Genomic DNA, 56,216 nt, shown 5'->3' with positions numbered 1-56,216 from the left:
GTCGCGTCGCCGGGCGGCCCAGGCCTCGACCTCGGCGTCGACGTCCCGCAGCGGGGTCACCACCGGCGGGCCGCCGAGCAGCTGCCGTCTGGCCTCCTTCACCCGGGCGTTGAAGTCCACGAGCACCGCGCGGACGTCGTCCTCGGTCGCGAGGGCATCGAGGTGCCCGTCGAGCTCGGCGTCCTCGGTGCGCAGGGCGAAGGCGGGCGGGGCGATGCCGCGGATGTCCTCGCGCTCGATCTTCGCCTTGATCCACCAGTCCGGGTCGTGGCGGCCGTCGTTCCCGGGCAGCGGCTTGCCGTGGTACGGGTTGCCGTCGAAGACCCCACGGCGCTCCGCCTGTTCGACGAGCATCCGCGCGTGCTGGCCGACGTCCTGCGCACGCAGCAGTCGGCGTTCCTCGCGGACCTCGTCCGGGTCCAGCGAGCCTCGCTCCACCTCGCTGTCGACGAGCTGCTGGTACCGGTACCGCGCGGCTCGTCGCAGCCGGTCCATCCGGGCATCGACGTCGTTCATGGTCGTCCCATGATGCAACGCACGGGCGACAGCGCACCCAGGAGTCCGCTCAGGACTCCGCTGCGACCTCCTCGATGGTCAGTGCCGCCTGGATCAGGGCGAGGTGGGACAGCCCCTGCGGGATGTTCCCCATGAAGTCGCCGTCCTCGCTGAGCATCTCGCTGAACAGCCCGACGTCGTTGGCCTGCTCGACCATCGCGTCCATGAGCTCGCGGGCGTCGTCGACCCGGCCGACGCAGGCCAGCGCGGCGGCGAGCCAGAACGAGCACGCGACGAACGGTGACTCCTCGGCGTCCATCCCGGAGTACCGGTAGACGAGCGGGCCGCGCTGCAGCTGCTCCTCCACCGCGCGGATCGTCGACTCCATGCGCGGTCCGCGGTCGAACGACGACATCGCGTGGAGCAGGATCGACGTGTCCAGGGCGTCGCTGCCCGGGTACATCACGTAGTACCCGCGCTCCTCGTCCCAGCCGTTGTCGGCGACCCACTGCTCGATGAGCTCCCGGTTCTCGATCCACTCGTCGCGCGGGCCGTCGATCATCCCGGCGTCGTGGAGCTCGACCGCGGCGTCGAGCGCCTGCCAGCAGCCGATCTTGCTCGACACGTAGTGCTGCGTGTCCTGCAGCTCCCACATGCCCGAGTCCGCCTCGGGCCAGCGGTGGCACGCGTCGTCGGCGAGCCGTTCGAGCACGCCGGCGGTCTGCCGGTCGAGCACGTTCCCGGCCCGGACGTACTGCCGCAGGATCTCGAACACGTCTCCCCAGACGCCGAGCTGGAGCTGGTCGCCGGCGCGGTTGCCGATCGTCACCGGGCCGATGCCCTTCCAGCCCGGGACGTCGCGTTCCTCGACCCCGTCGGTCTTCTCGCCGTTCAGGTCGTAGAAGATCGGCATGGTCTCGTCGTGCTCGGCGATGGTGCGCATCACCCACGACACGGCGGCGTGCGTCTCCTCGCGGAGCCCGAAGCGGGTCAGGGCGTGCACGGTGTACGACAGGTCGCGGACCCACGCGAACCGGTAGTCCCAGTTCTTCCCGCCGGTCCGGTCCTCGGGCAGGCTCGTCGTCGGCGCCGCCGCGATCGCACCGGTGGGCGAGTAGATGAGCAGCTTGAGGGCGAGGGCGCTCCGCTGCACGGCGTCGGCCCACGGACCGTCGTACGAGAACGTCTCCGACCACGTCGACCAGTTCGCGATCGTGCGGTCGACCGCGTCGAGGGTGCGCTCCGGTTCCGGCAGGAAGATCGGCTCGTTCTCGGTGCCCACGATGGTCAGGATCGACTTCGACCCCTCGCTCGTGGTGAAGCGACCCGAGAAGCGCGGGCCGTCGTCGTGGACCGGCTCGAACCCGTGCTGCACGATGCCGATCGTGACGCCGTCGATGCCGATGACGGTCCCGTTCGCGGTGTCGAGGCGCTTCGGTTCCGCGGTGTTCAGCAGCGTGCCCGGCACCACGGCCCACTCCATCTCGACGCTGCCCGTGACGCCCTGCACGCACCGGCCGATCTCCGCCCACGGCAGGCGTCCGGCCACGCCCGTGACCATCGCGTCCGTGACGGTGCACGACCCGGAGTCGGTCGTCCACGTGGTGACGAGCACGTTCGTCCCGGGCAGGTACCGGCGTTCCACCGTCGCGTCACCGGTCGGCCGCAGCGCGACGTGACCACCGTGCTCGGCGTCGAGGATGCTCGCGAACACGGGCGGAGAGTCCATCGAGGGGATCGGCAGCCAGTCGATGCGACCGTCCAGCGCGATGAGCGCCACCGTGCGACCGTCGCCGATCGCACCGTAGGACCGCAGCGGCACGGAGCCGTCGGTGCGCTCCTCGTTGTCGTGCGCGTCGGGGGTGTCGCGGGTGCGTTCCGTCATGCCGCCAGCCTGCCCGCGACGTGGAGGTGACCATCAGCCGGGCGTACCCCGCCCCGGACGGCCGAACCGGCCCTCCCGGCCGCGACACGCCCGGACGACTTGTGCACCCCGGGCGTGTCGCACTACTGTCGGTCCTCCTGCCCGCCCGGACACCCGACGGGCAGCCCCGCCCGGACACCCGACGGGCAGCCCCGCCCGGACGGACCCGGCGGGCAGCACCGCCCGCCCCGGGCACCTCGGAAGGACCGCCGTGCACACCGTGCAGCACCACGAACGCCGCGTCGAGCGCCAGCTCGAAGCGCTCGTCGTGCTGCCCGCGACGCAGTACGCGAACCAGTCCCTCCGCGACCCCGCGTAGGCACGGCCCGTCTCCCGACGTCCCGTGCCCACCCGGCCCGGGGCGTCCTTCCCGTCGTTCCTCCACCGGTGCTCGGCACCGATCAGGAGGCGCGGGTCCCGCTCGCCCCGGACCGTCACCACCGACGGCCACCCGGCCGTCGTCGAACCGTCACGACGGAAAGGCACCCCCATGAAGAAGATCGACGACAAGCTCCTGAGCTGGGCCTCGCTGCTCGAGGAGAACACCGAGCAGCAGGCGCGCACGACGGCACGGATGCCGTTCGTGTTCCCGCACCTGGCGCTCATGCCGGACGCCCACCTCGGGCTCGGCGCGACCGTCGGGTCGGTCATCCCGACCCTCGGGGCCGTCATGCCCGCGGCCGTCGGCGTGGACATCGGCTGCGGCATGATCGCGGTCCGGACGCAGTTCACCGCCGGGGACCTGCCGGACGACCTGCAGCCCCTCCGCGAGCAGATCGAGCGGGCGGTCCCGCTGTCCGCCGGTGCATCGAACCGGAAGATCGTCGCGACCGCCGAGCCGCGGATCGCCGAGCTCGAGGCACTCGCCGAGCGGGCCGGGTTCGACCCGGCGGGCGTGCACGGCGGCTGGCGGAACCAGCTCGGCACCCTCGGGTCCGGGAACCACTTCATCGAGGTCTCGCTCGACGAGCAGGACCGGGTCTGGCTGTTCCTGCACTCGGGCTCGCGGGGCGTCGGCAACAAGATCGCGCAGCGGCACATCACGGTCGCCAAGCGGCTGATGCAGCGCTGGTGGATCCAGCTCCCGGACCCTGACCTGGCGTACCTGGTCGAGGGCACCCCGGAGTTCACGCGGTACGTCGCCGAGCTCGGGTGGGCGCAGCACTTCGCCCTGCTCAACCGCGAGGAGATGATGGACCGGGTCGTCCGGCAGCTGTCCGAGGTGCTCGGCACCGCGGTCGACGAGCAGGAGCGGATCAACTGCCACCACAACTTCACGCAGCGGGAGACGCACTGGGGCAAGAGCGTGTGGGTCTCCCGGAAGGGTGCGATCCAGGCCAAGGCCGGCCAGCCCGGGCTCATCCCCGGGTCGATGGGGACCGCGTCGTACGTCGTCGAGGGCCTCGGGAACAAGCCGTCGCTCGAGTCGTCCCCGCACGGCGCCGGTCGGTTGTTCTCGCGGTCCGCGGCGCGGCGGACGTTCACGCACGACCAGCTCCGCGAGGCGATGGTCGGGATCGAGTACCGGGACACCGACGCGTTCCTCGACGAGATCCCGGCCGCGTACAAGCCGATCGACCAGGTGATGGCGGACGCGACCGACCTGGTCGCGATCCGGCACACGCTGCGGCAGGTCGTCAACGTCAAGGGCGACTGACCGACGGACGGGAGGATCGTGGCGACCCCGCCACGATCCTCCCGTCCGGTGCGCGCAGCGGCGCGTCACGGACAGCGTGCCGCGGAGCGGGCACGCTGGTCAGGATGAGCGACCAGGCGGAACGGGCAGCGCGCGAGACCGGACGACAGGCGCGGCGCATCGCCGACAGCCGGTGGTTCGAGACCACCGCCCGCGCCGGGTTCGTCGGCAGCGGCATCGTGCACCTGCTCGTCGGGTACCTCGTGGTGCTGCTCGGCATCGGCAGCGCGTCCGGCGAGGAGACCGACCAGTCCGGCGCGCTCCAGCAGCTCGCCGCGGTCCCCGGCGGGATCGTGCTGCTGTGGGTCGTCGCGGTCGGCACCGCGGCGCTCGCCCTGCGCCTGGCGGTCGAGGCGGTCGTCGGCGGTCGGTCGGACAGCACCCGCGCCTGGGCCGCCCGCGCGAAGGACGCCGGCAAGGCCGTGGTCTACGGCGTCGTGTCGTACACGGCGGTGACCTTCGCGCTCGGTGCCGGCAAGAGCTCGAGCGGCTCGAGCCGGGGCGCCGCGGCGCAGGCCCTCGCGACGCCCGGCGGGGTGTTCGTGCTCGTCGCGGCCGGCGTCGTGGCGATCGCGATCGGTGTCGGTCTCGTCGTGACCGGGGTCCGTCGCTCCTTCCGCAAGCAGCTCGTGCCGCTGCCGAGCACCATCGACCGGCCCGTCACGGTGCTCGCGATCGTCGGCTACGTCGGCAAGGGCATCGCGGTCGTGGTCGTCGGCGTGCTCATCGTCGTGGCGGCGTTCCGGAGCGACCCGAGCCAGGCGACGGGGCTCGACGGGGCGTTCCAGGTGATCCACGGCATGCCGGGCGGTGGGGTCGTGCTCGTCCTGGTGGGCATCGGGTTCCTCGCCTACGGGGTCTACAGCTTCTTCCGCGCGAAGTACGCCCGCCTCTGACCGACGCCACGACGCCCGGCGGGGGTCGCGGACGCTGAACATGTTGGACGCGTGCGGAGGCGTCCACCGGTAGGGACGGAGCATGCACACCGACGCCACCTCCGGACCCGTGACCGTCTTCTGCGACGAGCAGGCCGTCCTCGTCGAGAGCATCGTCTGGGACCCCGAGCACGAGCGACTCCGCTGGACGGACATCACGCTCGGCCTGCTCACGACCGCCCGCGCCGACGGCACGGTCGAGTCGAGCGTCGCGTTGCCGCCGCCCCTCGCGAGCTTCCAGCCGCGGGCCACCGGCGGGTTCGTCGCCGCCCTCGGGGACACCGTCGTGCTCACCGACGCGCGCGGGACCGTCGAGCGCGAACTCGCCCGGGTCCGGCACGCGACGCCGGACATGCGCTTCAACGAGGGCAAGTGCGACCCGTTCGGCCGGTTCCTCGTCGGCAGCATGGACCTCACCGACCGCGACCCGGCCGGTGCGCTGTACTCGGTGGCGCCGGACGGGTCGGTCCGGGTGCTCCGCGGTGGCTTCGGCGTCACGAACGGCATCGAGTGGTCCGAAGACGGCTCCGTGATGTACGTCACCGACACCAGCACGCAGACGATCTACCGGGGGAGCTACGGGCCCGACGGGGAGCTCGGCGACCTCGAGCCGTTCGTCAGCGGTGCCGCGCACGACGGCCTGGTCCGCGACGACGAGGGGTGTCTCTGGACCGCGGTGTACGGCGGCGGCCGGGTCGAGCGCTGGAGCCCGGCCGCCGAGCACCTGGAGACCGTCGAGGTGCCGGCGCCGAACGTCACCTCGGTGACCTTCGGTGGACCCGACCTGTCGACGCTCTTCATCGGCACCGCGCGGGAGAACGCGACCGAGGAGCAGCTCGAGCGCGCGCCGCACTCCGGCGCCGTGTTCGCTGTGCGGACTCGCGTGCACGGCAGCCCGGCGTCCGCGTTCGGCGGCTGAACCGCGGGTATCGTGGGCGGTCGTCAGCAACACGGGAGGCCCACGTGCACGAGGACGACACCACCCCGCACCGCCACGGGACCGCGCCCGGCGAGGGGAGCGCGCCGAGCGAGGGAAGCGCGCCCGACGGCGGCACGGCTGCGCCGGCACCGGACCCGGCCGGGCGGCTCGCGGACGCCGAGGACGCCGACGTCACGGTCGAGGTCGACCGGATCGCCGTCGACGGCACCTACGTCCGGGTCAGTTCGATCGGTCACCCGGGTGCGCGGGCGTTCGTGCTCGTCGCCGGGCTCGGCATCGCCGCGACCTACTACGAGCGGCTCGCCCCGCACCTCAACGAGAACGGCCCCGTGCACGCGCTCGACCTGCCGGGCTTCGCGGGCGTCCCGCGCTTCCGGGGTGCGGTGTCGATCGAGCGGTACGCCGACGCGGTCGAGCGGGTCCTCGACGACCTGGGGCTCGAGGACCCGGTGCTCGTCGGGCACTCGATGGGCACGCAGGTCGTCACCGAGGTCGCCGCGCGCCGACCGGAGCTGCGCGACCTCGTCCTCATCAGCCCGGTGGTCGACCGTCGCGCCCGGACGATCCGGCAGTCCGCCGGACGGTTCCTGCGTTCGTCACTGCACGAACCCGCGGCGGTCCGCTGGCACGGCATCACGGCGTACGCGCTGTGCGGCTGGCACTGGTTCCGGAAGGTCCTGCCGCGGATGATCGCCTTCCCGATCGAGGACCGCGCGGCCGAGGTGCAGGCGCGGACGCTCATCGTGCGCGGTGAGCACGACGCGCTCGTCCCGCGGGACTGGGTGCGGAGCCTGGCGCGGGTCTTCCCGCACGCGGTCCTCCGCGAGGTCGTCGACGGTGCGCACTCCGTCATGCACGCGCAGGCGGACGCCGTCGCGCGGCTCGCGGTCGACCATGTCGCGGGGCGGATCACCGACCGCGGCGTCGGGTCGCTGCAGCGGGTCCGGGACACCACGACGTCGTCCGACCTGGCGCGGCTCAGCCCGAAGGAGGCGTGGCTGGTCCTGAAGTCCCGCTTCATCGAGCTCGCCGGGATGGCGCGGGGGGACGACGGTGCGCTCGAGCAGGCGAAGTCGGCGCACGCGGTCGCGATGGCGGACGGAGACGGCATCCCGGTCGACCCGGAGGACCGCCGCGAGGTCGTCGACGAGGTCGCGCCCGAGGTGCGGGGCCGGTAGCCGCGTCCCGCTGACGGTCCGGCAGGTGGTGCCGGACGCACGGGACTGCAGGCCCGGTGCCGGTCCGTCGGACCGGCACCGGGCCTCCAGTCGGTCGCCCTGGTGTGGGTCTACGCGTCTGCGGTGATGCGTCCGGGGAGCATGTCGCGCGTCAGCGCGTGCGCCTCGGCGAGCACCTTGCGGGCGTCGTCGGTCTTGTCCCAGACGTTCCAGAGCAGGACGCCGCGGACCGTGTCGTCGTCGTCCAGGTAGTAGACGACGCCGGTGACGTTCGGCTCCTGCCAGTCCTCGACGGTGTGCAGCTTCGTCGAGACCTGCCCGACGGCCTCGTAGCCCATGTCGAAGACGTCCGAGTAGAACATCGGCGTGTGGTCGTAGGTCTCGTCCGCGTCGGCGAGGTTCCGGCCGGCCTGGCGCCCCTGCTGCTGCGCGTTGTCGACGTGCTCGACGCGGCGCGTGCCGAGGATCCGGTCCGGGTACTCGGCGACGTCGCCTGCCGCGAACACCGACTCGTCGTCGGTGGCCAGCGTCGAGGACACCACGATGCCGTCGTCCACCGTCAGGCCCGCGTCGGCGGCGAGCTGCGTCTGCGGCTCGATGCCGAGACCGACGACGACCGCGTCCGCCTCGAGCACGGAGCCGTCGTCGAGCGTCAGGGTCACGCCGCCCGCCGTCTGTGTGCCGGACTCGACCCGGCGGCCGAGGCGCAGCTCGACCCCGTGGTCGACGAAGCGCTGCTGGAACGCGTGCGCGAGCCCGTCGGGGAACATCCGCGCGCCCACGGTCTCGTCGGGGTCGACGAGCGTGACCTTCGCCCCGTTCTGCACGACGCCGGACGCGATCTCGGTGCCGATGTACCCGCCGCCGACGACGGCGACGTGTGCCCCGGCGTCCGCGAAGGCCCGGAGCTTCCGGTAGTCCGCCGCACTCCGGTAGTCGAGGACGCGGTCGGACGGCTCGAGTCCGGGCAGGCCGCGGGGCTTGCCACCGGTGGCGAGCAGGAGACGCTCGTAGCCGTGGGTCTGGCCGTCGGCGGTCGTGACGGTCTTCGCCGCGCGGTCGATCGCGGTCACCGCGGACCCGAGCACGAAGGTCGCGCCGGTCTCCTCGGTGTGCAGGTCGACCTTCTCGTCCCAGTCGAACTCCGGGTCGGTCCAGAGCTTCTTCGACAGGGCCGGGCGGGCGTACGGGCGGTCGTGCTCCTCGCTGAGGATCCCGATCGAGCCGTCCTGGTCGATCTCGCGGATCCCGCGGGCTGCGGCGTCGGCGACCATGCCGCCGCCGACGATGAGGTACCGGAAGTCGGTCATGTGCGTCCCTCGTGTGGATGGGTGTCTAGATGGTGGCGACCGAGCCGGAGTCGACCCGGTAGTTCGACCCGTTGACGAAGCTCGCGAGGTCGGAGCACAGGAAGGCGACGACGTTCGCGACCTCCTCGGGCTCACCGCGGCGGCCGAGCTCCATGTACGGGCGCTGCTCGTCGAGGAAGCTCGTGACCGCCTCGTCGAAGGACGTGCCCCGCTCCTTCGCCCGCTCGTCCATCATCGCGTCGGTCATCGGCGTGTGGATGAAGGCGGGGCTGACGGTGTTCACGAGCAGCCCCTCGGAGGCGTACGAGCGGGAGAGTCCCTTCGCGAACGACAGCACGCCCGCCTTCGCGGCGCAGTACGGCAGCTCGTCGTCGTACGGCTGGGACGCGTCCTCGGACACGAGGTACACGATCCGGCCCCAGCCGCCGTTCCGCAGGTCCGCGATGAACTCGCGGGTGATGCGGACCGGGCCCATCAGGTCGACGTCGATGGTGTCGAGCCATCCCTGTTCGTCGACCTCGTGGAACAGGCCCTGCGCGCCGGTGATGCCCGAGGACTGCACGAGGATGTCGATCTCGCCGACGGCGTCGCGCACCCGGTCGTGCAGTGCGGCGAGGCTCCCGGCGTCGGTCACGTCCGCGGCGAAGGCGAAGAGCTTGCCCGGAGGCGCCTCCAGCTGGTCCGCGCTGGTGTCGAGACGGCCCTGGTCGAGGTCGGTGACGACCACGGTCGCACCCTCCGCGAGGAGGATGCGCGCCGTGTTCCAGCCGATGCCGGAGTCGCCACCGAAGACCAGGGCGGTCCTGCCCTGGATCCCGAGGTCCACGGTCAGGCGTGCGTCGAGGCCTCGGCGGTCGCCGGGCTCGTGGCCGACGCGAGCGGCGTGCGCGGGGCACGGTTCTCGGCGGAGACCATCCAGGCGAGCTGCTCGAGGCGCTCGATGAACCCGTGCAGGAGGTCGGCGGTCGTCGGGTCCTCGTCGTCGACCTCGTCGTGCACGTCGCGCATGGTGCCGGTGGCCTGGTACAGGCGCAGGGTCACGAGGTCGATCGCGTCGTGCGTGGTGACCTCGCCCTCGGGGAAGGCGTCGAGGTGGCTGGTCGCGGCGACGGTGGCCGAGCGGCCGTCCGGCACGGCGTACAGGGCGCGCATGCGCTCGGCGGTGTCGTCGGCGAACTCACGTGCGGCGTCGACGATCTCGTCGAGCTGCAGGTGCAGGTCGCGGAAGTTGGTCCCGAGGATGTTCCAGTGGGCCTGCTTGCCCTGGAGGTGCAGGTCGATGAGGTCGACGAGGACGGCCTGGAGGTTCTTGGCGAGCGTGTCCGATGCGTGCATGATCGGCTCCTTCCGGATCGGTGCTGACCCTTCCGGTCTACGCGGTCCGGCCCGCACGGTTCCCAGAGCCCGTGGACGGAGGTGTCCCCCGCGGAGGACTCAGTGGGCCGGTGCGGCGTCGACCTGGTCGACGGCACCGCGCATGCGCTCCAGGAACGTCGCGACCACGCGGGCCTCGTCGGCGGTCAGGCCCTCGGCGATGGACATCATCCGGCGGTGCATGACCCCGAGGGTCGCGCGGACCTCGTCGTCGGTCTCGGTCGTCGGGGTGATGACGAGCGCGCGGCGGTCGGTCGGGTGCGGGTCGCGGCGCACGTGGTTCGACTTCACGAGCCGGTCGATCAGGATCGTCGTCGACGCGGACGAGATCTTCAGGTAGGCCGCCAGGTCCTTCGGCTTCACGATGCGGCCGGCGCGCTGCGCCTGCAGCAGGTACCGGACCGCCAGCAGGTCGGTCTCGCCCATGCCCATCGAGTCGCGGGTGCGGCGGCGCATGGCGGTCTCGGCGGCGCGGTAGCGGCGGAGCGCGTTGAGCACGGCGACACCGCGCTGGGTGGCGTCGTCGTCGGGGAACCAGTACCCCGACGCCTCCGTGATCTCCTGCGTCGACATGGCGTTCAGGGTAACCCCTCTGGTATCTCGCCTGTCTAGCGGTCCGTCGTCACGAGCGGACGGGAGGCACGGTGCCAGCTGGCACCGCGCCTCCCGTCCGTCCCGTGGTCGCGATCCGACGCGACCGGGTGGCGACTGCGGAATCAGGCCGCGACGGGCTCCGCAGCGGCCTCGGCGAGCGCGCGCAGCGCGCCCTGGACGAGCTCGACGACCTCGGCGTCCTCACGGGGGTGCGTCTCGGCGAAGCGGACGACGGACTGCGGGATGGCGACCTTGACGTCCTCGAGGACGCGTGCGCCCGCGATGCCGGCGGCCTTGCGCGCGTCGTCGTGTGCCCAGACGCCGCCGTACTGGCCGAAGGCGGACCCGATGACGGCGAGCGGCTTGCCGGACAGCGGCGAGGCGCCGAACGGACGCGAACCCCAGTCGAGCGCGTTCTTCAGCACGGCCGGGATCGTGCCGTTGTACTCGGGCGTGACGAGCAGCACGGCGTCCGCGTCGGCGACCGCCTGGCGGAACGCGACGGCGGCGGCCGGCGGGGTGTCGCCGTCGATGTCCTCGTTGTAGAAGGGCAGGTCGACGATGCCGTCGAAGGTCGAGAGCGTGATGCCCTCCGGAGCGTGCTGGTCGGCCGCCTCGGCGAGCTGGCGGTTGATCGAGCCGGCGCGGAGGCTGCCGACGAGGACGAGGACGTTCGTCATGGAGATCCTTTCTCTCGGGACACGAATGGTGTCAGGAACAACCAATGAGCCGGCTGGGTCGCCCATTCCCGACACGGCCCCGGCTCGGTAGGTTGACCGGGTGAGCACCCCTCGGACGCCCGCCAGCACACCCCGCACGACCGACCCGGACTGGTGGCGGCAGGCCGTCGTCTACCAGGTGTACCCGCGGAGCTTCGCGGACACGGACGCCGACGGCCTCGGCGACCTCGCCGGGGTGACGAGCCGCGTGCCGTACCTCGCCGCGCTCGGCGTCGACGCGATCTGGCTGTCCCCGTTCTTCCCGTCGCCGCTCGCCGACGGCGGGTACGACGTGGCGGACTACCGCGACGTCGACCCGCGACTCGGGACGCTCGCCGACGCGGACGCCCTGCTGGCCGCCGCGCACGAGCACGACCTGCGGGTGATCGTCGACATCGTGCCGAACCACACCTCCGACCAGCACGAGTGGTTCCGGGCGGCGCTCGCCGCGGAACCGGGGTCGCCGGAGCGCGCGCGGTACGTGTTCCGCGAGGGCTCCGGACCCGACGGGTCGCTGCCGCCGAGCGACTGGGTCTCGAACTTCGGCGGGAGCGCCTGGACCCGGGTGCCGGACGGGCAGTGGTACCTGCACCTGTTCGCGCCGGAGCAGCCCGACCTGGACTGGTCGAACCCCGAGGTCCGCGCCGACTTCGAGGACACGCTGCGGTTCTGGTCCGACCGCGGGGTCGACGGCTTCCGCGTGGACGTCGCGCACGGGCTCGCGAAGGACCTGTCGACGCCGTACCGGCACTCGGACGAGCAGGCGCTGCCGCTCGACGGCTCGGACCCGCTGTACGACCGCGACGAGGTGCACGAGATCTTCGCGACCTGGCGGACCGTGCTCGACGAGTACGATCCGCCCCGCGCCGCCGTCGCCGAGGCCTGGGCGCCGGCGCCGCGCCGCGTGCTCTACGCCAGGCCGACCGAGCTCGGGCAGGCGTTCAACTTCGACCTGCTCGAGTCACCGTTCGACGCCGACTCGTTCCGCACGATCGTCGAACGGAACCTCGCTGCGTCCGCCGAGTCCGGAGCGTCGAGCACGTGGGTGCTCTCGAACCACGACGTCGTCCGGCACGCGACCCGGTACGGGCTGCCCGACGGCACCGACACCGACGCCTGGCTGATGACCGACGGCACCGACCCGGTGCTCGACCGGGAGCGCGGGCTCCGGCGTGCGCGGGCGGCGACGCTGCTCGTGCTGGCACTCCCGGGCTCGTCGTACGTCTACCAGGGCGAGGAGCTCGGCCTGCAGGAGGCCGCGGCCATCCCGCACGCGCAGCTGCAGGACCCGAAGTGGCTGCGCACCGGGCACACGGTCAAGGGTCGGGACGGCTGCCGCGTGCCGATCCCGTGGACGCGCTCCGGGCCGTCGTTCGGTTTCGGCGACACCGCGCCGCACCTGCCGCAGCCCGAGGACTTCGGCGCGTGGTCGGTGGAGGCCGAGGACGGCGCCGCGGGGTCGACCCTCGAGCTGTACCGCGCGGCGACGGCGGCCCGGCGTCGGCTGCAGCGCGGCGAGGAACTGCACTGGGTCGAGGCGGGCGACGGCGTCGTGGCGTTCGCGCGGCACGACGGCTGGCGGTCCGTGACGAACTTCGGGACGACGCCGGTGCCGATGCCCGCGGGCGCGCTCGTCGTCGCTTCTGGGCCGCTCGACGACGAGCACACGCTGCCGGGCGAGACGACGGTCTGGCTCAGCTGACCGACGGGCTCCTTCCTCCCCAAGCCGCCGGCGGCGGGCGGCTCTCCACAGTGTGCGGCGCACGCCGTCGGCGGATGCTCCCCGATCGCGACGATCGGGGCATGAACCGACACACATCCCCATCCGGCGGCCCACCCGCCGCATCCGCCGCGCCCGCTGACCGTCCTGCCCGACCCGCGACGGACTGCTCGAGGCGCTGGTGGCGCCGACGGCCCGGACTGGTCGCCGCCGGCGTGGCCACGGCGCTCGGCCTGCTCGGCGGACCCGCGGTGCTCGTCGCGCCGTCGTCCGCCGGCTCGCTGCCCTTCCCCTACGTCGCCGACTTCTCGGACGTCGCCGGTGGCACTCTGAGCGGGGACGCCGCGATCGTCGACGGACGGCTCCGGCTGACCGACGACGAGCTCAGCCAGGCGGGGGCGTGGTCCACGGACGACACGTTCTCGTCCGACCTCGGGCTCGACATCGAGTTCGACTACGCGATGTACCACGAGGGCACGCGTGCGGGGGCGGACGGACTGCTGCTGTTCCTCGCCGACGGCGCCGCACCGCAGGGTGTCGGCCAGTCCGGTGCCGGCCTCGGGTACGCTTGCCGCTTCCACGAGACCCAGGGTGGGGATCACCCCTGCGACCTGCCCGGACTGCCCGGGGCCTTCGCCGGCGTCGCCATCGACCGGTACGGCAACTTCTCGCTGCCGCTCAACCTGTCCGGCCCCGGCGCCGCGCCGGACTCGGTGGTGGTCCGCGGATCGGGCGACGGACTCGACGGCTACCGGTACGTCGCCGGCACCGACGTCCCGCGCGGTGTCCAGACCGACGGACCCGAGCCCCGGACCGTACGGGTGACGCTGCTGCCGCAGGACGACGGCGGCCTCGCGCTCACGGTCCGGCTCGAGACCGAGGCCGGTGCGCTCCGGACCGTCCTCGACCAGGTGCCGCTCCACGGCGACGGCCAGGCGCCGCTGCCGCCGACGCTGCGGCTCGGGTTCGCGGCGTCGACCGGCAGCTACGTCGACGTGCACGAGGTCGACGAGCTCCGGGTGCAGGTGCCGGTCGACCTCGCCGTCGACCAGGACCTGGCACCGGAGGTCACCGCGGGCGAGCAGGTCCGCTGGGACGTCGTCGCGCGCGATGCCGGGCCGAGTGCATCCGATCCGAGCCGCCTGACGGTCGACGTGCCGGCAGGGCTGCGGGACGTCTCCTGGACGTGTCGTGGGGTCGACGGCGGCACGTGCGGCGCCGGCAGCGGGACGGGTGCGGTGTCCACCGACCTCGGGCTCCCACGGGGTGCCGGTGCGGTGGTCACCGTGACCGGCACGGTCCCGGACGACGCGACCGGCACCCTGACGAGCCGTGCGGTGCTCGAACCGGCGTCGGGGCTCGCCGACACCTTCGTCGACGACAACGTCTCGGTGGCCGAGACGCGTGTCCGGGACGACGACGGACCCGGACCGGGACCCGTCGCGCGGCTCGGCACCGAGAAGTCCGTCGAGCCCGCGACCGACGTCCGCCCGGGCGATGCGCTCACCTACGCGCTCACCGCCCGGAACGACGGGAGCGTCGACGCCGAGCGTGTGGGCGTCACGGACGAGTTGCCCGCCGCCGTGCGCTTCATCGGGTCGGACGACGACTGCACGGCGGACGGACAGCTCGTGACGTGCCGGTCGGCGGACACCCTCGCGCCGGGGGAGCGTCGTACCTTCACGATCCGGACGGTCCTCGACGAGACCTACCGCGGGGACGGTTCCGACGTGGTCAACGTCGCGACGGCGACCTCGCCGTCCGACCCGGACGGGGGCGACCCGTCACCCGGCGTCGCGGTCGGGGTGGTCGACCCCGGCGACGGAGACGGGGGCGCCGACGGCGACGGCGGCGGCGGGACGGGCGCCTCGCCCACACCCGTACCGGCCACGGACACAGCAGGACCCGGCACCGGCGGACGCGGACCCGGATCCGGACCAGGGCGTGGCGGGTCGCTCGCGTACACCGGTTCGTCCGGCCTCGGTCTGCTCGCGCTCGTCGGTGCGGCGGTGACGGCGCTCGGCGGTACGGGCTGGTGGGCGGTCCGACGCCGCAGGGCGCGCACGGACACGACGGACCCGGCCGGCGGCTGACGGGGCTGACCGGCTGGTGGCCGGAGTGCGGCGGCTCGGTGCTCCCTCAGCGCCGGCCGCCGCCGTCCGGTCGGCTCGCAGCGGGCACGGCGGTACGATTGGGCCACCACCCGCATGCCCGAAAGAGGTCTCGTGTCCGACTCCGTCGACGACGCCGACAAGCGCGCGCGGTACTGGCCGATCCCCGTCCTCCGGGCCGTCCCAGCCGCAGTCGTGGCCGTCGTCATCACCTTCTCCGCCAACCACGCCGCCGGGTACGGACTCGTGCTGTTCGGCGTGGTGGTCCTCGTCGACGCGGTCGTCCTCGCGGTCGCGGGGACCCGGCGGTTGACGGACGATCCCCGATCCCGGCGGACGACACTGGTGCACGCGGGCATCGACGTCGTCGCCGCGGTCGCGGCCTTCGTGACGAGCGGCCTCGGTCTGCCGGCGTTCATCGCGGTCGTCGTGGCCTGGGCGGTGCTGACCGGGGCGCTCGAGCTCACGCAGGGGCTGCGGGCACGGGGCCGGTCCCCGTTCGCCCGGGACTGGACGACCATCGGCGGCCTGACCCTGCTGCTGGCCGTCGCCTTCCTGCTCACCCCGCCGGACTACTCGCAGCGGCTCGGCGGCATCGAGAAGGTGTCGGGCACCCTCGACGCCTCGATCGTCCTCGTCGGCCTGCTCGGCGCCTACCTCGCCATCGCGGCGGTCTTCCACGTGATCGCCGGACTCTCGCACAAGTGGGGAACGGCGGCGCCGACCGCAGCCCCGGACGGAGCACCCCACGCATGAACGCCCCCAGCCGTCGCGACCGTCTCCGTCCGGCGGAGCTCCTCGTGATCTCCGCGATCGTCGCCGTGTTCATCGGCCTCGTCGTGCTGTTCTCGACGCGGGAGTTCGTGCTCGCCCTGGTCTTCCTCGGCATCGCCTTCATCGTCGTCGTGGTGGTCCTCGCGATGCTGCAGCTCGCGTCGTCGAGCGACCAGGACGACAACGACATGCTCGGTGGGCACAAGGCCCCCGGTGAACGCGTCGAGGGCGACGACTTCCACTGACGTCCGCCCAGCCCGCCCGGCCCGGGGCCCGCGGCTGACGCAGGCACGACACGCCCGAGGTCACGAATCGTGAACGGTCCTGTCAGGACCGCGGGTCCTGCCGACATCTCCAGGGTGAGGGAGGTGGGGTGTGGACGTGACCACGGAGACGGACGCGATGCTCGTCCGGGCGATGGCCACGGGCGACCGTGGCGCGCTCGCCCGCGCGTTCGACCGCTACGCCGCGACCCTCACCCGGTACACCTGGGCGCTCGCGGATGACCGGCAGGACGTCGAGGAGGTCGTGCAGGACGCCTTCCTGACGCTCTGGCAGCGCTCGGCGACGCTCGAACTCCCGGCGGACACGGTGCTGCCGTGGCTGCTCGTGGTGTGCCGCAACCTGGCGTTCAACGCGGGACGGAAGCGCACCAAGCACCGCGCCGACGAGCTGCCCGAGACCCTGGCGACCCCGTCCGACCACGGGGAGGCCGCCGAGACGCTCCGCTGGGTGCGCGCCGAGATCGCGGCGTTGCCCGAACTCGACCGGCGCATCTGCGAGCTGTGCCTGCTCGAGGGGCACTCGTACGCCGAGGCCGCGGAACTCCTCGGTCTGTCCGTCGGCGCGGTCACCCAACGCGTCTCCCGAAACGGCGTCGACTCAAGAAGGTGGTGATGCACGATGAACACTGAACCCCCTGAGGGAGACGACCTGCAGCGCATGCTCGTCTCGATGAAGCAGCACGTCCTCGAACGCGCCACCCCGCGGCCGGCCCGGCGACGCGGACGGTCCGGCATCGTCGTCGGCGTCGTGGCGCTGCTCGCGCTCGGCACGGCGACCGGTGCGGTCGCGTTGACGCTCACGCAACAGGACCGTCCGGCGGCAGCGCCCGCGCAGACGCAGCAGCCCGAGCCGGCGCCGTCCGCGACGACCCCGAGCTCGGCGCCGATCACCGGCCGGCCGACACCCCGGCCGACGTCGACCCCGGACACGGTGGCGTCCGTCCCGACCGACTGCCGGGCGATCGTGCCGGCGTCGGAATACGACCGCCTGTTCGGCGACGCGCCTTTGATGCAGGTGTTCCCCGACCCGGGGAGTCCCGCCGCGAACCAGATCCAGGCGGAGAAGGATTCGACGAGGCGGGATCCGCTCGCCGGGCCGACCACCCTGTACTGCCTCTGGCGTGACTCCCAGGCGGACATCACAGGGCTGGCCGTGACGCTCGGCACGGGAACGCCCGAGCAGATGGCCGAGCTGGAGCGGACGACGTTCCAGGGCTGGTCGCCGACCTGCGACGAGCGCGACGGCATCCGGACGTGTCGCGCCGTGCGGAGCGACCCCCAGTACGGCACGGACTGGGCGCGCACGACGTACGTCCGCGGGGACACCTGGTTGGTCATCGACCAGTCGAACTTCCCGACGAACGGGCTCCTGCCCGCGATCGTCGGGGAGGTCTGGGGGGACTGACGGCCTGGAGGCACGTGGCGGGCCCCGCCCCGTGCCTCCAGTCCGTCGGTGGGTCCCGTCAGGCCGCCCGCCGGGCCGCAACGACGTCGCGGGCCAGCGCCCGCGTCGCGCGGTTGGGTTCCGGGTCGGTCCGCATCGCCAGCCCGATCCGCAGTGGCGCGACGTCGTCCTCGAGCTCCAGGACCGCGCCGTCGTGCTGCACGCCGGAGTCCGGCACGACCCCGACACCGAGCCCGGCGGTCGCGAACCGCACCACGGCGGGCATGTCGTTCATCTCCGCGACGATCCGTCGCCGGATCCCGAGCCGGTCGAGGGCAGTGTCCAGGATGATCCGGTTGCCGAACCCGTGCGCCGTGTCGATGAACGGCTCACCGGCGAGCTCGGCGAGCCCGACGGAGGTCCTTCCCGCGAGCGGGTGGTCGGACGCCACGAACACGCGGAACGGCATCTCCCGCAGCGGCTCGACCGTGATGCCCGGCGGCACCGCGGGCAACCCCGTGTAGGCGAGGTCGAGTCGTCCGGCCACCAGGTCGTGGACGAGCCCGGTCGTCCCGGTCGGCGACGTCATGAGCTCCACCGCGACGAGCGGGTGGCGCTGCCGGAACCGACGGAGCACCCCGGTGAGGTCGACGATGTCCATGCTCGTGAAGATCCCGAGCCGGACCCGTCCGCGCAGGTCGGCGTCGTCCAGGGTGGCGAGGTCGCGCATCCGGTCGAGGGCGTCGAGGACGGCCCGGGCGTGGGGGAGCAGGTCCTCGCCCGCGGCGGTGAGGATGGTCCGGCGGCCCGTCCGGTCGAACAGCCGGACGCCGAGCGAGCGTTCGAGCGACGCGATGCCCGCCGAGACGGTCGACTGCGCGGCCCACAGGCGCTCGGCGGCACGGGTCACGCTGCCCTCGGCAGCCACGGCGACGAACTGTTCGAGCAGGCGGGTCTCCACCCGACGAGTATCGACCAGGTCGATGGCGGCCATCAAGGAGAACCGTTGGACTCGATGCCGCTCGCGGGACGACCATCGAGGCATGTCCTCGACCACCGCTCCCGCTCCCACCGCCGCTGCCGATCGGGTCCCGGCCCCTCGGGGCCGCCGCGCGCACACCCGGCGCCGGCACGGCTTCGGCTTCTGGGCCGTCGCGTTCGCGTTCCTGGCGGTCATGGCCTTCGCGACCGTCCCGGCCCCGCTCTACGTGATCTACCAGGCGCGGGACGGCTTCCCGACCTTCACCACGACCGTGGTCTTCGCGGCCTACGGGGTCGGTGTCGTGGCGTCGCTGTTCCTCGCCGGGCACCTCAGCGACGTGCACGGACGCCGCCCCCTCGTGCTGGTGTCCGTGGCGCTCGAACTCGTCGCCGCGGTGCTGTTCCTGCTGTGGGACGACGTCGCCGGGCTGCTCGTGGCCCGGCTCGTGACCGGCTTCGGGGTGGGGCTCCTCACCGCGACGGCCACCGCGCACCTCGGCGAGCTCCGCGTCCGGGCCACCGGGTCGGACGCGTCCGCGAAGGGCGCGAGCGTGGCGGCGGGGGCGGTGAACCTCGGCGGGCTGTCGCTCGGGGCGCTCCTCGGCGGAGCGCTCGCCGAGTTCGTCGGTCAGCCGCTGGTCGTGCCGTACGTCGTGTTCGTCGTGGCGCTGGTGGTCGCGTTCGTCGTGGTGCTCGCGGCGCCCGAGACCGTCGACCGTCCCGAGCAGCCGGTGCCGTACCGTCCGCAGCGGATGCAGGCACCTGCCGGGCAGGCCGGGGCGTTCTGGGCGGCCGGGACCGCAGCGTTCGCGGCGCTCGCGGTGCAGGGGCTCTTCACCTCGGTGGCGCCGACCTTCCTCGCGACGACGTTCCACGTGACCGACCGGCTCGCGGCCGGGGCGACCACGTTCGGGGTGTTCGCGGCGAGCGCGGTGTCGCAGATCGTCTTCGCCCGGCTCGCGCAGCGTCGGCAGGTCCAGCTCGGGCTGGTGCTCCTGGTCGTCGGGCTCGCGGTCCTCGCGGTCGCCGCCGTCGTGCTGCAGGTCGGCGGGTTCATCGGTGGCGGGGTCGTCGCCGGAGCGGGCGTGGGGCTGCTGTTCCGCGCGTCGATCGCCCGTGCCGGGTCCCTCGTCGGCCCCGAGCAGCGCGGCGGTGTGCTGGCGGCGACGTTCCTGATCGCCTACGCGGGGCTCACGGTCCCGGTGGTGGCGGTCGGCGCGGCGCTCCTCGTGGTCCCGACGCTACCGGTGCTGCTCGGTTACGTGGTCTTCGTGGTCGTGCTCGCCCTGGTGGCGGGTGTCCGGCTGGCGGCCAACGCCGAGTAGGACGCAGCCGCACGGGCCCCGCCGGCGCCGGGCGGCCCGGCATACTGGGGGCATGGCCCGGAAGCGCACACGACCAGCCCTCGCCGGCCTCGCCGCGGTCATCGCCGGCGGCCTGGTCGCCGCCGGGGTCGTGCTGACGACCGAGCGGAGCGGGGACGACCCGGCCCCCGGCAGCGGACCCACCGCGACGACCGCCACCGGCGCGGCGGAGGCCCCCGACGAGGTCACCGTCACGATCCCGCGCGAGGGCCCCGACCTGCCCGGCGCCGACGTGCTCGACCAGTGCCGGTCGAGCAGCCGCCAGGTCGTCGCACGCTACGAGACGGCCGCGCTCGGCGAGGTCGTCCTGCAGTGCGGGACGTCGGCCCAGGGCTACGAGCACATCCGCGTCCGGCACACCCGCGACTGGCAGGACGTCGTCGCCGGACACGGCAGCCGGGACTGGGACGACGCGATGCTCACCGCGGTGCAGACCGCACTCGGTTCCCCGCGGGACGGGTACCCGGTGGACGCCGGCGACGGCAAGGTCTGCTTCGCCGCACCGGTCCGCTTCGACGACGGCTCCCGGCCCGACGACGAGCCCTTCGTCACGGTCATCGTCTCGGCGACCACCGACCGGGTGATCACCGCCTACCCGACCCGCGACGACGGCTGCTGACGCCGACCGACACCGGCACGTCCTACGCGTGCACCTCGTGCTCGTGCCGCCGGTGCGACACCGGCTCGAGCTGGAACGTCGAGTGCTCGACCGGCACGTCGAAGTGCTCCGCGACGCACTGCTGCAACGCGTCGAGGATTCGCGGTGCGTGCGCCGTCGAGAAGCAGTGGTCGTCCACGACGACGTGCGCCGTCAGGTTCGGCACCCCGGTCGCGACGAGCGTCGCGTGCAGGTCGTGCACCGCGATGACGTGGTCGAGCTCCAGGATGTGCGCGCGCACGTCGTCCAGGTCGAGCCCTGGAGGCGTCGACTCGAGCAGGACGTTCGCGGTCTCCCGCAGCAGCCGGACCGCGCGCGGCAGGATGAGCAGCCCGATCAGGATCGCGGCGACGGAGTCCGCCCGTTGCCACCCCGTCAGCCCGAGGACGACGGCCGCGGCGATCACCGCGACCGAGCCGAGCGTGTCGTTCAGGACCTCGAGTCGTGCGGCGCGGGACGTGAACCCCTCGCCGGAGGCCCGGAGCAGCACCGCGTACGCCACCAGGTTCCCGACGAGTCCGACGACGCCGAACACCAGGAGCGGTCCGGCGTGCACCTCGGCCGGGACGAACAGCCGCTGGACCGCGGAGATCACCACGTAGACGCCGACCGCGAGCAGGATCGCCGCCTGCGCCGTCGCCCCGAGCACCTCGGCCCGCTGGTACCCCCAGGTCCGCTGGGCGGTGGGGGAGCGCCGGGCGAGCCGCGTCGCGACGAGTCCGATGCCGAGACCGCCCGTGTCGACGACCATGTGCCCGGCGTCGACGAGCAGTGCGAGCGACCCGGTCAGCACCGCCCCGACGACCTCGGCCAGCAGGATGCCCGCCGAGATGCAGAACGCGACCAGGAGTGCCCGCTCGGAGGCGTGTCCGTGCGTGTGCCCGTGGTCGTGACCCATGCCCTCGATCGTAGGCAGTCGCACCGACGACGTGCCAGGCTCGGCACGTGACCGTGTCGCCGTGGCAGCTGACGATCCCGCCCGACGTGCTGGCCCGGCTGCACCCGCGGCTCCGCACGTACTTCGGTCCGGTCCCGGCCGGTGACGTCGGTCGCGGCGAGGGCGTCTTCGCCGTGGTCGGCACACCGCGACGCTGGCTGTGGCCGGTCCTCGCGTGCCTCGCCCACGAGGGGGTGCTGTTCCCGGTCTGGGAGCGGGACGTCCCGTTCACGGTCGAGAACCGCCCGGCTCGCGTCGGTCGCGGGGCTGCGGACGGCCGGCAGGCTCAGATCGCCGTGGTCGCGCGCCGCACCTTCCGGTTCCGCTCCGGGTCCCGCACGATGGTGGACGCGATCGCCGCCGGACCGGACGGGCTGGTCGACCACCTCGGGCGCCGCGGGCGTCTCAGTGCGCTGCTGCGCGCCGAGGTCGACGCGACCGGGCCGGGGGCGGGTGCGCTCCGGCTGGTCTCCACCCGGGTGTCGTTGCGGGCGTTCGGGCGCGACCTGGTCGTCCCGGCCCGCGTCGCGCCGCGTGTGACGCTCGTGGAACGATTCGATGACGATGCCGACGTGCAGCGCGTGTCCCTGGTGCTCCACGCGCCGGTGCTCGGCACGCTGTACCGGTACGAGGGGACGTTCCGCTACGCGGTCGAGCCCGACACCGGTCGACGAGGGGATGGCTGATGGCACCGGAGCAGCCGAGGGTGGTCATCGCGGGGGCGAGCGGCTTCGTGGGGCGGTACCTGCAGGACGCCTTCCGCGACGAGGGCTACGAGGTCGTCACGGTCGGACGCTCCGGCGACGCCGTGTGGGGCAACACCATGCGCATCCGCGAGCTCGTGGACGGCGCCGCGCTCGTCGTGAACATGGCGGGCAAGAGCGTCGACTGCCGCTACGGCCGCCGCAACCGCGCGGAGATCCTGCGGTCGCGGGTCGACACGACGCTCGAGCTGGCCGAGGCGATCCGGACCGCCGAGCACCCGCCGCCGCTCTGGCTGAACGCATCCACCGCCACGATCTACCGGCACGCCGACGACCGTCCGCAGGACGAGGACACGGGTGAGCTCGGCGAGGGCTTCTCGGTCTCGGTGGCCCGGGCGTGGGAGCGCGCGTTCTTCGACGCCGACCTGCCCGCCACCCGTCGGGTCGCGCTGCGCATGGCGATCGTGTTCGGCGACGGCAGCGCCCTGGTCCCGCTCCTCCGACTCGCGCAGGCGGGCCTCGGCGGACCGCAGTACGACGGCCCGTGGTTCCCGACACGCTCCCGACTGCGCGCCGGGACGTACCACCACGACCGGCACACCCACGGGCGGCAGCGCTTCAGCTGGGTACACGTCGCCGATGTCGTCGGGATCGTCCGGTTCGTGCGGGACCACCCGGAGATCGAGGGTCCGGTGAACGTGTCGAGCCCCGAGCCGTCGGACAACCGCACCGTGATGGCGACCATCCGCGATGCCGTCGGGCGCCGCATCGGCATCCCGACCTGGCGCTGGATGCTCGAGCTCGGGTCGTTCGCGATCCGCACCGAGACCGAACTCGTCCTGAAGAGCCGGTGGGCGGTGCCGACCCGGCTGCTCGCGGCGGGCTACGAGTTCCGCCACCCCGACCTGCGCGGGGCGCTCGCCGGGATCATCGCCGAGCGCCGTCAGCACCGGGGCTGACCGACAGCGGCTCGGGTCCGGCGACCGCCGCGGGTTCCGAGTGCGGCGGCACCGCCACGGTCTCCGTCGTCGGCACGACCCGGGGCGTCCGGGACGACCAGAGCACCGCCGCGACCCGGGGCGTCCGGGACGACCAGAGCACCGCCGCGACCACCACCGCGCCGGCGACCACCTCGACCACGTCGGGGACCTCACCGAAGGCCACCCACGACGCGAGCACGCCGACCACGGGGACGAGCATCGAGAACGGCGCGACCGTGCTCGACGGGTAGGTACCGAGCAGGCGTGACCAGATGCCGTACCCGACCAGCGACGCGACGAGCACGATGTAGAGCAGCCCGAGGTCCGCGGGGAGCGCCGCCGCGGTGAAGGCCGTGCCGAGGGCTGTGCCGACGCGCTCGGGTCCCTCGACGACGAGTGCGAGGACGGCCATCGGCACCGGCGGCACGATCGACCACCACAGCGTCAGGTGCAGCGGGTTGACCGGACCGGCGCGGCGGGTGGCCACGTTGCCGATCGCCCAACCGAGCGCGCCGCACAGCGCGAGCACGACCGGCACGAGCGCCGCGGCCTGGGCACGGTGGACCGCGATCGCCGCGAGTGCTGCGACCGCGGTCGTCACGCCGACCACCTGTCGTCCGGTCAGCCCCTCGCGCAGGAACACCCCGGCGAGCACGACCGTGAACGGCGCCGACGCCTGCAGCACGAGCGAGGCCAGCCCGGACGGCAGCCCGGCCGCCATGCCGAGGTACAGGAACGCGAACTGGAGCACCCCGAGGCCGGTACCGACGAGCAGCAGCCGTCCGAACGGCATCCTCGGCCGCGGGACGAACAGCACCGTCGGCACGGCCAGCAGCGTGAACCGGACGGCGGCGAGCAGGAACGGCGGGAAGTGCTCGAGGGCGAGCGCCGTCGCGGGGAAGTTCAGTCCCCAGACGACGGCGACCAGGACGGCGAGGAGTCGGTCACGAGAGCGCACCTCCCGATCGTCGCGCGTGCCGACCGTGCAGCACCAGCGCAGAGTTCCGCATCGACGTTGTAGCCTCGCTTCATGGTCGGCTTCGACGTGCAGCTCCTCGCCGTGCTCCGGGAGCTCGCCGGGCGGGGGAGCGTGACGGCGGTCGCCACGGCCACGCACCGGACCCCGAGCGCGGTCTCGCAACAGCTCCGCACCCTCGAGCGCCAGGTCGGCGTGCCGCTGGTCGAGCGCGCCGGCCGGGGCGTCCGGTTGACGGAGCACGGCCGGGTGCTCGCGCGCCTGGCGGACGGCGTCGCAACGGCCGTCGCGGAGCTGGACGCCGCGTGGCAGGAACACCTCGGCGGCACGGTCGGCCGCGTCGACCTCGCGGTGTTCCCCTCGGCCGCGGAACTCCTGCTGCCCGGGCTGCTCACGCGCATGCGGGACCACCCCGCGATCGACCTGGTCCTGGTGGACGTCGACGTCGACGAGGACGCCTTCGGGCCGCTCACCGCCGACCACGACGTCGTCATCGGGCACCGGCCGGACGGTGCGCCGCCCGCCGGGCGCGAACGACTCGAGACGGTCCCGCTGCTGCGCGAGCCGCTCGACGTGGCGCTGCCGCTCGGGCACCGCCTCGCCGACCGCGACCGGGTACGGATCGACGAGGTCGTCGGCGAACCCTGGATCGGCGTCCCCGAGGGCTACCCGATCGACCGCGTCCTGACGGCCATGGCCGCCGCGACCGACACCCCGCCCGACGTCGGCTTCCGCACGATCCACCTGCCGGTCATCGAGAACCTCGTCGCGGCCGGGCACGGCGTCGCCCTGGTCCCGCGGTACACGTCGGGCACCCGAGCAGCCGGTCGCTTCCACCTGGCGGAGCTCGGCGCGGTCCGCGCCGGACGCCGCATCGAGGCGCTCGTGCGGCCGGACCGCGCGGTCCGGCCCGCGGTCCGGACCGTCCTGGAGGCGCTGGTCGCGGAGGCACGCGACGTCACCACCCGGGGCGGGTGAGGCGCGCACCGGACCGGCACCGTGCCTCCAGTCCGGTCGTGGCGTCCCGCCACTCGCGCGACGCAACGAAGGCGGCTCCTCGCAGCGGAGTACCGCTGCGAGGAGCCGCCGAGGTTGCGTCTTGCGGACCGGACCGGACCGGACCGGGCCTGCCCGAGCCCGGGTCTCAGACCTCCAGGTGGTCGACCAGCTCGTCCGCCAGGCCCGTGTACGTCGCCGGCGTCAGGGCCGTCAGCCGCGCCTTGGCGCCGGACGATATGTCGAGGCCGTTCACGAAGGCCACGAGCTCGTCCTGGCCGATCCGCTTGCCCCGGGTGAGTTCCTTGAGCATCGCGTAGGGGTCCTCGATGTTCGACTGCCCCGCGGTGACCTCGGCCCGGATGACCGTCTGGACCGCCTCGCCCAGCACCTCCCAGTTGTGGTCGAGGTCCTCGGCCAGCCGCACCTGGTTCACGGCGATCTCGCCCAGGCCGCGGCGCAGGTTGTCGAGCGCGAGCAGCGAGTGCCCGAACGCGACGCCGATGTTCCGCTGCGTGGTGGAGTCGGTGAGGTCGCGCTGCAGGCGGCTCGTGACGAGCGTCTCGGACAGCGTGGAGAACAGCGCCGACGAGATCTCGAGGTTCGCCTCGGCGTTCTCGAACCGGATCGGGTTGATCTTGTGCGGCATGGTCGACGAGCCCGTGGCGCCCGCGACCGGGATCTGCGTGAAGTACCCCATCGAGATGTAGGTCCACACGTCCGTCGCCAGGTTGTGCAGGATGCGGTTCGCGTGCCGGACCCGGTCGTACAGCTCGGCCTGCCAGTCGTGCGACTCGATCTGCGTCGTGAGCGGGTTCCACGTCAGGCCGAGGCCCTCGACGAACTCCTTCGACAGGGCGGGCCAGTCGGCCTCGGGGTCCGCGGCCAGGTGCGCCGAGAACGTGCCGGTCGCGCCGGAGAACTTGCCGAGGTACTCGCCGCCCTCGATCTGGGCGAGGACGCGCTCGAGCCGGTAGACGACGACCGCGAGCTCCTTGCCGAGCGTGGTCGGGGTGGCCGGCTGCCCGTGGGTGTGGGACAGCATCGGCACGGCCTTGAGCTCTTCTGCCATCGTGCGCAGCGTCGCGATCACGGAGCGGTAGGCCGGCAGCCACACCTGCTCGACGGTGTCCCGGACGGTGAGCGCGTAGGACAGGTTGTTGACGTCCTCGCTCGTGCACGCGAAGTGCGTCAGTTCGGCGATGGCGTCGAGCCCGAGGTCGGACAGGCGACGGCGCACGAAGTACTCGACCGCCTTGACGTCGTGACGGGTCGTCGCCTCGATCTCGGCGAGCTCGGCGATCTCCTGCTGCCCGAAGGTCTCGACGACCCGACGGAGCGCGGCCTTGTCGTCGACGCTCAGCGGCGAGGTCGTGAACATGGCGTGGTCGGTCAGGAACACGAGCCACTCCACCTCGACCACGACGCGCGCACGGTTCAGGCCGGCCTCGGAGAGGTGCTCGCCCACCGTGTGCACGACCGGGTAGTACCGCCCGTCGAGCGGGCTGATCGGCTGCGGGGGAAGGGGGGTCATGGGGCTCCCTGACGGACTGCCGGTTCGAGTTGTCGGAAGAGCGCCCGGCAGGCCCGCTCGACGGTCGAGAGCACTCGGTCGAACTCGTGCCGGTCCGCGTAGTACGGATCCGGTACGTCGGTCTGCTGGGGCCAGGCGTCGTCGTACCGCAACAGGAGCGTCACCTTGGCGGCGTCGTCCATGGTCGGTGCCCATGAGCGCAGGACGCGTTCGTGGGATCGGTCGAGTGCGACCACCAGGTCGAGGTCCGGGAACCGGTCCGGGTCGAACTGGCGGGCGCGATGCCTGCTGCCATCGTATCCGCGCGCTGCGAGCGCCGCGATCGTGCGCTCGTCCGCGGGCTCTCCGACGTGCCAGTCCCCGGTCCCGGCCGACTCCACGTGGAACCGGTCGGACATCCCCGCGTCCGCCGCGATCTGCGCGAAGACGATGCCCGCCATCGGCGATCGGCAGATGTTCCCGCTGCAGACGAACGACACGCGGAAGGGTGCTGGGCCGTCCTCGGTCATGTGCTCATCATGACGGGTCGCGGCGCGTGTGCGCGACGGTCACCGGCCTGGAGGCACGGTGCCGGTCGGTCGCCCGGCCCGCGTCACCGACGGCGCCGGTCGAGCGCGGGGCGCACGAACAGGCCGATCAGCCACGAGAACACGGCGAGGACGAAGGCACCCACGATGCCCCAGCCGAACGACTCGACCTGCAGCCCGAAGCCCATCGCGTCGGAGATCCCGGCGACGATGAGCAGCAGGACGGCGTTCACGACGAGCGAGATGAGCCCGAGCGTCAGGACGTAGAGCGGGAACGCGACGACCCGGATGATCGTGCCGACGACGGCGTTCACCAGGCCGAACACGAACGCCACGAGCAGGAACGTCAGCACGACGGCGGTGGTGTCGCCGGTGCCGAACGGGACGACCGTGACACCGCTCACGATCAGGGTCGTGAGCCAGAGCGCGACGGCGTTGACGACGAGGCGGACGAGGAATCGCATGCCGCCATGATGCCCGGCGGCACCGCCGGTTCCGCTGAGTCGGTGGTCACGCCGTCTGCGTGACCGACACGCGGTTACGCTGTCTGCGTGACTGACACGCGCGTGCACATCCGGCCCGAGATCGCGGTCCTCCCCGCGTACCAGCAGGGTCGGCAGGCCGCCGCGGACGCCTTCAAGCTCTCGAGCAACGAGAACCCCTTCCCGCCGCTGCCCGGCGTCGTCGAGGCGGTCCAGGCCCAGACGGCGTTCAACCGCTACCCGGACGCCAGCGCCCTCGCCGTCCGCGCGGTGCTCGCGAACCGGTTCGGCCTGACCCCGGACCAGGTGCACGTCGCCCCGGGGAGCGTCGCGATCCTGCACGAGCTCGCCCGCGCCGTGAGCGCGCCCGGCGACGAGGTCGTCTACGCGTGGCGCTCGTTCGAGGCCTACCCGGGCGTCGTCACGGTCGCCGGCGCCACGAGCGTGCAGGTCCCGAACCGGCCGGACGGCGGGCACGACCTCGACGCGATGGCCGCCGCCGTGACCGAGCGCACGCGCATGGTGATCGTCTGCTCCCCGAACAACCCCACCGGACCGGTCGTGACCGCCGCCGAGTTCGACGCCTTCATGGCGCGGGTGCCGTCGTCGGTGCTCGTGGTGCTCGACGAGGCCTACGCCGAGTTCGTGACCGAGCCGACCGCCGTCCGGGGCGCTCCGCTGCTCGAGCGGTACCCGAACCTCGTCGTGCTGCGGACGTTCTCGAAGGCGTACGGCCTCGCGGGTCTGCGCGTCGGCTACGCCCTCGGCCCGGCGTACGTGCTCGACGCCGTCCGCGCGTGCGCCATCCCGCTGTCCGTGACCGCGCAGGGACAGGCGGCCGCGCTCGCGAGCCTGGAGCGCGAGGACGAACTGCTCGAGCGCGTCGCCGAGCTCGCGCAGTCCCGCGACCGGATCGTCGCCGCGCTCCGCGACCAGGGCTGGGACGTGCCGGACGCGCAGGGCAACTTCGTCTGGTTGCCGACCGGGGAACGCACCGCACATGCGGCCGATGCCTTCGACCGCGCGGGGATCATCGTTCGGGCCTTCGGGAACGAGGGGATCCGCATCTCCATCGGCGAGCACGAGGCTGTGGAAACGCTCCTCGAAACAGCGGCCTCGCTTGTGGAGGACCTCCAGATGGCCCCCTCGGACCGCCCGCTACGCTGACCGGCATGTCATTCCGCGCCGCGGCACCCGAGTCGACCACCGTCCGGCTCCTCGACCCCGAGGGCCGGTTCGTGGAGACCGACGAGAACGCCGAGTACGCCGCCGCTGCCCGGGCGATCCCGCAGGAGACCCTGCTGGCGATGCACCGCCGGATGGTCCTCACCCGGCGGTTCGACCACGCCGGGCACAACCTCCAGCGCACCGGACAGCTCGGCCTGTGGGTGCCGAGCCACGGACAGGAGGCCGCGCAGGTCGGCTCGGTCTTCGCGCTCCGGGCGCAGGACCACGTCTTCCCGTCGTACCGCGAGCACGCCGTCACGATGCACCGCGGCGTCGAGCCGATGGAGATCATCGCGATGTACCGCGGGCAGACCCACGGCGGGTGGGACCCGGACGAGCGCGGCAACACGCACGTCTCGACCCTCGTCATCGGGTCGCAGACGCTGCACGCGACGGGCTACGCGCTCGGCCAGCAGCTCGACGGCGTCGTCGGCACCGGTGACCCCGACGTCGACTCGTGCTCGATCGTCTACTTCGGCGACGGTGCGACCAGCCAGGGCGACGTCAACGAGGCCTACGTCTTCGCGGCCTCGACGAAGGCCCCCGTGGTCTTCTTCCTGCAGAACAACCACTGGGCGATCTCCGTCCCGGTGACCACGCAGTCGCCGAGTCCGCTCGTCGACCGCCCCCGCGGCTTCGGCATCCCGAGCGTCCGGGTCGACGGCAACGACGTCCTCGCCTCGTACACGGCGTCCGTCGTCGCGACCGACCACGCCCGCAGCGGGCAGGGTCCCGCCTTCGTCGAGGCCGACACGTACCGCATCGGTGCGCACACGAGCTCCGACGACCCGAGCCGCTACCGCGAGGACGACGAGCTGGCCGAGTGGGTCCGCCGCGACCCGATCAGCCGGTCGGCCGCGTACCTCCGCAGCCTCGGCGTCACCGACGCGCAGCTCGCCGTGTTCGACGAGGAGGGCGAGGACATCGCCGCCGACGTCCGACGCCGCACGGTCGCCCTGACCCCGCCGTCGATCGACGTCATGTTCCAGAACGTGTACCGCGAGCCGCATCCGACGGTCGCCGACCAGCAGGCCTGGCTCGAACGCTACGAGGCCGGTTACGAAGGGGGCTCCCACTGATGAGCACCACCGAGCAGCTCTTCGACTACACGCTCCGCGCCCACCCCGGTGCCGGCGAGGTCCCGAGCGACACCACCCCGAACCTGCCGATGGCGAAGGCGCTCAACGCCGGGCTCGCCGCGGCGATGCAGGCGGACGACAAGGTCCTGCTGATGGGCGAGGACATCGGCCAGCTCGGCGGCGTCTTCCGCATCACCGAGGGCCTGCAGGAGCGGTTCGGCGCCGCGCGCGTCCGGGACACCCCGCTCGCCGAGTCCGGCATCATCGGCACCGCGATCGGGCTCGCCCTGCGCGGCTACCGCCCGGTCGTCGAGATCCAGTTCGACGGCTTCGTCTGGCCGGGCTTCGACCAGATCACCTCGCAGCTCGCGAAGATGCAGAACCGACTGCCGGCCCACATGTCGCTGCCGGTCGTCATCCGCATCCCCTACGGCGGGCACATCGGCGCCGTCGAGCACCACCAGGAGTCCCCGGAGGCGTACTTCGCGCACACCCCGGGACTCCGCGTGGTGAGCCCGAGCACGCCGAACGACGCGTACTGGATGATCCAGGAGGCCATCGCGTCGAAGGACCCGGTGATCTTCCTCGAGCCGAAGTCCCGCTACTGGCCGAAGGGCGAGGTCGACCTGATCGGCGGCCACGTCCCGATGCACACGACGCGCGTCGCCCGCACCGGCAGCGAGGTCACCCTCGTCGGCCACGGCGCGATGGTGGCGACGCTCATGCAGGCCGCCGAGCTCGCCGAGTCCGAGGGCACGAGCTGCGAGGTCATCGACCTCCGCTCGATCTCGCCGATCGACTGGGAGCCGCTCTTCGCCTCGGTGCGGAAGACCGGGCGCCTCGTCATCGCACAAGAGGCCTCCGGCTTCGTCAGCGTCGGCAGCGAGATCGCCGCGACCGTCGCCGAGCACTGCTTCTACACGATGCAGGCGCCGCCGCTGCGGGTCTCCGGCTTCGACGTGCCGTTCCCGGTCTCGAAGCTCGAACACCTGCACCTGCCCGACGCCGACCGGGTCCTCGAAGCCGTCGACCGCGCACTCGCGTACTGACCAGAACCGTCCTGACCGTCGAAGGAGCCGTAGTGGCCACCGCCGAATTCCCCTTGCCCGACGTGGGCGAAGGCCTGACCGAGGCCGAGATCGTGCAGTGGCGCGTGGCGATCGGGGACGAGATCGCCGTGGACCAGGTCCTCGTCGAGATCGAGACCGCGAAGTCCCTCGTCGAGCTCCCGTCGCCGTTCGCCGGCACCGTCACCGGACTGCTCGTGTCCGAGGGCGACACGGTCGAGGTCGGGAAGCCGATCATCCGGGTCGAGTCCGACGCGTCGGTCGCCTCCGGTGCACCCACCGGTGTCCAGCCGGGAGGCACGGCGCCGGTCGCCGACAGCGTCCCGACCTCGCCCGTGGTCGCGTCCACCCCGGCGCCCGCTCCCGCCGCGCAGGCCCCCGTGGCGCAGCCCCCCGCCGCACAGACCCCGCCTGCGGCTCCGGCCGCACCCGCCGCACCCGCCGCCGCGGCGCCGCCGGCGGCGCGTCACGCCGCGGCGGCCCCCGAGGTCGCCGACCACGCCACGGTCGTCGGCTCCGACGAGTCCTCCGGGGCCGTCCTCGTCGGCTACGGCTCGGCGACCACGTCCCCGTCGCGTCGCAAGCCGGGTGCCCGCCGGGCCGCAGCCCTCGCGGCCGAGGCGAGCCGTGCCTCCAGTGCGGACGCGCAGGCGGCTGCCGAGGCCGCGTCGGACCCGGGTGAGGACTCGACGGCGCAGGCCGTCGCCGCCCAGGGCACGCGCCCGCGCAAGGCCCTCGCCGCCGTGAACGTCCTCGCGAAGCCGCCGATCCGCAAGCTCGCGAAGGACCTCGACGTCGAGCTGACCGAGGTCGTGCCCACCGGGCTCGCCGGCGAGGTCACGCGCGACGACGTCATCCGGCACGCCAAGCAGGCCGGCGTCTTCCGGAACATCGAGACGCCGGAGTGGGGCGACGTCCGCCGCGAGACCATCCCGGTGAAGGGCGTCCGCAAGGCGATCGCGACCGCGATGACCACCTCGAAGTTCACCGCGCCGCACGTCTCGCTGTTCGTCGACGTCGACGCCACCCGCACGATGGAGTTCGTCAAGCGTCTGAAGGCGTCACCGACGTTCGCCGGCGTGAAGGTCTCGCCGCTCCTCGTCTTCGCGAAGGCCGTGATCTGGGCCGTCCGCCGCAACCGTTCGGTGAACTCGACCTGGACCGACCAGGAGATCATCGTCCACCACTTCGTGAACCTCGGCATCGCCGCGGCGACCCCGCGCGGGCTCATCGTGCCGAACATCAAGGACGCGCAGGACATGTCCCTGTTCGAGCTCGCCCAGGCGCTCGAGGAGCTGACCCTGACGGCCCGCGACGGCAAGACCACGCCGAAGCAGATGGCCGACGGCACCGTGACGATCACCAACATCGGGGTGTTCGGCATGGACACCGGGACGCCGATCCTCAACCCGGGCGAGGTCGCGATCGTGGCGATGGGCACGATCAAGCCGAAGCCGTGGGTCGTCGACGGCGAGGTCCGCGCGCGGATGGTGACCACGATCGGCGCCTCGTTCGACCACCGCGTGGTGGACGGCGACGTGGCCTCGCGCTTCGTCGCCGACATCGCGTCGATCATCGAGGAGCCGGCGCTCCTGCTCGACTGAGCGCCTGCGGGTTCCCGCACGCCCGGGCCGGATCACGCGGACGTCGCGTGGTGTTCACCGCGTTGTCGGTGGCGCGGGCGATGATCGGTGCATGGCCCACCAGCTCCTGACCCCGGCGCAGGAGATCCGGACGGATCGCCTGGTGCTGACGCCGCTCACCCCGGCGGACATCGACGACGTGCACGCGCTGTTCTCCGACGCGCGCACGTGGACGCACCTGCCGACGGCGCGGCACACGACCCGCTCGTCCACCATCGACATGGTGCAGCGGAAGATCGGTGGTCGCGCGCGGCACGGGCTCGGCTCGTGGGCCGTCCGGACGACCGACGGCACGTTCGTCGGCGTCGGTGGCGTCGACATGACCGCCGGCCACGTCTGGAACCTGGGCTACCGGCTCGCGCCCGAGTCCTGGGGCAACGGCTACGCGAAGGAGATCGCCCGAGCGGCCCTCGACGCGGCGGCCCGGGTCGACGCTCACGTCCCGGTGACGGGCCGGGTCCTCACGAACAACCCGGCGTCCGCGGCGGTGCTGCGGGCGGCTGGACTCGCGCTCGTGTGGCAGGGCAGCTCGGCCGCGCCGCTGCCGGACGGGGTGGAGCGCCAGGTGTGGGCCGACCGGGCACTCACGGACGACCAGTTCGCCTGGCTCGTGCGCAACGCCTGACGCGTTCGTCGGGGTTCGGCACCTGTCGCCCGTCTCCTGCGCGTCGGGTCAGTCCGCGGTCGTCAGGGTCAGGCTCCTGTCTGCCCAGCCGCTGACCGCGGCGGAGTGGGTGGCGACCACGATCGCAGCGCCGGCCGCAGCCAGCGCCTCCAGGTGCGTGAGCACGACTTCGGCGTTCGTGTCGTCGAGCGCGCTCGTCGGCTCGTCGGCGAGCACGATGCGGGGCTGCTTCACGAGCAGTCGCGCGAGTGCGACGCGCTGTTGTTCCCCGCCGCTCAGCTCGTGAGCACGGTCCGGACCGCGGCGGTCCAGGCCGACGCTCCGGAGTGCGGCGGTGACCGACGGCGCCGTACCGACCCGGTGCCGTGGACCGGGGAGCGCCAGGTCGATGTTCGCCGTCACGGACAGGTCGGGAACCAGCCCGAAGTCCTGGAACAGGTACCCGAGCAGGTCCCGCCGGATGTGGCGTGCGCGCCTGGCGTTCCCACCGGCGGTGCGACCGTCGAGGATGATGCGGCCGGCGTCGAGCGTGTCGAGGTGGCCGACGCAGTCGAGCAGGGTCGACTTGCCTGAACCGCTCGGGCCGCGGAGGGCGAGGACCTCCCCGGGTTCGACGCGGAAGGACAACCCGTGCCACAACAGCCGACCGCCGCGGCGCTTCGACGCGTCCTGGACCTCGATCATCGCGCTCCTGCTCCTCGCTCCCGGACGACGGTCCGGGCCGTCGAGCCGACGACGACCACTCCGACGGCGGCCAGGGTGACGACGACCGCGGCAGCGAGCAGCGCCGCGGGGTCCGCCGCGCGGGCGACGGGATCCAGCACGGAGTGCAACCCGGTCCCGTCCGGACGTCGGCTGACCCAGGTGTCGACGACGGCGACGACTCCGCAGGCCACGAGGACGAACTCGACCGCGAACAGCCCCAGGTCCGCGCGGAGTCCGGACACCCCGGCCGTGGCGAGCACGAAGCGCCGTCGGCCGGAACGCCGTCGGTGTGCCGCGGTGGCGAGGACCGAGAGCGACACCGCGACGGCGAGCCCGCTCACCACCGCTGCCGTCCCGACGCCGACGGCGAGGCGCGCGCGTCGTGCCTCCTCGGCCGCGGCCTGCCCGACGTCGACGACGGCACTGAACTCGCGTCCGATCCCAGCGCGGGTGATGCTGCGCTCGGCGTCGGCCCGGGTGCGGAAGACGACGTCGCCGCTCGACAGCCACGACCCGAGCTGGTCCGGTGTGAAGACACGGGCAGGGTCGGGTACGAGGACCAGCGCGGCGTCGTCCAGCCACGTCGGGGTCGTCGCGTCGCCCGGGAAGGCGTAGAGCGGACCGTCGGCCAGCCGGACGGCTGACAGGTGCACGCCCGGCTCTGCGGCGTTCCGCAGGTCCCAGTCTCGAAGCGCCCGGACGAGCCCCGTCCCGTCGAGGTCCGCCCCGTCCGGGAGCCACACCGCCGGTCGGGTGCTGCCGGGCGAGACACGCGAGCCGTCGGTCGCGCGGACGTCCCGGAGCCGGAGGTACCCGTCGTCCACGAACAGCACCGGGACGGTCGAGCGCGCGGCACCGACCGGCACTTCGACCGGCGCGGCGAGGATCGCGCCGCCGTCCACGAGTGCGGACGCCGCGAAGTCCCCGATGCGGTCCCAGTACTCCTGCGTGTCGACCGGGCGTGGGTCCGGCGTGACCCAGAGCTGCACGCTCGCACCGGCGGCACGGAGGTCGCGGTCCATCGAACCCGACCGCGCCACCGCGGTCGCGCCGACGAGGTCGAACACCGCGGCGACGAGCAGGAGCACCGCCGGGAACCGCGCAACTTGGGCGAGTGCGACGAGCGGGGCGGTCGGGCGCGCACCGCGGACCCCCTCCGCCATCGGCACGCGGAGCGCGGCCAGGACGCCGACGCCGTGCGCCGCGATGACGGGGAGGAGGAGCACGGCGGCGATCGCCGCGACCGCCAGCACGAACGGGCCCACGTCCGCGAGGCGGTTGTACCACCAGAGCGCGGCGGCTCCCGTCGGGACAGCGACCCCGATCAGGGGGAGCAGTTCTCGCACGACGGAGCATTCGCCGAGCAGGACCGCGCCGCTGCTCCGGCCGAACGCCTGCTGCACCGCGTACCGCCGCGGGGCTCCCACGGTCCCGACCAGGCACAGGACGACCGCGCCGGTGACCACGAGTCCCACGAGCCCGAGCGTCCCGTCGAGTCGGTCGCTCATGCCGAGCCGCCGTGCGAGCGGGATCGCCTCCGACGACGCCTCGTAGCCGACGCTGCGCAGCGCGTCGACCGTCGCACTCCGGGCGAGGTCGCTCCCGTCGAGCTCGTAGGTCCCGGTGGGGTCGAATTCGACCAGCGCCGCCATCGGCTCGACGCGGGTGGACATGCCACGGGAGAAGTCCGGGTAGCCGGTCCGCAGCCACGTCGCGCCACGCGTCCCGGGTGCCCCGGTCGTGAGCGCCGTCCGACGATCGACGGGCGAGGCGCGGTCGGCGACGAAGCGGACGATGGTGACGTGTTCGGTCCGGGCGACGCGCTCGAGCGCCGCGGCGACGCGCTCGTTGGATCCCGTCGCGGCGCCGGCGGTGGCCGTCACCGTCCCGGTGCTACCGACCGCGCCGGACTCCGCGACCTGGAGCAGCCCGACGAAGCCGAGCACGACCGCGAGGACGGCGGGCACGGCGTATGCGAGCTGCAGCATCCGGTGCGACACGTGCGTTCCCCTCGGTCCCCGAGCAGGGCGGGCGCCGCCGGGGCGCCCGCCCTGCGTGTCAGCAGTTGTGGTAGTACGCCTGGTTGCCGCTGCCGGCCTTCGGGGTCGCTGCGTAGGCGTACCTGCCGCCCGGTACGTTCGTCACGCGCTTGGTCTTCTTCCCCACCGCCGTCGCGCCGTGACAGCTCCGTTCGCGGAAGGAGTTCGACCAGACGTCGCCGCCGCTCACGCCGTACTGCCAGAACGCTCCGTCGCCGCCGCGGGCTGTCCCGCCGACGCCCGTCGTCCTCGAGACCGTGGTCGTGTCCGCGGTGGACAGGACGACACCGCCGGCGTCAGGACCGGACCCGAGTTGCTCGAGCGGCGCGGCCGTCGCCGTCGCGGCGGTGCCGGCCACCAGGCCGACGGTCAGCGCGAGGCCGACCAGCATGTGCTTGTGTGTGCGGTTCATCGTTCCCCCTTCGTGGTGTGCCCGGAACGGGCACGACCACGATGGCAGCAACCGGAACTGATGTCCAGCCTTCTGGAACGTTGTATATCGGTTGTTCGATCACTGGGCGAACAGCGCGTCGCAGAACGGTGTCACGTCCGTCCGGAACGCCCACTGCACGGTGTTCCAGTCGTGCCCGCTCCCCGGCGCGCTCGACACCGACACCCGGGCCCCGGCTGCCGTCGCAGCAGCGCCGAGCTTCCGCGCGTTCGCCGTGAACTCCCCGTCCACCGACCCCGCGACGAGCCACACGCTGTGCCCGGCGAGCCCGTTCTGCCGCAGCAGGGCGATCGGCGCCGCGGCCTGCCACCGCGCGATCGAGCCGCCGAAGGCTTCGTCGGCGCTGTGCCGCGGGCTCTGGTCGATCGGCTGCAGCTCGCTCGAGACGGCGAGGGCAGCGCCGAAGTCACCCGGGTGACCGGACAGGAACTGCATCGTGCAGGTCGCCCCCTGCGAGAACCCGGTCAGCCCCCAGGCCTTGCGGTCGGTCGTCGCGGGGGTGTTCGCGAGGATCCACGCTGGGACGTCCTGCGTGACGTAGGTGTCGACGTTCCCGAGTCGGGAGTCGACGCACATCGTGTTGAGCCCCGGCGAGGAGAGCTGGTCGACCGACACGACGATGGGCGCTCGACCGCCGTGGGCCCGGGCGTACTCGTCGAGGGGCGTGGCGAGCTGTCCGGCGGTGAACAGGTCGCTCGGGGCGCCCGGCTGCCCGGAGAACGCGATCACGACCGGGAGTGGCTGCGGGTCCGGGACGAGCGCCGCCGGCGGCAGGTACATCGCCGCCGGCCGGGGGTGGAAGCCGGAGCGCGTGCCCGGGATGTCCGCGGAGACGATCTGCCCGGACGCGGGCATCGCCGGGGTGGCGGAGGCCGTCGGGCCGCCAGGGGTCGGGTGCGCGGTCGACCGGGCCCCCGCGTGGTAGGTCGGGTAGGGGTCGCTCTGCACGACGGTGCCGAGGGTCGGGTACTTCGCGAACTCGACGTTGATCCCGAGCGCGGGCACGACGAGCGCCGCGGGGACGAGCACGATCGCGAGGGCCCGCCGCCACCCGCCGCCGTGCACGATCCCGGTGACGGCCAGGGCGAGGGCGGCACCGGCGAAGGCGCTCCACATCTGTGTGACCGGGCTCAGTGCGACGCCGAACAGGTCGACGACCGAGGTCGTGAACCAGCACGCGACGAGCACCAGTCCGGCGCCGGCGAGGGCGATCCCTGCTCGCCAGGCCACCCGTCGCCAGGCCGCGCGGTCACGCCACCGCCGGACCGCCGGCAGCAGCACCACGAGGGCGAGGACGACGAAGGCCGTGTCGATCGGGACGAGCTTGTTCGGCGCCTGCAGCGGCGTCGCGAGCAGCCACTCGGTCGGGCTCACCGGCTGCCCGCGCCGACGGGTGCCGGCGCGACGGGCTCGGCGGTGGCGGTGTGCGCCTGCCGGAGGGCCCACAGGTGCTTCGGGCGGAGTCCGGGCACGTACGCGCTCGTCAGGGCCCGGGCCACCCGGGGTGCCTGGAACGCACTCGGCACGACCAGCCAGAGCGGCTCGTGCCGGGCGCCGAACTTCTCCTTGAACCGCTGCAGGGACCGGAACCCGTACACCGGCTCGAGCACCCGGGCGAGCAGCGCGGACCCGCGGGCGACCCAGGAGCCGGCGTCGGTGTGCGGCGCGAGCGGCGTGCCGGACAGGCTGATGGTGGTCAGACCGGCCTCGCGGGCACGCAGGGCCGTGCGGGCGATGAGGAACTCCATGACGCCGGGCATCCCGTCCTCGCCGCGGCGCATCACGTCGAGCGTGTAGCCGGTCAGGGTGCCGTGTTCGTGCACGGGCAGCCAGCTGGTCACGGCGGTGACGCGGTCGTCGGCGGTGACGGCGAGCAGGAGCCGCACGTCGGGGTCGTCGAGCTCGCGGAAGCCGCCGAGCGTGAAGCCCATCTCCGGCAGACGCCGGTCGGCCGCCCAGCGGGTGCAGATCGCCTCGACCTGGGCGCGCATCGCCGGGTCGAGCGCGGCCAGGGTCGTCCACTCGTCGCGCAGGCCCTCGCGGTCGGCGCGGTTCGACGCCGTCCGGAGGTCCTGCCGCTTCTTGCCGCGCAGGTCGAACGTCGTCACGTCGAGCACCGACTCGACGCCGACCGGGAAGGACGCCCAGCCCTCGGTGGCGAGGATCGTGCGGACGGACTCGTGGACGCTCGTGAACGCGGGCGTCCAGCCGTTCCGCTCGCAGGCTCGGGCGAAGGCGGTGACGACCTCGGCGCGGTCGCGGGCGGCGCAGGCGGGGTCGGAGACCGTCAGGGCGACGTCGCCGTGCACGCGGTAGGCCACCGCGCCCAGCCCGTCGGGGTGGGTCCAGGTGGCGTTGCCGGTCCACGTCCCCATGTGGCCGAGGGTACCGGCGTCCCCGTCGCGGAGCATCTCCCGGTAGCCCGTGTCGCCGAGGGTCGCCGCGGCGAAGCGGGCCCGGACGAGCCGGCCGCGCAGGAGCACGACGGCCAGCAGCACGGCGGCGGGCACGGCCCAGGCGCCGAGCAGCGTCACCTGCCACTCGACCTCGTCGATGGTCAGGCCCCGCCACTGCACGAAGCCCTCGCTCATCGGCTCGATGAGGAACACGTCGGCGAGCACGGCGGTCAGCACGACGAGCAGCCCGGCGGCCAGGACGACACCGGTCCGACGGCCGCGGTGGACGAGCCAGGCGGCGGCGAGGAGCAGGATGCCGACCAGGACGGTCGCCCGGTCGCTCATCGCGTCCGCGAACGGCGAGAGCACGCCGTCCGGCTGCGGCACGACGAGGGTCACGAGCGTGCCGGCACCGAGCGACGCGAGCGTCGCGACGACGACCGAACGGGGCTGGACGGCGGGACGGGCGGCGGTCCGCGGGCGCTCCGGGGCCGGCCGGGAGGCACGGCGCGCCGCGATCGCGCCGGCTGCGGTCCCGAACAGGGTCGCGAGGGCACGCGCGGTGTCGGACCCGTGCCCGGCGAACAGCACGAGGGTCAGGACGACCGTCCAGAGGACGGCCCGGATCCGGCGACGGCGGCCGACGGGCATCGTCGCGGAGGCGGCGCCGACGAGGGCCGTCGCGACCATCGAGGGGGCGAAGAGCGGCTGGCCCGCCGCGGTCTCGGCGTGCGCCTCGCCCATGGCGGCGCCGACCGTGACGGCGAGGAGGGTCGTCCCGGCGGCGGCCAGGGGAGCGAGCACGCCGATGGCCACCGTGCGGAGCGATCCGAGGGTGCGTTCTGCGAGCAGGGTGGCGAGCACGACGACCACGAGGGCGGCCCAGGCGACGGGCGGGTGGTGCGGGAAGTCCGGCTCGGCGTGCGCGATGCGTGCGGTGACGACGAGGACGACGGAGGCCACGGCGACGGCGGTCGAGACCGGGTGCCGGCGGAGTGCTGCGACGAGGGTGTTGGGTGCCACGGTGTCATCACAGCCGAGGTGTCGTCACTCCGGCATCGGGCGGTGGCGTGAACCCGGGTGGCCGATCGGCCATCGCCGGTCACCCGCGCGGTGGTGCTCCGACCGCGACCTCCGGCGGGACGTGCTCGACGGGCAGGCGCAGGTGCAGCGCGAAGCCGTCCCCCGGCTGGGGCCCGGACTCGAGCCGACCGCCGAGCAGCGACGCGCGTTCACCCAGCCCGATGAGCCCGAGACCGGACCCGGGGAGCTCGAGTCGCTCGGCACGCGCCGACCCGTTCACGACGTCGACGAGCACCTGCTCGTGGTGCAGCCGGCCGCTGATCCGGACGCTCGCCCCCGGCGCGTGCTTCCGGACGTTCGTCAGGCCCTCCTGCACGAAGCGGTAGACGGCGCGCTGCACCGGCTGCGACAGGGTGTCCGGCAGGTCGACCGCGACCGAGGTCTCCAGGCCGCTCGCCGCGATGAGCCGGTCGAGGTCGCCGAGCAGGGGCTGCGGTGCCATCTCGCGGTCGGTGCCGCCGGACGCGCGGAGCACCTGCACCATCTCGCGGAGCTCCTGCAGGGTCACGACGCAGAGCTGCCGGATCGTCCGCGCGAACTCGCGCTCCCGGTCGTCGCGTCCGGCCATCTGCATCCCGCCGGCCTGCACCGCGATGAGCGTGACCTGGTGCGAGACGACGTCGTGCATCTCGCGGGCCAGGAGCGCCCGCTCGCGGGACAGCGCGATCTCGGCGCCCCGACGACGTTCCTCGGCGCGGGACGCCCGGAGTTCGGCGATGCGGTCGACGAGCACCGCCCGGGTGCGGACGAGCATGCCGATCGCGAGCGGTCCGAGGGCGAAGATGAGCGCGTAGACGGTGGACACGACGATCTCGTCGAGCTGCTGCGGGGGACCGACGACGAAGCCGCTGAACCCGACGAACTGCACGACCGCGGCGAGGAGCATCAGCCACCGTCGACTCGTGCGCTCGCCGAGGGTGAAGAGGGCGATGCTCGCTGCGACGACCCCGGAGCCGATGAAGAGCCCGGGCATCGTGAGCGCGAAGGTCAGCACGGGGAAGCGTCGGCGGAGCACCAGCGCCCCGGCGGCGACCAGGGACAGCGTGATCTCCGTCGTCGTGGCTCCCGACAGGTCGAGCACCGCGTCGACGACCGCAGCCGCCAGGAACACGGCGTCGACCACCCACCACGGCGCCTTCCGGGCGCGCGCCCGGCGCAGGCCGGCGTCGACGAGTCCCTCGAGCCTCCCGTCCAGACCCGACAGCGCAGCCCGGACCCGCCCGGCGGTCTCAGCCATCCAGCAGTCCGGCCTCGGCCGCGCGGAGCGCGAGCTGGACGCGCGTGGTGACGCCGAAGGCGGCGAGCAGGGCGCGCACGTCCTCCTTCACGGTGCCGGTGCTGACGCCGATGCGCTGGCCGATCTCGGGGTTGCTCGCGCCCTCGGCGACGAGTCGCACGACGGCGTGCTCACGGTCGGACAGCTCCGGCGGGACGGCGCTCCGGCGGAGCGCGAACAGGCGGGTGCGGTCGACGCCGGGGGCGAGCACGATGCCCCCGCGGGCCAGCGCCCGGACGTACTCGGCGAGCGACTCGGGGTCGGTGTCCTTGAGGAGGAAGCCGGCCGCACCGGCGTCCATCGCCTCGGCGACGACCTGCGTGTCGGTGTCGAACGTCGTGAGCATCGCGACGGCCGGCGGTTCGGGCAGCTCGCGCAGCTGGGCGAGGACCTGCAGCCCGTTGACCCGGGGCATCCGCACGTCGAGCAGGACCACGTCGGGTCGGTGCCGCCGCACGGTCTCCACCGCGTCCACGTCCCCGCTCGTGGCGAGCACCTCGATGTCCGCCGCGGCGCCGAGGATGAGCTCGAAGCCGTAGCGGACGAGCGTCTCGTCGTCGACGATCACCACCGTGGTCACGGGCGTCATCTTGTCACGACGTTGGCGAACACCGATCGAATCGCTACTGTGAGGCCCACTGGTCATGTCCGCGCATGACCACCTGGACCACCAGCACGCCGAGCGACGGAGCAGAGGGACCCGCATGACGAGCCGCATCACCGAGGGTGCCGAACCGAAGCACCAGCAGCTGCGGCGGATCCTGCTCGACCTCGCGACGACCCGGCTCGCCCCCGGTGCGGCCATCCCGTCGGAGCGGCAGCTCATCGCCGAGTACGGGGTCTCGCGGATCACGGTGCGCGAGGCGCTCGGGCAGCTCGTCAACGAGGGCTACCTGGAGCGCGTGCGCGGCAAGGGGACCTTCGTCGCCCACCGGCCCGTGCAGTCGACGCTGCACCTGGCGTCCTTCACCGAGGAGATGCGGGCGCTCGGGCACGTTCCGACCACCGTCGTGCTCGTCCGCGAGGAGACCGTGCCGCCCGCCGACACCGTGGCCGCGCTGCGCCTGGGGGACGGTGCGACCGCGTACCACCTCAAGCGCCTGCGGATGGCCGACGGGGCACCGGTGTCGATCGACGACGCGTGGCTCTCGGCGGACGCGTTCCCCGGGCTGCTCGAGCACGATCTGTCCGGGTCCGTGTACTCGCTCGCGGCGACCGAGTACGACACCCCGATCGACCGCGCACAGCAGACCGTCGCGGCGAAGCCCGTCGCCGACGACGTCGCGACCCTGCTCGGGACGAAGACGGGTGCGCCCGTGCTCGAGTTCGACCGGGTGTCGTACTCCGGCGACCGGCCCGTGGAGCACAGTCGCTCCTGGTACCGCTCGGACCGCTACCGCGTGCAGATGGAGGTCACGGCGACCAGCCCGGCCGCCTGACCTCCACCGCCGGTCCCGCGCTGCGCGCGGTGTCAGACCGTGAAGAGCGTTGCGCCGTCGGTGAGCACCGAGCCCACGGTGGACTGCTCGACGGAGTCCGGCGCGCTGCCGAGCACCACCACCGGGCAGACGGGGGAGTAGCCGGCGGCGGAGATCACCGACGGGGTGAACCGCACGACGGGGTCGCCCGCGCGGACGGTGTCGCCCTCGGCCGCGAGCAGCTCGAAGCCCTCGCCCCCGAGCTTCACCGTGTCGATGCCGACGTGCACGAGGACGTCGGTCCCCGCCGCACCCTGCAGGGCGAACGCGTGCGGGTGCAGCTTGACGATCGAGCCGTCGACCGGGGCGACCGCGGTGACGGGGCCCTCGGCTCCAGTGGGGTCGACCGCGACCCCGGCACCGACGAGCTGTTCGGCGAACACCGGGTCCGGCACGTCCGCCAGGGCGACGACCGGACCCGCGAAGGGCGTCCGGACGGTGGTCACCGCTGACCCCGCTGGCGCCGCGTGCCCGTCGTCGGGACTCCGACTCGGACTCCGGCTGCGGCGAGCACGGCGATGGCTCCTGCCACGGCACCCTCCTCCTCACGAGGACATCGACCTGGGCGGAGTTGCCCGGTCGACTCGACTGTAGGCCCTGACCGGACGCTGGCCGTCGAGCGAGTCGACGCCACGGGCAGTTCGCTCGACTCCGGGCGCCCGGACCGGTCCGACGGCGACCGACCGACTGTTGCGCTGTCCGAGTGACGGAACGGGGTCCGTCGTGAGGATGAAGTCCGTGTGGGGGGCTGGACCACGCTCGTCACGGGCCGCTTGACTCTCGGAGCCCGGGGGAGCCTCCCCGACGCGGAAGAGAGGGGAATGCCGATGACGGCACGCGAGATGTTGCTCCAGCAGATCATCGATCAGGACGAGCTGAACGAGGTCCGGGGAGGGGCGTGGATCGACAAGCTCCGCGCTTGGTACTACAAGTACGGGCCCAAGTGCGGCTCGGTCGGCCTCATCGGGATCGGTTCGCCGTCCTGGGTCGGCAAGATGGCTGCGTACGCGATCCTGCACAGCAAGCCGGCGCCGCCGAGCAGCGGCAGCTGCGGTACCTGCATCTGTCACTGAGTTCTGACCGGGCGCCATCGATCGCATCGCCGCGGTCGGTGGTGCCCGCATGGAGAAGCATGCAAACAACTGATGTCTTCCGCTCCCCGGGGGATCTGCCGGTCGGCCTCGGTGCCGTCCGGGCGCAGACCCTCGCGTCGAGCACCTTCTGGCCGATCGACTCACCAGACGTTCCAGTCGACGACGGCTCACTCGTCTTCGTGGTCGTGAGCGCCGGCGACCCGACTCGTGTCCTGCGCTGTGTCGAGAGTCTGACCGCGGACGCTCGTGTGTTGGTCGTCGACAGCGGACCGGGGCAGCTCGACCTCCTTCGGTCGGTGGGCGGCCGGAACGTGGAGGTCGTCCGGCGTCAGTGGACGGGTGACTTCGCGGCAGCACGCAACTTCGCGGTGGACCAGCTGGAGAACGGCTGGGTGGCGTTCGTCGACGACGACGAGTTCCTGCTCCCCGGTCACGCTCAACGGGTCGTCGATGCAGCTCGGGCCCTGGAGAGGCACCCGTTACGCGATCGCATCATCGGTGGTGTCACCGTCCTCGATCAGACTGCCGGAGTCACGCCGTTCCTGCCGCGTCTGTTCCGGGTGCGCGGAGCCGTGCGGTGGAGCGGGCGGCTCCACGAGGTGCCTGTCCTCCGTGCCGACGGTCAGGTCGAACGTGTTGCGCTCGACGTCACCGTGGCGCACGACGGGTACGAGACGGAGGTGGCCGAGCGACGCCGTCGGAACACGACGATCATCGAGGGCTGGAGAGCCGAGGATGGGCCCGAGGGCCGGCGACTTCTCGCGCACGCGCAGGAACTGGCCGCGGAATCCGAGAGTCCGGAGCGCCGACAGGTGCTCCAGGATGCGATCGCGTCCGGAAGTCTGTCCCTCGAGGAGGAGCTGGGTGCGCGACTCTCCCTGCTCGTCGGGCTGCTCCTGGACGGCGGTCCTCGTGCCGTCCTGGAGGCGCATGAACACGAATCCGCCGCTCGCCGTTTCGGAGAGCCGGGCGCGCTCGAGCTCGCGCTCCTCCGCGCTCGGGCGCTGCTGCTGTTCGCCGAGGTCGAGTGCGCGCGCACCCGTGCGCTCCTCGCGCGCCACCTGCAGAGTGGGTCGGCCGGTGACCCGGCGAGTGATCTCGCGGCCCGCGCAGTCGACGTACTCATCGAGCTCACGGATCGCCTCGGGGAGGACAGCGCGCCCTTCCGTGACCTGTACGGTCAGCCCGGAGGAGCGCTGTGAGGTCGTCAGGCATCCCGGACCACGGTTCCCGTAAGCGTGCACCGCACGTCCCGCAACGTCTCGACTCGGACTGCGGCGTCGCCGCGCTGAGCTCGGTCATGGGGTGCTACGGGGTGCGCCGGAGCGTCGGGCGCATGTGGCAGCTGTACGGACGCTCGCAGACGGCGATGTCCCTGCTGGAGCTGCAGCGGGTCGCGGACCGGAACGGGTTCGACGCGACGTGCTACCGGTTCGACGATCTCCGACAGGTGAGCGATCGGTACCTCCCGGCGGTCCTGCACCTCGACCGTGACGGCGGGCACTTCGTGGCAATCGACCGTCAGCGAGGCGACCGTGTCCGGGTGACCGACCCAGCGGGCGACCAAGGATGGGTCCGGAAGGCGGCCCTCGACACCTCGGGCTACCTGATGACCGTGGTGCCGAGCGAGAGGCCGGCGAGTGCGCGCGAGGACCGCAGCGGGGGAGAGGTGGTGCGTGGACTGCTCTGGAGCGCTCGCGGCCGTCTGTCGGGTGTTGCTCTCCTCTCGCTCGCCGCGACAGCGTCCGGCCTCGCAGTGTCCCAGTTCGTCCGGGTCCTCGTCGATCTCGCCGCCGCCGGCGCACTCTCGTCTGCCGCACTGGTCGCGATCGGGATGATCACGCTGCTCGTCGCAGCCGCGGGAGCCACCTTCGGTTGGCTCTCGACCCGGAAGGCCTTCACGAGCTCGGTGTCCATGGAACGCGAACTCGCGCTCGGCTACGGGACGACGGTGCTCTCCCTGGGGGGTACTGCCTTCCGGGCGTACGCCCCCGGAGACCTGATGGCCAGGTTCACGGACCTGTCCGAGATGCGGTCGTTCGTCCACGACTCGGTGCTCTCCGGGATCCTGAGCGCTGCCACTCTGCTCGGTGCGGTGACGGTGCTGGGGTTGCAGAGCCCGGTCGCAGCACTCGCGTGTCTGGTCGGTGTGTCGGCGATCGCATCAGCGAGGTGGATCAAGGGGAAGCGGATCGAGTCACTGCAACGGCGTGCCGCGGGCGCGGAGAGTGCCTTGACCCAAGCCATGGTCGAAGTCGTCGAGGGTTCCGTGACGAACCGTGGGGCAGCCTGGGTCGCCTACCAGCGACCGAGACTGCGTGCGGCCTTCGACGGACTCATCGATCAGACCAGACGGGTCTTCCTCGTCTCCGCAGCGCTCGAGTTCTCCACGGCCTTCGCCGGGAGCGTGGTCCTGATCGTCGTGATGACCCTGATGGCCTTCCAGGTCCAGGCAGGAACGCTCTCGCTGGGTTCGCTCGCTTCGCTCGCGGTCCTGCTCCCGATGATGTCGGGAGCTGCGTTCGCGCTCGCTGGTCTGCAGCAGGACGTCCAGCGGGCGACCGTCAGCGCGGAACGGATCGAGGAGATCTCCTTCGCGCGGGCTGCGCTCCCGGTCTCCGGCGGCGCGCATGCGGGCGACGGGGCACCGTTGCTCCGTGTCGAGGCGCTGCGTGTCGTCGCGGCCGGGAGCGTCCTCGCGGACCTCCCGCGGCTGAGCATCCAGAGCGGTGAGGTCGTCGGGCTGCGAGGTCCCAACGGAGCGGGGAAGTCGACGATCTGCCGGGTGTTGGCGGGTCTCGAGGACGACTGGACCGGCTCAATCGCGCTCGACGGGGAACCGCTCCGCGACGCCGGCGGCGAGCCCGTGCGGTACGTCCCCGATGCCGTGGCCGTGATGGCCGACACACTCTTGAACAACGTCACGTTCGGTCGGGACATCGAGGACGTCGATCGGATCTGTACGGCGGTCGGTCTCGACGACCTGGCCAGCCGGCTCCCGCTGGGCTACGCGACACCCATCGGACCGCCGCACGTCCGTCTCTCCGGAGGCGAATCGCAGCGGGTCGGCATCGCCCGGGCGCTCGTCGATCGGCCCCGTCTGCTGATCCTGGACGAGGCGACCCGGATGCTCGACGTCGCGACCCAACGCGTGATCGTGGACCGGATCATGGGGCTGGGACTCTGCTCTGCCGTGCTGCTCGTGTCGCACAGCGAGGCGCTCGACAGCCTGGCCACGCGCGTGGTCGAAGTCGGGGTGCCGAATGTCTGACGGGTGCTGGGACGTCCCGAGTGCGCGCGCGGCCATGGGCGCCACGGCCTCGGCCCGAGAACGCGCGTTCCTCCTCCGTCGGATCGCCGTGCTGACGAAGGTGGCGCGCGGGAACATCCTGATGTCCTCCGCGAACCGGCGTCCGGATGCCACGGAGTCCTCGTCGACGGTCACGTACTGCATCCTGGCGTCCGTCCCGGGAACCGACCTCTGTCCGACGCTGTCCTCACTCCCACCCGGAGCAGACGTCCTGGTCGTCGGAGTGGACGACGTGTCGGAGATGCGGCCCGCGGACCGACCGGACCTGCGGGTCACCGCGATCCCGTTCCGATGGAGGAACGACTTCGCGGCGGCGCGGAACGCGGGACTGGATGCGGCCGGCGAGGGTTGGGTCGTGTTCGTCGACACCGATGAAGTGTTCGTGCCGCAGGCATCCGAGTCGCTGGAAGAAGTGCTGCGACACTTCTCGCAGCACCCAGCGAGCGGCCGGCTGGGCGTCTCGCTCCGCGTCTGGGACGGCAATCGCGGGACGGTCTCGCGGGTGGGTCGGGTGATGCGAGCGGACGGTCTGGTCCGGTACCGGGGCGCCCTGCACGAGGAGCTCTTCGTCCGCGGCGGAGTCGTCCTCCAGGTCGACCTCGACTGTGACCTCGTGCACGACGGGTACGACGGCGCTGCTGGAGCCGACAAGGCCCGCAGGAACCAAGAGGTTCTGGACGCCGTCGTGGCACGTGGTGAGGCGACCGCGAAGGACCACTACTACCGGAGCCGGGACGCCCGGCCGCTCCGGACCGACGAGGCCACCGAGGCTGACCTTCGTGCGGCGATCGTCCTTGGGCCGCAGACGATCGCCTTCCAAGGGGAACCCCACGTCGCTGCGATCCGGGACCTGATCGGGAGCCAGTTGCAGCGCGGTGCGGTCTCGCAAGCCAGATCGACGCTCGAGACCTCCGAGCAGCAGCTCGACGTCGCGGACCGTGACTCGCTGGCACTCTCCATCGAGCGCGAGGCGCTCCGACAGCAGGCGCGGCAGATCCGGTCTCGCGTCGCCGCGCAGTTGCTGGGTGGGTCCGAGGCCGACCCGGGGCTGCTCGATGACCTCGGTCTGCTCTCGCTGCTCGTCGGCGACGACAGCACCGCGTGGGCGGTGCTGGAGGGCCGACTCGGGGGAACCGTCCCGGACCGGTTCCGAGAAGCTGCCATCGGGATCCGGGACGCGCTCGAGCGTCTCGGAGCGTGAGCGGAGCGCGCCCGCCCGTCTGAACAGGCTCGCATGAGATCGGTTTTGACAATCGTTATCAAGTAGGCCTACGGTCGTCAGCATGCAGAACCGCCGCCTCCTCGCCCTGCCGCTCGTCGCCGGCGCCGCCGCGCTCGTCCTGACCGGCTGCGCGACCTCCTCGTCCCCTGGCAGCGCGTCGAGCGACGGCACGGTCCGCGTGGTCGCCTCGACGAACGTCTACGGCTCGATCGTGCAGTCGATCGGTGGGAAGGACGTCGAGGTGACGAGCATCCTCGACGACCCGTCGCAGGACCCGCACTCGTTCGAGTCGAGCGCGAAGACGCAGCTCGCGGTCTCGAAGGCCGACCTGCTCATCGAGAACGGGGGCGGCTACGACGACTTCATGACCACGCTCGCGAAGTCCGCGAACACGAAGGCCCCCACCATCAACGTGGTCGACCTCTCCGGGCTCGAGAAGGACGGGGACAAGGAGTTCAACGAGCACGTGTTCTACAGCTACCCGACCATGGTGAAGCTCGTGGCCGAGGTCGAGCAGCGGCTGGCGAAGCTCGACGCCGGGCAGGCCGACACCTTCGCGGCGAACGCGAAGACGCTCACCACGAAGCTCGAGGACCTCGAGTCGCAGACCGCCGCCGAGAAGCAGAAGGTCGACGGGGAGAAGGTGGCCTACACCGAGCCCGTCCCGGGGTACCTGTTCGAGGCGATGGGGCTCGACAACGTCACGCCCGAAGCCTTCTCGGAGGCGATCGAGGAGGGCGACGACGTCCCGCCGGCGGCCCTCAACGACACGCTCAAGCTGTTCAGCGACAAGACCGTGCGGCTCCTCGCCTACAACGAGCAGACGTCCAGCCCGGAGACCGAGCAGGTCAAGAAGGCAGCCGACCAGGCCGACATCCCGGTGGTCGGTGTCACGGAGACGCTCCCGAAGGGGAAGGATTACGTCTCGTGGCAGCAGGCGAACATCGACGCGATCACGGCGGCCCTCGCGAAGTGACCGCCGTCCAGACCCCCTCGCGAACCGCTGCGGCCCCCGGCCGTGGCGGTTCCGCCGTGCTCGAACTCCGTGACGCGGCGCTGTCGTACGGCTCCCGTGCACTGTGGTCGCACCTCGACCTCGACCTCGCACCCGGGGAGTTCGTCGCTGTGCTCGGGCCGAACGGCGCCGGCAAGACCTCGCTCCTGCGGACGGTCCTCGGCCAGCAGCGCCTGACCAGCGGCACGATGTCGTTCCTCGGTCAGCCCGTCCGACGCGGCCACCGGCGGATCGGGTACATCCCGCAGCAGCGGCTCATGGAGTCCGGTACCCCGCTCCGCGCGCGGGACATGGTCGCGCAGGGCGTGACCGGTTCACGCTGGGGCGTGCTGCCGGCCAGCCGTGCGGAGCGCGCGCGGATCGACCGGATCCTCGACGAGGTCGGCGCGACGGCGTTCGCGGACGCCCCCGTCGCCGAGCTGTCCGGCGGCGAGCAGCAGCGCACCCGCGTCGGACAGGCGATCGCGGCCGACCCCGCGCTGCTCCTGTGCGACGAGCCCCTCATCTCGCTCGACCTGCGGCACCAGCGCGGCGTCACCGAACTGATCGACCGGCAGCGGCAGCAGCAGGGCGCCGCGGTGCTGTTCGTCACGCACGACGTGAACCCGATCCTCGACGTGGTCGACCGCGTCCTCTACATCGCCGGCGGGCGCTTCCGGATCGGCACCCCGGACGAGGTCCTGCGCGCCGATGTGCTGAGCGACCTGTACGGCACCCCCGTGGACGTCGTCCGGACCATGGGACGCATCGTCATCGTCGGCGGCAACGAACCCCACGACCAGACCGGGGCGCACCACCACTGCGACCCCGACCCGCAGGCGACCGTGCCGGACGAAGGGCGGATCTGATGGACGTGCTGTCGACCGTCTTCTCGTTCCAGGACTACGGCGAGCTGCTCGTGCTCGTCCAGAACTCGATCTGGGCCGGCGCGGTGCTCGGCATCGTCGGCGGCCTGATCGGCCCGTTCGTCGTCGCCCGGAACATGCCGTTCGCGGTGCACGGCATCTCGGAGCTGTCCTTCGCGGGGGCGAGCGCGGCGCTGCTGTTCGGCGCGAACGTCGTCACCGGCTCGCTCGTCGGGTCGGTCGTCGCGGCGCTGCTCATCGGCCTGCTCGGCTCCCGGGCCCGCGAACGCAACTCGATCATCGCCGTCCTGATGCCCTTCGGCCTCGGGCTCGGCATCCTCTGCCTCGCGCTCTACAAGGGCCGCGCGGCGAACAAGTTCGGCCTGCTCACCGGCCAGATCGTCTCGGTCGACAACCCCCAGCTCACCTCGCTCGTGGTCGTGTCCGCGATCGTCGTCGTCACGCTGCTGCTCGTCTGGCGCCCGCTGATGTTCTCCTCGGTCGACCCGGACGTCGCCGCGGCCGCCGGGGTCCCGGTCCGGACGCTCGCGCTCGTGTTCATGCTCGCGCTCGGCCTGGCGACCGCGGTGTCCGTGCAGATCGTCGGCGCGCTGCTCGTCCTGTCGCTCCTCGTGACCCCGGCCGCCGCAGCGCTCCGACTGACCTCGCACCCGGTCGTCGTCCCCGTCCTGTCGACGGTGTTCGCGGTCGTGTCGGTCGTCGGCGGCATCCTGCTCGCCCTCGGCGGCGGGCTGCCGATCAGTCCGTACGTCACCACCATCTCGTTCCTCATCTGGGTCGTCTGCCGCGTCGTCGGCTCCAGGAGGGACCGCCGTGGACGCGACCGGGTCGCGGTCCGCGAGCAGACCGCCGGGGGCGAGCCGCGCCTCCCGGCCGGCGGAGCCGACGCGTCGACCGACGCGGGCCGCAGGGAAGGAGTCACCGCGTGAACGCCGTGCAGAAGCCGAAGCGGAACACCTGGCAGCGCGAGGCGGTGCGAACCGCCCTGTCGAGCACCGAGGGGTTCGTCAGCGCGCAGGCGCTGCACCAGCACCTGCGGGACGACGGGTCCACGATCGGCCTGGCGACCGTCTACCGGGCGCTCGCCGACCTGGCGACCGAGGGTGACGCCGACTCGCTGCAGCAGGACGGCGAGTCGCTCTACCGTGCCTGCACCACCGACACGCACCACCACCACCTGATCTGCCGGAACTGCGGCCGCACGGTCGAGATCGAGGCCGACCCGGTCGAGCGGTGGGCGCAGGACGTCGCGGCCGCGAACGGCTTCACGAACGCCAGCCACGTCGTCGACATCTTCGGCGAGTGCGCGGTGTGCACGGCGTCGCGGACCGGCGCGTAGTCTCCGGCGCATGCACGTCATCCTGGTGCCCGGGTTCTGGCTCGACGCGAGCGCGTGGGACGAGGTGACCCCGGTCCTGCAGCGTGCCGGGCACTCGGTCCAGACGATCACGCGCGACGGCGACACGCTCGACGAGCAGGTCGCGGCGATCGTGGCCGTGCTCGGCGACGTGGCCACGCCGGAGGAACCCGTCGCGCTCGCGGGGCACTCCGGGGCCGGGCCGATGGTGCTCATGGCCGCGGACCAGCGACCGGCGCTCGTCGCGCACCTGCTGTACGTCGACACCTTCCCGGGACCGGAGGGCGGGTGCGTCAACGACGAGCTCCCGGTCGTCGACGGCGTCGTGCCGCTGTCGTCGTGGGACGTCTGGGAGCCGGCGACCGTGCGGGGGATGACCCCGGAACTCCGCGCGGCGTTCGAGCAGCGGGCGGTCCCGGAGCCCGCGGCGGTGCCCTCGGACCGGTTCCACTACGCCGACGCCGCGCGGCACACGATCCCGGCGACCGTGGTGTCGTGCGAGGTCCCGGCGACGGAGCTCGCGGCGATGGTCGCGGAGCACCACGCTTGGACGACGGAGCTCTCGGCGGTGGAGGACCTGACGATCGTCGGGCTCGAGACCGGGCACTGGCCGATGATGACGGCGCCGACGGAGCTCGGGGAGCTCCTGGTACAGGCGTTGGCGCCGCGGCCGACGGCGGCGGCGTAGGGCGATCTTCGGCGCCGGCGCTGGCCGGCGTTCGTCGAGTGGGCAGGCGTTCGTCGAGCGGGCCGGCGTTCGTCGAGCGGGCAGGACATGCCGTGCGCTAGTCGTCGAGTGGGCGAACTTCGTCGTCGCCGCGTGCCGAGCGTGCCAGATCTGGCCCGCTCGCCCCCGCTGCCCGCACCACCTCGCCCCGCCGCTCCGCCGCCTGCCCGCCCGACCCGGCCCGTCGGCCCCGGCTTGCGACACGCGCGGCCGTCCCGTAACGTTGTCCCCTGGTCCGCTGCGTCCGCGTGGCAGACCCAGTTGTTCCAAGCCCTCCGACCGTCGCGAACGCCGCGGTCGCGCGGTGCTCCCGGCCCTTCGACAGGGTCCGCGGGCCTGGGCGGCGCACACAACCCCCTCGGATCGTCCCCGGACGTTCCGCGTGTGCGCCAGGCAAGTGAACTTGGGAGCGGCCGTCCGGTCGCTCGGTACCTCAGGAGGAAACCATGGCAGCAGTGTGCCAGGTGACCGGAGCCACCCCCGGCTTCGGACACAACATCTCGCACTCGCACCGCCGGACGAAGCGTCGCTTCGACCCGAACGTGCAGAAGAAGACGTACTACGTGCCCTCGCTTCGTCGTAACGTCACGCTCACGCTCAGCGCGAAGGGCATCAAGGTCATCGACGCACGCGGCATCGAGTCCGTCGTCAAGGACCTGCTCGCCCGAGGGGAGAAGATCTGATGGCCAAGAAGGGTCAGGACGTTCGTCCGATCATCAAGCTCCGCTCCACGGCGGGCACCGGGTTCACCTACGTGACCAAGAAGAACCGTCGCAACAACCCGGACCGCCTCGTGCTGAAGAAGTACGACCCGGTGATCCGCAAGCACGTCGACTTCCGTGAGGAGCGCTAAGCATGGCGAAGAAGAGCAAGATCGCGAAGAACAACCAGCGCGCCGAGGTCATCGCGCGCTACGCCGAGCGTCGTCTCGAGCTGAAGAAGGCCCTCGTGGACCCGAACGGCACCGACGAGTCGCGTGAGGCTGCTCGCGTCGGCCTGCAGAAGCTCCCCCGCGACGCGTCGCCGGTCCGCTACCGCAACCGCGACGCCATCGACGGCCGCCCCCGTGGCCACCTCGGTGAGTACGGCATCAGCCGTGTCCGCTTCCGCGACATGGCCCACCGTGGCGAGCTCCCCGGCATCACGAAGAGCTCCTGGTAAGCACCGGCTCCAGCGAACGCCCCGTCCCCTCCGAGGGACGGGGCGTTCGTCGTCCGCGGACCCGTACCGGGGTACACGGCCGTCACATCCGTCACTCGGACCTCACCAGACCCTCGACAACCCCGGAAATCCGGGCGAGTCGGTCCGCGACGACCCGTCCGGCTGGTAGGTTCGCTGACGGTTCCGCCGGGTGTCCTGCCCGCCGGTCCAGAACGTCCAGGGCACCCGCTCCGGGCGGGCGGGCGTCCCGCACGTCCCACCGACACTGCAAGAAGTCCGAGGAGGACATCCATGGCTGACAAGTCACTGAACCGCACCGAGCTCGTCGCTGCCGTCGCGCAGGAGTCCGGCCAGAGCCAGGCCACCGTCAACGGCGTCGTCGACGCGCTGTTCAGCGTCGTCTCGTCGTCGGTCTCCGACGGCACCAAGGTCACCATCCCCGGCTGGATCGCCTTCGAGAAGACCCACCGCGCCGCCCGCACCGGCCGCAACCCGCAGACGGGTGAGGCCATCGAGATCGCCGCGAGCGACTCGGTCAAGGTCAGCGCCGGCTCGAAGCTCAAGGCAGCCGTCAAGTAAGACCACTGCACCACACGGAAGGGACGGCTGCGGCCGTCCCTTCCGTCGTTCCCAGGCCCGGCCGGCGGTCCGCGACACTCCTCCACCGGCCTGGAGGCGCGGATCACCGCCCACAGGCAGTCCCGGCGGGTGGGTGGTCGCTCCGGGCAGCGCCTAGGCTTGTCGGGTGGATCGGATCGCGCGCATCGCCGGCCCCGCCGTGCTGTTGCTCGTCGGGTTCGTGTCGCTCCTCGTCGCGCTCGTCGTCGGCGGGGGAGCAGACCGTGCCCTGATCGCCGACCCCGGCGCGGTCGTGCGCTTCGGGCTGCCGATCGCGCGGCTCGTCGTCGACCTGGCCGCGGCTGCCACCATCGGCGGCCTCGCGCTCACCACGGTGGGACTCTCGCGCAGCCGCCCGGAGTGGAACCGAGCCATCGACGTCGCCGCGGGCGCGGCCGGTGTGTGGACCGTCGCGGCCGCCGTCGCCACCTTCTTCACGTTCCTCAGCGTCGCCGGCTCCCGGATCAGCCTCGACGAGCAGTTCGGCCAGTCGATGGGGGTCTTCCTCACCGGCACCGACCTCGGGCTCGCCTGGCTCGTCACCGTCCTGGTCGCCGCGGCCGTCACGGTCCTGTGCTTCGCCGTCCGGGCACGCGGCATGGTCGCGCTGACCGCCGGCATCGCGATGATCGGGTTGATCCCGATCGCGCAGCAGGGGCACGCCGCCGGCACCGCGAGCCACGACTCCGCGGTGACCGCACTCGGGCTGCACCTCGTCGGCGCCGCGCTCTGGGTCGGCGGACTCGTGCTCCTCGTCCTGCTCCGCGGGGTCCTCGGCGGCGATCGCCTGCCGTTGGTCGTGGGGCGGTACTCGAGCATCGCGCTCGGGTGCTTCGTCCTCGTCGCGGTCTCGGGCGTCGCCTCGGCGCAGATCCGGGTCGGGGCCTTCTCGAACCTCGGCAGCCCGTACGGCGTGCTCGTGATCGTGAAGTCCGCGGCGCTCCTCGCCGTCGGCGTGCTCGGCGCCGTGCACCGCCGTCGGACGATCCGGTCACTCACCGCCGAGCCCGGTCGCCGCGGACCCTTCTGGACGCTCGTGCTCGTGGAGCTCGCGGTGATGGGCGTCGCGAGCGGGTTCGCCGCTGCGCTCGGACGCACCGCGACCCCGGTCGACCAGGTCGCGCTGAGCAAGACCACCAACCCGTCGCCCGCCGAGCTCCTGACCGACGACCCGTTGCCCCGTGACCCGGGCGCCTGGGGCTGGCTGACGGCGTGGAACATCGACCTGTTCTGGCTCATGGCCGCGGTGCTCGTCGCCGCCGCGTACGTCGCGGGCGTGGTCCGGCTCCGCCACCGCGGGCAGGGCTGGCCGGTCGGCCGGTCGGTGGCGATGGGGATCGCGCTCGTGTCGCTGGTCGTCGCGACCTCGGGCTCGCTGCACACCTACGACCGCTTCCTGGTCTCGGCGAACGTCGGCGCGCACGTCGTCCTCGGCCTGGTGGTGCCTGCGCTCCTCTGGGCCGCGGCGCCGGTCCGGCTCGTCCGCGCCGCGGTGCAGACGCGTGACGACGACAGCACCGGGGTCCGCGAATGGACGGGGCTCCTCGTCGACAACGGCGTCGTGCGGTACCTCGTGCAGCCCTTCCCGGCGTTCGTGCTCCTCGCCACGGTGTGGTGGGCGCTCTACGGCACCCAGGTCCTGCGCTGGTCGGTGAGCGACCCGACCGGCCGCACACTCGTCGACGTCGGCCTGCTCCTGGTCGGGCTCCTCGCCGTCCCCACCCTGCTCACGCCGGTCGCCGCCGGTGCCCGCTCGGCCTCGGTCCCCGCCGCCCTGGTCCGGATCGCCGGCGCCGTGGTCGTCGCGGCCGGTGTGGTCTCGCTCGGCGTCGCGCTGCAGGGGCCGCTCGGGCTCGTGCAGGCGTCGTGGTTCGGGGCGATGGGGCGGACGTGGGGTCCGGATCCGCTCGTCGACCAGGCGCGCGGCGGGGTGGTCCTCGTCGTCGCCGGATCGGCCCTGCTCGTCACGGTCGTGGTCGTCGTCCTGCTCCGACTCCGTCGGGACCGCGGCGCCGTGACGGACCCGCGGCCGACCGAACCGGTGACGACGGACGCCTGATGGCCGTCGAGCTCAGCGCCGAACAGCGGGCCGTCTTCGAGTACATCGAGACGACACGCGACCACGTGTTCATCACCGGTCGTGCCGGGACGGGCAAGTCCACGCTCCTGAACCACCTGTCGTGGAACACCGAGAAGCAGG

At 72.6% G+C, this 56,216-nt stretch carries 57 protein-coding genes (2 of these 57 running past the window's edge); 36 read left to right on the top strand and 21 right to left on the bottom strand.

The window, feature by feature from the left end:
* A protein-coding gene (locus DEU32_RS10210) for a DnaJ family domain-containing protein (RefSeq protein ID WP_114850414.1) crosses the window boundary here: on the bottom strand, positions 1–516 show its 5' portion. Its footprint begins 81 nt before the window's first position; only the first 516 of its 597 coding nucleotides appear in the window; it begins with the start codon at positions 514–516; the stop codon falls past the left edge of the window.
* A 49-nt stretch (positions 517–565) separates the two neighbouring features.
* A complete protein-coding gene (locus DEU32_RS10205; protein WP_114850413.1) occupies positions 566–2,380 on the bottom strand; it encodes a glycoside hydrolase family 15 protein in 1,815 nt (604 codons plus the stop codon).
* 529 nt (positions 2,381–2,909) lie between these two features.
* On the opposite strand from DEU32_RS10205, the gene DEU32_RS10200 reads away from it, so the two are divergent.
* From DEU32_RS10200 to DEU32_RS10185, 4 genes are all read left to right on the top strand, one after another.
* Complete coding sequence (locus tag DEU32_RS10200) at positions 2,910–4,076, top strand: RtcB family protein (protein WP_114850412.1); 1,167 nt, start codon at positions 2,910–2,912, stop codon at positions 4,074–4,076.
* A gap of 104 nt (positions 4,077–4,180) precedes the next feature.
* Positions 4,181–5,011, top strand: a complete 831-nt coding sequence (locus tag DEU32_RS10195; protein ID WP_114850411.1) for a DUF1206 domain-containing protein — start codon at positions 4,181–4,183, stop codon at positions 5,009–5,011.
* An 82-nt stretch (positions 5,012–5,093) separates the two neighbouring features.
* Positions 5,094–5,969 carry an SMP-30/gluconolactonase/LRE family protein gene (locus DEU32_RS10190; protein WP_114850410.1) on the top strand — a complete coding sequence of 292 codons (876 nt, stop codon included), beginning with the start codon at positions 5,094–5,096 and terminating at the stop codon, positions 5,967–5,969.
* A 44-nt stretch (positions 5,970–6,013) separates the two neighbouring features.
* Positions 6,014–7,168 carry an alpha/beta fold hydrolase gene (locus DEU32_RS10185; RefSeq protein ID WP_181819256.1) on the top strand — a complete coding sequence of 385 codons (1,155 nt, stop codon included), beginning with the start codon at positions 6,014–6,016 and terminating at the stop codon, positions 7,166–7,168.
* A 110-nt stretch (positions 7,169–7,278) separates the two neighbouring features.
* Here the strand turns inward: DEU32_RS10185 and DEU32_RS10180 are convergent, their stop codons facing one another.
* The 5 genes from DEU32_RS10180 to DEU32_RS10160 form a co-directional block, all read right to left on the bottom strand.
* Positions 7,279–8,478 (bottom strand): NAD(P)/FAD-dependent oxidoreductase, encoded by a 1,200-nt coding sequence (locus DEU32_RS10180; protein ID WP_114850408.1) that lies wholly within the window; start codon positions 8,476–8,478, stop codon positions 7,279–7,281.
* 25 nt (positions 8,479–8,503) lie between these two features.
* Positions 8,504–9,304, bottom strand: coding sequence for an SDR family NAD(P)-dependent oxidoreductase (locus DEU32_RS10175; protein ID WP_114850407.1), 801 nt, complete (start codon positions 9,302–9,304; stop codon positions 8,504–8,506).
* Positions 9,305–9,306: 2 nt separating this feature from the next.
* Complete coding sequence (locus DEU32_RS10170) at positions 9,307–9,813, bottom strand: Dps family protein (RefSeq protein WP_058741852.1); 507 nt, start codon at positions 9,811–9,813, stop codon at positions 9,307–9,309.
* 99 nt (positions 9,814–9,912) lie between these two features.
* Complete coding sequence (locus DEU32_RS10165) at positions 9,913–10,425, bottom strand: MarR family winged helix-turn-helix transcriptional regulator (protein WP_058741853.1); 513 nt, start codon at positions 10,423–10,425, stop codon at positions 9,913–9,915.
* Positions 10,426–10,568: 143 nt separating this feature from the next.
* Positions 10,569–11,126 carry an NADPH-dependent FMN reductase gene (locus DEU32_RS10160; protein WP_058741854.1) on the bottom strand — a complete coding sequence of 186 codons (558 nt, stop codon included), beginning with the start codon at positions 11,124–11,126 and terminating at the stop codon, positions 10,569–10,571.
* 100 nt (positions 11,127–11,226) lie between these two features.
* Here DEU32_RS10160 and DEU32_RS10155 point away from each other — a divergent pair, with 100 nt between their 5' ends.
* The 6 genes from DEU32_RS10155 to DEU32_RS10130 all read left to right on the top strand — a co-directional run bounded on the left by DEU32_RS10155 (position 11,227) and on the right by DEU32_RS10130 (position 17,459).
* On the top strand, positions 11,227–12,867 hold the full coding sequence (locus DEU32_RS10155) for a glycoside hydrolase family 13 protein (RefSeq protein WP_114850406.1): 1,641 nt from the start codon (positions 11,227–11,229) through the stop codon (positions 12,865–12,867).
* A gap of 233 nt (positions 12,868–13,100) precedes the next feature.
* Entirely contained in the window at positions 13,101–14,978 is a 1,878-nt protein-coding gene (locus DEU32_RS10150; protein WP_114850405.1) for a lectin-like domain-containing protein, read from the top strand.
* Positions 14,979–15,110: 132 nt separating this feature from the next.
* Positions 15,111–15,752: a hypothetical protein gene (locus tag DEU32_RS10145; RefSeq protein ID WP_254631439.1), complete on the top strand. Its 642-nt coding sequence runs from the start codon at positions 15,111–15,113 to the stop codon at positions 15,750–15,752.
* Positions 15,749–16,015: a hypothetical protein gene (locus DEU32_RS10140; RefSeq protein ID WP_058741858.1), complete on the top strand. Its 267-nt coding sequence runs from the start codon at positions 15,749–15,751 to the stop codon at positions 16,013–16,015. Before DEU32_RS10145 ends, DEU32_RS10140 begins: the two co-directional genes overlap by 4 nt.
* Positions 16,016–16,151: 136 nt before the next feature.
* Positions 16,152–16,667, top strand: coding sequence for an RNA polymerase sigma factor (locus tag DEU32_RS10135; protein WP_258554836.1), 516 nt, complete (start codon positions 16,152–16,154; stop codon positions 16,665–16,667).
* Between the two features lie 6 nt (positions 16,668–16,673).
* On the top strand, positions 16,674–17,459 hold the full coding sequence (locus DEU32_RS10130; RefSeq protein ID WP_147281447.1) for a hypothetical protein: 786 nt from the start codon (positions 16,674–16,676) through the stop codon (positions 17,457–17,459).
* 58 nt (positions 17,460–17,517) lie between these two features.
* On the opposite strand, the gene DEU32_RS10125 is transcribed toward DEU32_RS10130, so the two are convergent.
* Positions 17,518–18,432, bottom strand: coding sequence for a LysR family transcriptional regulator (locus DEU32_RS10125; RefSeq protein WP_180225777.1), 915 nt, complete (start codon positions 18,430–18,432; stop codon positions 17,518–17,520).
* 49 nt (positions 18,433–18,481) lie between these two features.
* Here DEU32_RS10125 and DEU32_RS10120 point away from each other — a divergent pair, with 49 nt between their 5' ends.
* Together DEU32_RS10120 and DEU32_RS10115 are read left to right on the top strand one after the other, a co-directional pair.
* Positions 18,482–19,744: an MFS transporter gene (locus DEU32_RS10120; RefSeq protein WP_114850401.1), complete on the top strand. Its 1,263-nt coding sequence runs from the start codon at positions 18,482–18,484 to the stop codon at positions 19,742–19,744.
* Positions 19,745–19,796: 52 nt separating this feature from the next.
* A complete protein-coding gene (locus DEU32_RS10115; RefSeq protein WP_114850400.1) occupies positions 19,797–20,402 on the top strand; it encodes a hypothetical protein in 606 nt (201 codons plus the stop codon).
* Between the two features lie 22 nt (positions 20,403–20,424).
* On the opposite strand, the gene DEU32_RS10110 is transcribed toward DEU32_RS10115, so the two are convergent.
* Positions 20,425–21,339, bottom strand: coding sequence for a cation diffusion facilitator family transporter (locus DEU32_RS10110; protein ID WP_114850399.1), 915 nt, complete (start codon positions 21,337–21,339; stop codon positions 20,425–20,427).
* A gap of 47 nt (positions 21,340–21,386) precedes the next feature.
* On the opposite strand from DEU32_RS10110, the gene DEU32_RS10105 reads away from it, so the two are divergent.
* Both DEU32_RS10105 and DEU32_RS10100 read left to right on the top strand, forming a co-directional pair.
* Complete coding sequence (locus DEU32_RS10105) at positions 21,387–22,064, top strand: DUF4166 domain-containing protein (protein ID WP_114850398.1); 678 nt, start codon at positions 21,387–21,389, stop codon at positions 22,062–22,064.
* Positions 22,064–23,041, top strand: a complete 978-nt coding sequence (locus DEU32_RS10100) for an epimerase (RefSeq protein WP_114850397.1) — start codon at positions 22,064–22,066, stop codon at positions 23,039–23,041. Before DEU32_RS10105 ends, DEU32_RS10100 begins: the two co-directional genes overlap by 1 nt.
* Here the strand turns inward: DEU32_RS10100 and DEU32_RS10095 are convergent.
* On the bottom strand, positions 23,010–24,020 hold the full coding sequence (locus DEU32_RS10095; protein ID WP_114850396.1) for an EamA family transporter: 1,011 nt from the start codon (positions 24,018–24,020) through the stop codon (positions 23,010–23,012). The two genes, DEU32_RS10100 and DEU32_RS10095, sit on opposite strands and share 32 nt — an antisense overlap.
* A 72-nt stretch (positions 24,021–24,092) precedes the next feature.
* Between DEU32_RS10095 and DEU32_RS10090 the strand changes: the two genes are divergently transcribed.
* Positions 24,093–25,016 carry a LysR family transcriptional regulator gene (locus DEU32_RS10090; RefSeq protein WP_114850395.1) on the top strand — a complete coding sequence of 308 codons (924 nt, stop codon included), beginning with the start codon at positions 24,093–24,095 and terminating at the stop codon, positions 25,014–25,016.
* A gap of 166 nt (positions 25,017–25,182) precedes the next feature.
* On the opposite strand, the gene purB is transcribed toward DEU32_RS10090, so the two are convergent.
* From purB to DEU32_RS10075, 3 genes are all read right to left on the bottom strand, one after another.
* Positions 25,183–26,568, bottom strand: coding sequence for an adenylosuccinate lyase (gene purB, locus DEU32_RS10085; RefSeq protein WP_114850394.1), 1,386 nt, complete (start codon positions 26,566–26,568; stop codon positions 25,183–25,185).
* Positions 26,565–27,077, bottom strand: a complete 513-nt coding sequence (locus DEU32_RS10080) for a low molecular weight protein-tyrosine-phosphatase (protein ID WP_114850393.1) — start codon at positions 27,075–27,077, stop codon at positions 26,565–26,567. The genes purB and DEU32_RS10080 overlap by 4 nt, the downstream gene beginning before the upstream one ends.
* Positions 27,078–27,160: 83 nt before the next feature.
* Positions 27,161–27,559 (bottom strand): phage holin family protein, encoded by a 399-nt coding sequence (locus DEU32_RS10075; protein ID WP_114850392.1) that lies wholly within the window; start codon positions 27,557–27,559, stop codon positions 27,161–27,163.
* Positions 27,560–27,646: 87 nt separating this feature from the next.
* On the opposite strand from DEU32_RS10075, the gene hisC reads away from it, so the two are divergent.
* The 5 genes from hisC to DEU32_RS10050 all read left to right on the top strand — a co-directional run bounded on the left by hisC (position 27,647) and on the right by DEU32_RS10050 (position 33,218).
* The gene (gene hisC / locus DEU32_RS10070) at positions 27,647–28,744 is read left to right on the top strand and encodes a histidinol-phosphate transaminase (RefSeq protein WP_114850391.1); all 1,098 of its coding nucleotides are present in this window, start codon (positions 27,647–27,649) and stop codon (positions 28,742–28,744) included.
* Positions 28,745–28,749: 5 nt separating this feature from the next.
* On the top strand, positions 28,750–29,883 hold the full coding sequence (locus tag DEU32_RS10065; protein WP_114850390.1) for a thiamine pyrophosphate-dependent enzyme: 1,134 nt from the start codon (positions 28,750–28,752) through the stop codon (positions 29,881–29,883).
* A gap of 89 nt (positions 29,884–29,972) precedes the next feature.
* Complete coding sequence (locus DEU32_RS10060) at positions 29,973–30,932, top strand: alpha-ketoacid dehydrogenase subunit beta (RefSeq protein ID WP_114850442.1); 960 nt, start codon at positions 29,973–29,975, stop codon at positions 30,930–30,932.
* 32 nt (positions 30,933–30,964) lie between these two features.
* Positions 30,965–32,554, top strand: coding sequence for a dihydrolipoamide acetyltransferase family protein (locus DEU32_RS10055; RefSeq protein ID WP_114850389.1), 1,590 nt, complete (start codon positions 30,965–30,967; stop codon positions 32,552–32,554).
* A gap of 91 nt (positions 32,555–32,645) precedes the next feature.
* On the top strand, positions 32,646–33,218 hold the full coding sequence (locus tag DEU32_RS10050) for a GNAT family N-acetyltransferase (RefSeq protein ID WP_114850388.1): 573 nt from the start codon (positions 32,646–32,648) through the stop codon (positions 33,216–33,218).
* 48 nt (positions 33,219–33,266) lie between these two features.
* Here DEU32_RS10050 and DEU32_RS10045 read toward each other — a convergent pair whose 3' ends face one another.
* The 7 genes from DEU32_RS10045 to DEU32_RS10015 form a co-directional block, all read right to left on the bottom strand.
* The gene (locus DEU32_RS10045; protein WP_114850387.1) at positions 33,267–33,902 is read right to left on the bottom strand and encodes an ABC transporter ATP-binding protein; all 636 of its coding nucleotides are present in this window, start codon (positions 33,900–33,902) and stop codon (positions 33,267–33,269) included.
* Positions 33,899–35,911, bottom strand: a complete 2,013-nt coding sequence (locus tag DEU32_RS10040; RefSeq protein ID WP_147281445.1) for a hypothetical protein — start codon at positions 35,909–35,911, stop codon at positions 33,899–33,901. Before DEU32_RS10040 ends, DEU32_RS10045 begins: the two co-directional genes overlap by 4 nt.
* A gap of 70 nt (positions 35,912–35,981) precedes the next feature.
* Positions 35,982–36,374, bottom strand: coding sequence for a lactococcin 972 family bacteriocin (locus tag DEU32_RS10035; protein ID WP_114850385.1), 393 nt, complete (start codon positions 36,372–36,374; stop codon positions 35,982–35,984).
* A gap of 99 nt (positions 36,375–36,473) precedes the next feature.
* Positions 36,474–37,787, bottom strand: a complete 1,314-nt coding sequence (locus tag DEU32_RS10030; RefSeq protein WP_147281444.1) for an esterase family protein — start codon at positions 37,785–37,787, stop codon at positions 36,474–36,476.
* Positions 37,784–39,832, bottom strand: a complete 2,049-nt coding sequence (locus tag DEU32_RS10025) for a bifunctional lysylphosphatidylglycerol flippase/synthetase MprF (protein WP_114850383.1) — start codon at positions 39,830–39,832, stop codon at positions 37,784–37,786. Before DEU32_RS10025 ends, DEU32_RS10030 begins: the two co-directional genes overlap by 4 nt.
* Before the next feature lie 79 nt (positions 39,833–39,911).
* Positions 39,912–41,129: a sensor histidine kinase gene (locus DEU32_RS10020; RefSeq protein WP_114850382.1), complete on the bottom strand. Its 1,218-nt coding sequence runs from the start codon at positions 41,127–41,129 to the stop codon at positions 39,912–39,914.
* Complete coding sequence (locus tag DEU32_RS10015; RefSeq protein ID WP_206609173.1) at positions 41,122–41,748, bottom strand: response regulator transcription factor; 627 nt, start codon at positions 41,746–41,748, stop codon at positions 41,122–41,124. Before DEU32_RS10015 ends, DEU32_RS10020 begins: the two co-directional genes overlap by 8 nt.
* Before the next feature lie 124 nt (positions 41,749–41,872).
* Here DEU32_RS10015 and DEU32_RS10010 point away from each other — a divergent pair, with 124 nt between their 5' ends.
* Positions 41,873–42,607, top strand: a complete 735-nt coding sequence (locus DEU32_RS10010) for a GntR family transcriptional regulator (RefSeq protein ID WP_114850381.1) — start codon at positions 41,873–41,875, stop codon at positions 42,605–42,607.
* A gap of 32 nt (positions 42,608–42,639) precedes the next feature.
* On the opposite strand, the gene DEU32_RS10005 is transcribed toward DEU32_RS10010, so the two are convergent.
* The gene (locus tag DEU32_RS10005; protein ID WP_114850380.1) at positions 42,640–43,092 is read right to left on the bottom strand and encodes a PTS glucose transporter subunit IIA; all 453 of its coding nucleotides are present in this window, start codon (positions 43,090–43,092) and stop codon (positions 42,640–42,642) included.
* Positions 43,093–43,473: 381 nt separating this feature from the next.
* Here DEU32_RS10005 and DEU32_RS17175 point away from each other — a divergent pair, with 381 nt between their 5' ends.
* From DEU32_RS17175 to DEU32_RS09930, 15 genes are all read left to right on the top strand, one after another.
* A complete protein-coding gene (locus tag DEU32_RS17175; protein ID WP_167509975.1) occupies positions 43,474–43,719 on the top strand; it encodes a hypothetical protein in 246 nt (81 codons plus the stop codon).
* Between the two features lie 59 nt (positions 43,720–43,778).
* Positions 43,779–44,942 (top strand): glycosyltransferase, encoded by a 1,164-nt coding sequence (locus DEU32_RS09995; RefSeq protein WP_114850378.1) that lies wholly within the window; start codon positions 43,779–43,781, stop codon positions 44,940–44,942.
* Positions 44,939–47,011 (top strand): ATP-binding cassette domain-containing protein, encoded by a 2,073-nt coding sequence (locus tag DEU32_RS09990; protein WP_114850377.1) that lies wholly within the window; start codon positions 44,939–44,941, stop codon positions 47,009–47,011. The genes DEU32_RS09995 and DEU32_RS09990 overlap by 4 nt, the downstream gene beginning before the upstream one ends.
* The gene (locus DEU32_RS09985) at positions 47,004–48,251 is read left to right on the top strand and encodes a glycosyltransferase (protein WP_114850376.1); all 1,248 of its coding nucleotides are present in this window, start codon (positions 47,004–47,006) and stop codon (positions 48,249–48,251) included. Before DEU32_RS09990 ends, DEU32_RS09985 begins: the two co-directional genes overlap by 8 nt.
* An 82-nt stretch (positions 48,252–48,333) precedes the next feature.
* Positions 48,334–49,248, top strand: a complete 915-nt coding sequence (locus tag DEU32_RS09980; RefSeq protein ID WP_114850375.1) for a metal ABC transporter solute-binding protein, Zn/Mn family — start codon at positions 48,334–48,336, stop codon at positions 49,246–49,248.
* A gap of 56 nt (positions 49,249–49,304) precedes the next feature.
* A complete protein-coding gene (locus tag DEU32_RS09975) occupies positions 49,305–50,135 on the top strand; it encodes a metal ABC transporter ATP-binding protein (protein ID WP_258554834.1) in 831 nt (276 codons plus the stop codon).
* Positions 50,135–51,082, top strand: a complete 948-nt coding sequence (locus DEU32_RS09970; RefSeq protein ID WP_114850373.1) for a metal ABC transporter permease — start codon at positions 50,135–50,137, stop codon at positions 51,080–51,082. The genes DEU32_RS09975 and DEU32_RS09970 overlap by 1 nt, the downstream gene beginning before the upstream one ends.
* Positions 51,079–51,492 (top strand): Fur family transcriptional regulator, encoded by a 414-nt coding sequence (locus DEU32_RS09965; RefSeq protein WP_114850372.1) that lies wholly within the window; start codon positions 51,079–51,081, stop codon positions 51,490–51,492. The genes DEU32_RS09970 and DEU32_RS09965 overlap by 4 nt, the downstream gene beginning before the upstream one ends.
* A 10-nt stretch (positions 51,493–51,502) precedes the next feature.
* Entirely contained in the window at positions 51,503–52,198 is a 696-nt protein-coding gene (locus tag DEU32_RS09960; RefSeq protein ID WP_114850371.1) for an alpha/beta fold hydrolase, read from the top strand.
* A gap of 485 nt (positions 52,199–52,683) precedes the next feature.
* Positions 52,684–52,920 carry a 50S ribosomal protein L28 gene (gene rpmB, locus DEU32_RS09955; RefSeq protein ID WP_022903747.1) on the top strand — a complete coding sequence of 79 codons (237 nt, stop codon included), beginning with the start codon at positions 52,684–52,686 and terminating at the stop codon, positions 52,918–52,920.
* Positions 52,920–53,090, top strand: coding sequence for a 50S ribosomal protein L33 (rpmG, locus tag DEU32_RS09950; protein ID WP_022908193.1), 171 nt, complete (start codon positions 52,920–52,922; stop codon positions 53,088–53,090). The genes rpmB and rpmG overlap by 1 nt, the downstream gene beginning before the upstream one ends.
* A 2-nt stretch (positions 53,091–53,092) precedes the next feature.
* Positions 53,093–53,398: a 30S ribosomal protein S14 gene (rpsN, locus tag DEU32_RS09945; RefSeq protein ID WP_022903745.1), complete on the top strand. Its 306-nt coding sequence runs from the start codon at positions 53,093–53,095 to the stop codon at positions 53,396–53,398.
* A gap of 291 nt (positions 53,399–53,689) precedes the next feature.
* Positions 53,690–53,977, top strand: a complete 288-nt coding sequence (locus DEU32_RS09940; RefSeq protein WP_058741891.1) for an HU family DNA-binding protein — start codon at positions 53,690–53,692, stop codon at positions 53,975–53,977.
* A 166-nt stretch (positions 53,978–54,143) separates the two neighbouring features.
* Complete coding sequence (locus DEU32_RS09935; RefSeq protein WP_114850370.1) at positions 54,144–56,075, top strand: cytochrome c oxidase assembly protein; 1,932 nt, start codon at positions 54,144–54,146, stop codon at positions 56,073–56,075.
* Positions 56,075–56,216, top strand: partial view of an ATP-dependent RecD-like DNA helicase gene (locus DEU32_RS09930; RefSeq protein WP_373286861.1) — the 5' end (the start) only. 1,169 nt of this gene lie beyond the right edge of the window; the window shows 142 of its 1,311 coding nt (coding positions 1–142); its start codon is at positions 56,075–56,077; its stop codon lies off the right edge, out of view. The genes DEU32_RS09935 and DEU32_RS09930 overlap by 1 nt, the downstream gene beginning before the upstream one ends.

This window comes from Curtobacterium sp. AG1037, from assembly GCF_003349855.1.
Taxonomy (GTDB): Bacteria; Actinomycetota; Actinomycetes; order Actinomycetales; family Microbacteriaceae; genus Curtobacterium; species Curtobacterium citreum.
This window is presented reverse-complemented; position numbering and strand designations above follow the sequence as displayed.

Bases quoted from the DNA above. Each gene is read 5' to 3' on its own strand.
- DEU32_RS10205 (WP_114850413.1), bottom strand. From the start codon at position 2,380: ATGACGGAACGCACCCGCGACACCCCCGACGCGCACGACAACGAGGAG.
- DEU32_RS10200 (WP_114850412.1), top strand. From the start codon at position 2,910: ATGAAGAAGATCGACGACAAGCTCCTGAGCTGGGCCTCGCTGCTCGAG.
- DEU32_RS10195 (WP_114850411.1), top strand. From the start codon at position 4,181: ATGAGCGACCAGGCGGAACGGGCAGCGCGCGAGACCGGACGACAGGCG.
- DEU32_RS10190 (WP_114850410.1), top strand. From the start codon at position 5,094: ATGCACACCGACGCCACCTCCGGACCCGTGACCGTCTTCTGCGACGAG.
- DEU32_RS10180 (WP_114850408.1), bottom strand. From the start codon at position 8,478: ATGACCGACTTCCGGTACCTCATCGTCGGCGGCGGCATGGTCGCCGAC.
- DEU32_RS10170 (WP_058741852.1), bottom strand. From the start codon at position 9,813: ATGCACGCATCGGACACGCTCGCCAAGAACCTCCAGGCCGTCCTCGTC.
- DEU32_RS10165 (WP_058741853.1), bottom strand. From the start codon at position 10,425: ATGTCGACGCAGGAGATCACGGAGGCGTCGGGGTACTGGTTCCCCGAC.
- DEU32_RS10160 (WP_058741854.1), bottom strand. From the start codon at position 11,126: ATGACGAACGTCCTCGTCCTCGTCGGCAGCCTCCGCGCCGGCTCGATC.
- DEU32_RS10140 (WP_058741858.1), top strand. From the start codon at position 15,749: ATGAACGCCCCCAGCCGTCGCGACCGTCTCCGTCCGGCGGAGCTCCTC.
- DEU32_RS10130 (WP_147281447.1), top strand. From the start codon at position 16,674: ATGAACACTGAACCCCCTGAGGGAGACGACCTGCAGCGCATGCTCGTC.
- DEU32_RS10125 (WP_180225777.1), bottom strand. From the start codon at position 18,432: ATGGCCGCCATCGACCTGGTCGATACTCGTCGGGTGGAGACCCGCCTG.
- DEU32_RS10120 (WP_114850401.1), top strand. From the start codon at position 18,482: ATGTCCTCGACCACCGCTCCCGCTCCCACCGCCGCTGCCGATCGGGTC.
- DEU32_RS10115 (WP_114850400.1), top strand. From the start codon at position 19,797: ATGGCCCGGAAGCGCACACGACCAGCCCTCGCCGGCCTCGCCGCGGTC.
- DEU32_RS10110 (WP_114850399.1), bottom strand. From the start codon at position 21,339: ATGGGTCACGACCACGGGCACACGCACGGACACGCCTCCGAGCGGGCA.
- DEU32_RS10100 (WP_114850397.1), top strand. From the start codon at position 22,064: ATGGCACCGGAGCAGCCGAGGGTGGTCATCGCGGGGGCGAGCGGCTTC.
- DEU32_RS10090 (WP_114850395.1), top strand. From the start codon at position 24,093: ATGGTCGGCTTCGACGTGCAGCTCCTCGCCGTGCTCCGGGAGCTCGCC.
- purB (WP_114850394.1), bottom strand. From the start codon at position 26,568: ATGACCCCCCTTCCCCCGCAGCCGATCAGCCCGCTCGACGGGCGGTAC.
- DEU32_RS10080 (WP_114850393.1), bottom strand. From the start codon at position 27,077: ATGACCGAGGACGGCCCAGCACCCTTCCGCGTGTCGTTCGTCTGCAGC.
- DEU32_RS10075 (WP_114850392.1), bottom strand. From the start codon at position 27,559: ATGCGATTCCTCGTCCGCCTCGTCGTCAACGCCGTCGCGCTCTGGCTC.
- DEU32_RS10065 (WP_114850390.1), top strand. From the start codon at position 28,750: ATGTCATTCCGCGCCGCGGCACCCGAGTCGACCACCGTCCGGCTCCTC.
- DEU32_RS10060 (WP_114850442.1), top strand. From the start codon at position 29,973: ATGGCGAAGGCGCTCAACGCCGGGCTCGCCGCGGCGATGCAGGCGGAC.
- DEU32_RS10050 (WP_114850388.1), top strand. From the start codon at position 32,646: ATGGCCCACCAGCTCCTGACCCCGGCGCAGGAGATCCGGACGGATCGC.
- DEU32_RS10045 (WP_114850387.1), bottom strand. From the start codon at position 33,902: ATGATCGAGGTCCAGGACGCGTCGAAGCGCCGCGGCGGTCGGCTGTTG.
- DEU32_RS10040 (WP_147281445.1), bottom strand. From the start codon at position 35,911: ATGCTGCAGCTCGCATACGCCGTGCCCGCCGTCCTCGCGGTCGTGCTC.
- DEU32_RS10035 (WP_114850385.1), bottom strand. From the start codon at position 36,374: ATGAACCGCACACACAAGCACATGCTGGTCGGCCTCGCGCTGACCGTC.
- DEU32_RS10020 (WP_114850382.1), bottom strand. From the start codon at position 41,129: ATGGCTGAGACCGCCGGGCGGGTCCGGGCTGCGCTGTCGGGTCTGGAC.
- DEU32_RS10010 (WP_114850381.1), top strand. From the start codon at position 41,873: ATGACGAGCCGCATCACCGAGGGTGCCGAACCGAAGCACCAGCAGCTG.
- DEU32_RS17175 (WP_167509975.1), top strand. From the start codon at position 43,474: ATGACGGCACGCGAGATGTTGCTCCAGCAGATCATCGATCAGGACGAG.
- DEU32_RS09995 (WP_114850378.1), top strand. From the start codon at position 43,779: ATGCAAACAACTGATGTCTTCCGCTCCCCGGGGGATCTGCCGGTCGGC.
- DEU32_RS09985 (WP_114850376.1), top strand. From the start codon at position 47,004: ATGTCTGACGGGTGCTGGGACGTCCCGAGTGCGCGCGCGGCCATGGGC.
- DEU32_RS09980 (WP_114850375.1), top strand. From the start codon at position 48,334: ATGCAGAACCGCCGCCTCCTCGCCCTGCCGCTCGTCGCCGGCGCCGCC.
- DEU32_RS09970 (WP_114850373.1), top strand. From the start codon at position 50,135: ATGGACGTGCTGTCGACCGTCTTCTCGTTCCAGGACTACGGCGAGCTG.
- DEU32_RS09960 (WP_114850371.1), top strand. From the start codon at position 51,503: ATGCACGTCATCCTGGTGCCCGGGTTCTGGCTCGACGCGAGCGCGTGG.
- rpmB (WP_022903747.1), top strand. From the start codon at position 52,684: ATGGCAGCAGTGTGCCAGGTGACCGGAGCCACCCCCGGCTTCGGACAC.
- rpmG (WP_022908193.1), top strand. From the start codon at position 52,920: ATGGCCAAGAAGGGTCAGGACGTTCGTCCGATCATCAAGCTCCGCTCC.
- rpsN (WP_022903745.1), top strand. From the start codon at position 53,093: ATGGCGAAGAAGAGCAAGATCGCGAAGAACAACCAGCGCGCCGAGGTC.
- DEU32_RS09940 (WP_058741891.1), top strand. From the start codon at position 53,690: ATGGCTGACAAGTCACTGAACCGCACCGAGCTCGTCGCTGCCGTCGCG.